The 49,098-nt window shown below is 27.1% G+C and carries 48 protein-coding genes, 1 pseudogene and 1 riboswitch (1 of these 50 running past the window's edge); of the genes and pseudogenes, 3 read left to right on the top strand and 46 right to left on the bottom strand.

Annotated elements, in window-relative coordinates; translation table 11 throughout:
• Positions 1 to 270: 270 nt before the first annotated feature.
• The 9 genes from CSBG_RS08520 to hypB form a co-directional block, all read right to left on the bottom strand.
• Positions 271 to 1,689: a DUF4179 domain-containing protein gene (locus CSBG_RS08520; protein ID WP_008678736.1), complete on the bottom strand. Its 1,419-nt coding sequence runs from the start codon at positions 1,687 to 1,689 to the stop codon at positions 271 to 273.
• A gap of 1 nt (position 1,690) precedes the next feature.
• A complete protein-coding gene (locus tag CSBG_RS08515) occupies positions 1,691 to 2,209 on the bottom strand; it encodes a sigma-70 family RNA polymerase sigma factor (protein WP_008678735.1) in 519 nt (172 codons plus the stop codon).
• Between the two features lie 420 nt (positions 2,210 to 2,629).
• Positions 2,630 to 3,376, bottom strand: a complete 747-nt coding sequence (locus CSBG_RS08510; RefSeq protein WP_008678733.1) for an ABC transporter ATP-binding protein — start codon at positions 3,374 to 3,376, stop codon at positions 2,630 to 2,632.
• 9 nt (positions 3,377 to 3,385) lie between these two features.
• On the bottom strand, positions 3,386 to 4,186 hold the full coding sequence (cbiQ, locus tag CSBG_RS08505) for a cobalt ECF transporter T component CbiQ (protein ID WP_008678731.1): 801 nt from the start codon (positions 4,184 to 4,186) through the stop codon (positions 3,386 to 3,388).
• A complete protein-coding gene (locus CSBG_RS08500; protein WP_008678730.1) occupies positions 4,183 to 5,184 on the bottom strand; it encodes an energy-coupling factor ABC transporter permease in 1,002 nt (333 codons plus the stop codon). Before CSBG_RS08500 ends, cbiQ begins: the two co-directional genes overlap by 4 nt.
• A gap of 78 nt (positions 5,185 to 5,262) precedes the next feature.
• Entirely contained in the window at positions 5,263 to 6,243 is a 981-nt protein-coding gene (locus CSBG_RS08495; RefSeq protein WP_008678728.1) for a DUF5692 family protein, read from the bottom strand.
• A 30-nt stretch (positions 6,244 to 6,273) separates the two neighbouring features.
• Positions 6,274 to 6,615, bottom strand: a complete 342-nt coding sequence (locus tag CSBG_RS08490) for a hydrogenase maturation nickel metallochaperone HypA (protein ID WP_008678726.1) — start codon at positions 6,613 to 6,615, stop codon at positions 6,274 to 6,276.
• 41 nt (positions 6,616 to 6,656) lie between these two features.
• Positions 6,657 to 9,335: an FAD-dependent oxidoreductase gene (locus CSBG_RS08485; RefSeq protein ID WP_008678724.1), complete on the bottom strand. Its 2,679-nt coding sequence runs from the start codon at positions 9,333 to 9,335 to the stop codon at positions 6,657 to 6,659.
• Positions 9,336 to 9,359: 24 nt separating this feature from the next.
• Positions 9,360 to 10,031: a hydrogenase nickel incorporation protein HypB gene (gene hypB, locus CSBG_RS08480; protein WP_008678723.1), complete on the bottom strand. Its 672-nt coding sequence runs from the start codon at positions 10,029 to 10,031 to the stop codon at positions 9,360 to 9,362.
• Between the two features lie 325 nt (positions 10,032 to 10,356).
• Here hypB and CSBG_RS08475 point away from each other — a divergent pair, with 325 nt between their 5' ends.
• Positions 10,357 to 11,064 carry a GntR family transcriptional regulator gene (locus CSBG_RS08475; protein WP_008678721.1) on the top strand — a complete coding sequence of 236 codons (708 nt, stop codon included), beginning with the start codon at positions 10,357 to 10,359 and terminating at the stop codon, positions 11,062 to 11,064.
• A 203-nt stretch (positions 11,065 to 11,267) separates the two neighbouring features.
• Here the strand turns inward: CSBG_RS08475 and recA are convergent.
• From recA to CSBG_RS08445, 6 genes and pseudogenes are all read right to left on the bottom strand, one after another.
• Positions 11,268 to 12,326, bottom strand: a pseudogene (gene recA / locus CSBG_RS08470) (recombinase RecA); the annotation flags it as partial.
• 29 nt (positions 12,327 to 12,355) lie between these two features.
• Entirely contained in the window at positions 12,356 to 12,847 is a 492-nt protein-coding gene (locus CSBG_RS08465) for a CarD family transcriptional regulator (protein ID WP_008678717.1), read from the bottom strand.
• A 262-nt stretch (positions 12,848 to 13,109) separates the two neighbouring features.
• On the bottom strand, positions 13,110 to 13,403 hold the full coding sequence (locus CSBG_RS18520; protein WP_008678715.1) for a hypothetical protein: 294 nt from the start codon (positions 13,401 to 13,403) through the stop codon (positions 13,110 to 13,112).
• Between the two features lie 72 nt (positions 13,404 to 13,475).
• The gene (locus CSBG_RS08455) at positions 13,476 to 14,699 is read right to left on the bottom strand and encodes a radical SAM protein (protein ID WP_008678713.1); all 1,224 of its coding nucleotides are present in this window, start codon (positions 14,697 to 14,699) and stop codon (positions 13,476 to 13,478) included.
• Positions 14,689 to 15,489, bottom strand: coding sequence for a class I SAM-dependent methyltransferase (locus tag CSBG_RS08450; RefSeq protein ID WP_276508067.1), 801 nt, complete (start codon positions 15,487 to 15,489; stop codon positions 14,689 to 14,691). The genes CSBG_RS08455 and CSBG_RS08450 overlap by 11 nt, the downstream gene beginning before the upstream one ends.
• 83 nt (positions 15,490 to 15,572) lie before the next feature.
• Positions 15,573 to 16,151: a class I SAM-dependent methyltransferase gene (locus tag CSBG_RS08445; protein WP_008678709.1), complete on the bottom strand. Its 579-nt coding sequence runs from the start codon at positions 16,149 to 16,151 to the stop codon at positions 15,573 to 15,575.
• 386 nt (positions 16,152 to 16,537) lie between these two features.
• Here CSBG_RS08445 and CSBG_RS08440 point away from each other — a divergent pair, with 386 nt between their 5' ends.
• Both CSBG_RS08440 and CSBG_RS08435 read left to right on the top strand, forming a co-directional pair.
• Entirely contained in the window at positions 16,538 to 16,768 is a 231-nt protein-coding gene (locus CSBG_RS08440; RefSeq protein ID WP_008678708.1) for a hypothetical protein, read from the top strand.
• Complete coding sequence (locus CSBG_RS08435; RefSeq protein WP_008678706.1) at positions 16,761 to 17,108, top strand: DUF2085 domain-containing protein; 348 nt, start codon at positions 16,761 to 16,763, stop codon at positions 17,106 to 17,108. Before CSBG_RS08440 ends, CSBG_RS08435 begins: the two co-directional genes overlap by 8 nt.
• Positions 17,109 to 17,478: 370 nt before the next feature.
• On the opposite strand, the gene CSBG_RS08430 is transcribed toward CSBG_RS08435, so the two are convergent.
• From CSBG_RS08430 to CSBG_RS08280, 31 genes are all read right to left on the bottom strand, one after another.
• The gene (locus CSBG_RS08430) at positions 17,479 to 18,048 is read right to left on the bottom strand and encodes a dihydrofolate reductase family protein (protein ID WP_008678704.1); all 570 of its coding nucleotides are present in this window, start codon (positions 18,046 to 18,048) and stop codon (positions 17,479 to 17,481) included.
• A gap of 51 nt (positions 18,049 to 18,099) precedes the next feature.
• On the bottom strand, positions 18,100 to 18,690 hold the full coding sequence (locus tag CSBG_RS08425) for a hypothetical protein (protein ID WP_008678702.1): 591 nt from the start codon (positions 18,688 to 18,690) through the stop codon (positions 18,100 to 18,102).
• 195 nt (positions 18,691 to 18,885) lie between these two features.
• Positions 18,886 to 19,080 (bottom strand): hypothetical protein, encoded by a 195-nt coding sequence (locus CSBG_RS08420; RefSeq protein ID WP_008678700.1) that lies wholly within the window; start codon positions 19,078 to 19,080, stop codon positions 18,886 to 18,888.
• A gap of 61 nt (positions 19,081 to 19,141) precedes the next feature.
• Positions 19,142 to 20,212, bottom strand: coding sequence for an ABC transporter permease (locus CSBG_RS08415; RefSeq protein ID WP_008678698.1), 1,071 nt, complete (start codon positions 20,210 to 20,212; stop codon positions 19,142 to 19,144).
• Positions 20,203 to 21,297 carry an ABC transporter permease gene (locus CSBG_RS08410; protein WP_008678696.1) on the bottom strand — a complete coding sequence of 365 codons (1,095 nt, stop codon included), beginning with the start codon at positions 21,295 to 21,297 and terminating at the stop codon, positions 20,203 to 20,205. The genes CSBG_RS08415 and CSBG_RS08410 overlap by 10 nt, the downstream gene beginning before the upstream one ends.
• Positions 21,298 to 21,308: 11 nt before the next feature.
• Complete coding sequence (locus CSBG_RS08405; RefSeq protein WP_008678694.1) at positions 21,309 to 22,244, bottom strand: ABC transporter ATP-binding protein; 936 nt, start codon at positions 22,242 to 22,244, stop codon at positions 21,309 to 21,311.
• Positions 22,245 to 22,330: 86 nt separating this feature from the next.
• Positions 22,331 to 22,975, bottom strand: coding sequence for a response regulator transcription factor (locus tag CSBG_RS08400; protein WP_008678692.1), 645 nt, complete (start codon positions 22,973 to 22,975; stop codon positions 22,331 to 22,333).
• Position 22,976: 1 nt separating this feature from the next.
• Positions 22,977 to 24,128, bottom strand: coding sequence for a sensor histidine kinase (locus CSBG_RS08395; protein WP_008678690.1), 1,152 nt, complete (start codon positions 24,126 to 24,128; stop codon positions 22,977 to 22,979).
• A gap of 334 nt (positions 24,129 to 24,462) precedes the next feature.
• Positions 24,463 to 25,395 carry a DMT family transporter gene (locus CSBG_RS08390; RefSeq protein WP_008678689.1) on the bottom strand — a complete coding sequence of 311 codons (933 nt, stop codon included), beginning with the start codon at positions 25,393 to 25,395 and terminating at the stop codon, positions 24,463 to 24,465.
• 443 nt (positions 25,396 to 25,838) lie between these two features.
• Complete coding sequence (locus CSBG_RS08385; protein ID WP_008678688.1) at positions 25,839 to 26,036, bottom strand: DUF4177 domain-containing protein; 198 nt, start codon at positions 26,034 to 26,036, stop codon at positions 25,839 to 25,841.
• 54 nt (positions 26,037 to 26,090) lie between these two features.
• The gene (gene arsB, locus CSBG_RS08380; RefSeq protein ID WP_008678687.1) at positions 26,091 to 27,155 is read right to left on the bottom strand and encodes an ACR3 family arsenite efflux transporter; all 1,065 of its coding nucleotides are present in this window, start codon (positions 27,153 to 27,155) and stop codon (positions 26,091 to 26,093) included.
• A gap of 9 nt (positions 27,156 to 27,164) precedes the next feature.
• Positions 27,165 to 27,569, bottom strand: a complete 405-nt coding sequence (locus CSBG_RS08375) for an arsenate reductase ArsC (RefSeq protein ID WP_008678686.1) — start codon at positions 27,567 to 27,569, stop codon at positions 27,165 to 27,167.
• A gap of 15 nt (positions 27,570 to 27,584) precedes the next feature.
• Entirely contained in the window at positions 27,585 to 29,330 is a 1,746-nt protein-coding gene (arsA, locus tag CSBG_RS08370; RefSeq protein WP_008678685.1) for an arsenical pump-driving ATPase, read from the bottom strand.
• Between the two features lie 19 nt (positions 29,331 to 29,349).
• Entirely contained in the window at positions 29,350 to 29,718 is a 369-nt protein-coding gene (gene arsD, locus CSBG_RS08365; RefSeq protein ID WP_008678684.1) for an arsenite efflux transporter metallochaperone ArsD, read from the bottom strand.
• Between the two features lie 23 nt (positions 29,719 to 29,741).
• Complete coding sequence (locus CSBG_RS08360) at positions 29,742 to 30,068, bottom strand: metalloregulator ArsR/SmtB family transcription factor (RefSeq protein ID WP_008678683.1); 327 nt, start codon at positions 30,066 to 30,068, stop codon at positions 29,742 to 29,744.
• Positions 30,069 to 30,392: 324 nt separating this feature from the next.
• A complete protein-coding gene (locus CSBG_RS08355) occupies positions 30,393 to 31,640 on the bottom strand; it encodes a DNA polymerase IV (protein ID WP_008678682.1) in 1,248 nt (415 codons plus the stop codon).
• Between the two features lie 17 nt (positions 31,641 to 31,657).
• The gene (locus CSBG_RS08350) at positions 31,658 to 31,915 is read right to left on the bottom strand and encodes a hypothetical protein (protein WP_008678680.1); all 258 of its coding nucleotides are present in this window, start codon (positions 31,913 to 31,915) and stop codon (positions 31,658 to 31,660) included.
• 223 nt (positions 31,916 to 32,138) lie between these two features.
• On the bottom strand, positions 32,139 to 33,686 hold the full coding sequence (locus CSBG_RS08345; protein ID WP_008678678.1) for a glycosyl hydrolase family 18 protein: 1,548 nt from the start codon (positions 33,684 to 33,686) through the stop codon (positions 32,139 to 32,141).
• Between the two features lie 289 nt (positions 33,687 to 33,975).
• Positions 33,976 to 35,634: a SulP family inorganic anion transporter gene (locus tag CSBG_RS08340; RefSeq protein WP_242825271.1), complete on the bottom strand. Its 1,659-nt coding sequence runs from the start codon at positions 35,632 to 35,634 to the stop codon at positions 33,976 to 33,978.
• Positions 35,635 to 35,818: 184 nt separating this feature from the next.
• Positions 35,819 to 37,585 carry a methyl-accepting chemotaxis protein gene (locus CSBG_RS08335; RefSeq protein WP_008678675.1) on the bottom strand — a complete coding sequence of 589 codons (1,767 nt, stop codon included), beginning with the start codon at positions 37,583 to 37,585 and terminating at the stop codon, positions 35,819 to 35,821.
• A 540-nt stretch (positions 37,586 to 38,125) separates the two neighbouring features.
• On the bottom strand, positions 38,126 to 39,100 hold the full coding sequence (gene uvsE / locus CSBG_RS08330) for a UV DNA damage repair endonuclease UvsE (RefSeq protein WP_008678672.1): 975 nt from the start codon (positions 39,098 to 39,100) through the stop codon (positions 38,126 to 38,128).
• A 117-nt stretch (positions 39,101 to 39,217) separates the two neighbouring features.
• Complete coding sequence (locus CSBG_RS08325) at positions 39,218 to 39,841, bottom strand: plasmid pRiA4b ORF-3 family protein (protein ID WP_008678670.1); 624 nt, start codon at positions 39,839 to 39,841, stop codon at positions 39,218 to 39,220.
• A 211-nt stretch (positions 39,842 to 40,052) separates the two neighbouring features.
• On the bottom strand, positions 40,053 to 41,042 hold the full coding sequence (add, locus tag CSBG_RS08320) for an adenosine deaminase (RefSeq protein WP_008678669.1): 990 nt from the start codon (positions 41,040 to 41,042) through the stop codon (positions 40,053 to 40,055).
• 311 nt (positions 41,043 to 41,353) lie between these two features.
• Positions 41,354 to 41,453, bottom strand: a riboswitch (purine riboswitch).
• Positions 41,454 to 41,575: 122 nt separating this feature from the next.
• Positions 41,576 to 42,706, bottom strand: a complete 1,131-nt coding sequence (locus CSBG_RS08315; protein WP_008678668.1) for a DEAD/DEAH box helicase — start codon at positions 42,704 to 42,706, stop codon at positions 41,576 to 41,578.
• 268 nt (positions 42,707 to 42,974) lie between these two features.
• Entirely contained in the window at positions 42,975 to 43,793 is an 819-nt protein-coding gene (locus tag CSBG_RS08310; protein WP_008678666.1) for an aldo/keto reductase, read from the bottom strand.
• A gap of 764 nt (positions 43,794 to 44,557) precedes the next feature.
• Positions 44,558 to 45,262, bottom strand: coding sequence for a transglutaminase-like domain-containing protein (locus tag CSBG_RS08305; protein ID WP_008678662.1), 705 nt, complete (start codon positions 45,260 to 45,262; stop codon positions 44,558 to 44,560).
• Between the two features lie 35 nt (positions 45,263 to 45,297).
• Complete coding sequence (locus CSBG_RS08300) at positions 45,298 to 45,507, bottom strand: hypothetical protein (RefSeq protein WP_008678661.1); 210 nt, start codon at positions 45,505 to 45,507, stop codon at positions 45,298 to 45,300.
• Between the two features lie 95 nt (positions 45,508 to 45,602).
• Positions 45,603 to 46,481 (bottom strand): GyrI-like domain-containing protein, encoded by an 879-nt coding sequence (locus CSBG_RS08295; RefSeq protein WP_008678660.1) that lies wholly within the window; start codon positions 46,479 to 46,481, stop codon positions 45,603 to 45,605.
• A gap of 410 nt (positions 46,482 to 46,891) precedes the next feature.
• Positions 46,892 to 47,587 carry an ABC transporter permease gene (locus CSBG_RS08290; protein ID WP_008678659.1) on the bottom strand — a complete coding sequence of 232 codons (696 nt, stop codon included), beginning with the start codon at positions 47,585 to 47,587 and terminating at the stop codon, positions 46,892 to 46,894.
• Complete coding sequence (locus CSBG_RS08285) at positions 47,574 to 48,305, bottom strand: ABC transporter ATP-binding protein (protein ID WP_008678658.1); 732 nt, start codon at positions 48,303 to 48,305, stop codon at positions 47,574 to 47,576. Before CSBG_RS08285 ends, CSBG_RS08290 begins: the two co-directional genes overlap by 14 nt.
• Before the next feature lie 53 nt (positions 48,306 to 48,358).
• Positions 48,359 to 49,098: the 3' portion of a MerR family transcriptional regulator gene (locus CSBG_RS08280; RefSeq protein ID WP_008678656.1), read on the bottom strand. The gene runs 25 nt beyond the window's last position; only the last 740 of its 765 coding nucleotides appear in the window; its start codon lies off the right edge, out of view; the stop codon is at positions 48,359 to 48,361.

Below are 49,098 nucleotides of genomic sequence, written 5' to 3'. Positions count from 1 at the left end.
AAAAATATTACTGGAAATGAAAATTTCCAGTAATATTAAAACAATAAAAATAATAATTACACAGAATTATCTATTCTCTCATTTGAAAAAGTATTTTTAATTTATATTAAATTTGTGGCTAAAGAAACTATTACGTAGTTCTATTAGTGTATATACCATTAAAAGACGTAAGTATAATTTACACCCTTTAATGGTATACATTTTATTCTTTATGCTATAGTATTTTATATTTCTTGTCTATTTAATTTGTTAAAATATAACTCTTTCCATTTATTCAAACAATTTAACATCAAATCCATCAACATTATTATCTTTAATCTCTAGCACCTCAAAATATAGCTTATCGCAACTTAAATTATCAAATTCATATAACCATTCATTTTCAGGATTTTTACTTATAACTTTAGTAAATTTCATATCTCCATTATCTGATAATATACTATGATCATTAAGAACAACATTACTTTTTGGCACATTTAATACTACTGTATTTTCTTCTATATTCTTTAATGTGATTCCTAAATTATTGTCTTTAACCAATTTATTTGCTAAATCTACTGTTATATATTTATCTTCATTTTTCACATAACTTATTTTATCACATATTAGTTTTAGATTTTCAATATTTGATATACCACCATATAACTCTGCTACAATGATGTTTTTGCCATTTTCTAGATTATATATTACTTCATCGAAAATTGACTTATCTGATGCTTCAAAGTATATATTATTATCATTATCCATAAGTCTTAAATTTTTAAAGGATATTTTTGCAAGGTTATTATTATTTTCTACATTTAAATATACCTTTGTTCTTGAAAGAGAAGCTTCTATTTTTTCTATTTTTATATTAGCAATATCAGAACTAATATTTTTTTCCACTTTATACTCTTTAGTTAGTGAATCATTAAATATACTTTCATCTAGTTCAACTAATACATCTAAGCTTGTTATTTTATATTTCTCTATTTCTTCTAAATATTTCGAAAAATCTTCCTTAGTTATTTCATTTCCTACTTTATGAAAAAGTTCATTATCTTTAAAAAGGGTTATTACCATTTTAAAATCTTCTAATTTTTCATTTAAATCTATTTCTGCATACCTTTTATCCCTATTCCCCTTGTCTATCCAATTTAAAGGTTCATTATTAGTATTATAAAACTCTATATTCCACAATATATTAGGATCTTCTTTTACATCATATGATATCCACATCTTAGAATTATCAGCAACAATTGCATTTACTGTGAATTCGGTATTACCGTATTTTACAGTTTTATTTATTTCTTGATATTTTTCATTTTCTATTAAGTTTTCAAAACCTTTATCATACTTATAGGGTTTATCCATCTTAACGATTTGTACTAATTTATTAATAATAGGTACTTTCTCTAATGCATATGCTACACTTGGGAAAAAATTTATTGTAAGGCTAAAAATTAATATGGCTGCAACTATTCCACTTACTCCTTTTACCCATCTGTTTTTCTTTATATTATTAATTGTTTTCTTATTATTTCTACTTTCATTTTCAATTTTTATATTTAACTTCTTTTTTATTTTTTCTTTTATCTCATTATTAACAAAATCCTCATTAATATTTTCAATATATAAATCATTCATTAAACATTCAAGATCATTATCGTTAATATTATCTAGGATATTAAAAATATCTTTATCATCCATATTAAATCACTTCCTTTTTTAATATCTTCTTTAATTTTAATCTACATCTATAAAGCCTATTCTCCACTGCGCTTGCAGTTGTATTAAACATTTTCGATATATCCTTTATTTCATAGTTCATAAAATATCTTAAATAAAAATAACTTTTATTAGGTTCTTTAAACTTTTTTATTTCTTGTATTATTTTCTGTTTTTCAAACTTACTAATTACATAATTTTCAGTTATTAAAATATCCTTCTCTGGAATAGAATTATAGTCAATTTCTTCAACTTTAATTTTCTTTGACATCAGCTTTTTTCTATAATTAAGTGCTATGGATCTTGTTTTGACATTTACAAAGGTATCATAACTTCCTCTTGAAATATTATATTTATCACTATCTTTCCATAGGGCTAAAAACACATCACTTACACAATCTTCAATATCTTCATTAGTACCAACATCTTTAAGAATTCTTTTTACATAGAAAAATACTCTACTAAAATATTTTTCATAGATTTCATCAATATTTTTCTCCACTCTTTTTCCCTCCTTCATATAGTAATACAAATAATATTTCAATTTCTCGCGGTTTTTCTTAATTTTACCATGAACATGAATGTTTTTTGAACTTTTAGAATTTCATAGTTATATGCTTTTTTACGAGTCTTAATATATTTAAGTATATTTTAGTATCCATAAAATTTAAAAATTGTTATACCTCAAACCACTTTAATTTTTCGCTTAAAATATTATTAGATATATTACAAAAAGTCACGTATAACAAGCTAAATTTGTTACACATGACTTTTATAATATCTACATTTTTATATTCTACTGAATTTACACATTTAGTGATTCTTTTTGAAGACTTATCATGAACATCTTGTCCTTATCAAACTCTGAAACCTCTACTATAGATTCATCTTTTACATTTTTTCTCATTTACATATACTAATACTAGTTTTTTATATTATTTTCTTGCAAACAAAATGGAAGCTCTAAATTGTTAGCTTCTAAAAGCTTTTTATCAGTAAGAATATCTTTTGTATTTCCTTCTTTAATAATTTTTCCGTCTGACATAAGAATAGTACGATTGCAGGTCTCTAAAATCATATCTAAATCATGAGAAGCAATAATCTTTAAGTGCTGAAATTCATTTAGTATATTAATTAAATTTCTTCTATTCTTAGGATCTAAAGCAATTGAAGGTTCATCCATTAAAACAATATCTGGTGTCATAGAAAATATTGTTGCTATAGATACAAGTTTTTTTTCACCACCAGAAAGTTTATGTATCTTTTTATTCTTAAGATTATTAATATGAACCATATTCAAGGCATTTTCTACTCTCTTTTCAACCTCATCTTCTGAAAGTCCGTAATTACGTGGTGCGAAAGAAATATCTTCATATACATTAGACATAAATAGTTGATTATCAGAATCTTGAAATACATATCCTATTTTTTCTCTAATTATACTCAAAGTATTCTTGTCTACTGGAATACTTTCTATTCTAATGCTACCTTCATAATTTAAATTTAATCCTACTAATAACTTCAATAAAGTTGATTTTCCAACTCCATTAGCTCCAATAATACCTATAGAGTCATTTTCCTTTGCAACAAAGGAAATATTTTCAAGTATCGGTTGCTCTTTTTCATAAGAAAAACATAGATTTTCTACATTTATATGAATATGGCTCATATCTTCCTCCTAAACAAATATGCTTCCTACTATCTGTAATATAGGAAAAAACCTCATCGTACCTAATATAACTAACCATATAATAAAATAAATATAATCTTTTGCATTATATCTAATTTTATAAGAATAATAAAACTTATCAGAATATCCACGTAAACACATACTTTCGTATATATTTTCAGCCTTATCTATACTTCTAAGCAATAGTTGGCCTATAAGAGAACCCCAAGCCTTATAATTTATCCCTTTATGATTAGGAGCACGTAAGCTATATGATTCTGTAATTTTATTTGCTTCTTCAATCAATACTGTTACATATCGATAAATAAACAAAATTTCAGTTATGAATATATTTGGTATATGAATTTTATCCATTGCATAGCAGATTTTTTCAATGGTTGTTGTAGCTATTAATAAATAAGATGCTAATATAGTTAAGATTCCTTTCATTATCAAGGTAATCATAGAGATTATTCCTCCAGAAATACTAATACCATTTATATTAATTAGTATTTTACTATCAAAAAATGGATTGAATATCCCCATAAGGAATACAAATGATAATACTATTTTTAATCTCCTTAAGCTATCTTTTAAAGATATATCACAAGTTATTAAAAGTATTATTGGATAAATACTCATTCCTATAACTCCGCCTAGATTATATTTATCCATAGATACAACTAAAGAAATATAAGTAACTGTTAAAATAAATTTAATTGATGGATGAATCTTATTTACCAAGTAATCTCTATTTGCTAAATCCTCTATACCTTGGATTTCATAAAGTGCTTTATTTAATTTATTCAATTTATAGTTTCTTTTCTAAAAAATTTAAATAAATAACATCCACCTATACAGATAAAGGCAACTACTACTCCTCCAATAATACCTGATAAAGATGTACCTATAGCTAAATCAGAATCCTTAAAATTGTAATCAGGTAACACTGAAGTAGTTTCCTGTACTTTTTCAAAACTATCATATACTTCACCTGATACTTCTATTTCAGTAGAATTTGTAATCTTTTCAATAGACCATTCTAATCCATCTGGATACTCAGAAGCTACAAGTGAAACTCCACCTGCTATTAAAAGTGTAAGTAATGAGAATATAATCATCACTTTTCTAAATGAAATTCTTCCTATTTTTTTGTTTAAGGATTTATCTATGCTCCATAGTAATTCAGGCCTTGCTTCATATATAAAACATAGTACAGCTGCAGTAATGAGACCTTCTATAAGTCCAATTGCTAAGTGTATTGGTTGCAAAACTGAAATAAAAGTTAAAAATGGTAAATCACTAATTCCTGATCCTAGTGTTTCAATTGCAACAGAAAAAGCACCTATTTGTAATGTAAGTATAGACCCAATTATTGATGCTAAAATAATTTTACCTTTGGAAGCTCCGTTCTTCATAATAGGCTTCCATATTAATAAACATCCAATAAAACATCCATAAAATGCTATATTCCATATATTGCAACCTAATGCCAGTATCCCTCCGTCAGCAAACATTAAGCATTGTATAGCTAAAACCCCAATCATTGTAATAAATCCTGCAAATGGTCCTAATATGGCAGATAATAAAATACCTCCACAAAGATGTCCAGAAGATCCTGTCCCTGGAACCGTAAAATTAATCATTTGGGCTGCAAATACAAATGCTCCCATAACTCCCATTACAGGAATTTTTTTCGGCTCATTTTCCATTCGTACCTTTTTTATTGAATAACCTGCTGCTATTGCAGAACATCCATACATTAATCCAGCCACAGTAGGATTAACAAGTGCATCAGCCATATGCATAAATAAACCTCCTCTTTATAAAATTAACTTTGTTTAATAAGGATATCAATTATCTTGATATCCTTATTAAACTAAAAATTATTCTGCTAGCACTTTTACTTCCTTATATTTCTTTAAGTCTATATAAAGCTCATCCTTATATGGATTACGTTTTGTTTTTTTAGCTTTATAAATCATATATATAGCAACACCAATATTAGAAAGGAGTGCTAATAAACTGAAAATAAATAAATAGTTTTCATTATAGGTAGATGAAACGGCAAATTTACCTTTATCAATAAAGGCTGGAAATGTCTGTGCAAACATACACCATAATGCTAATGTTTGCGCACGGTGTTGAAGCCATGCACCTTTTCCTATAGTAAAAGCACATACCGTTGGTGCAAGTAATAATGCAAAACCACAATACCATGAATGTCCTGGTAAAGCATTATAAGTATAAGCAAAATTCCATAAATCATAAGCTATTATCCAAAACCAAAGCATATCAGGCCATAACATATCCTGACTTTTATCTTTATTAGTTTTTTTACGGATGCATATACCTAGCCATCCTGTAATTGTAATAATATTTAAAATTCCTGCAATTGCATTCATATAATTCCAAGGGCCACCTAATACATACATACTTCCATCTTCAAGAATTCCTCCTCCAGCATATTGAAGTCCAACTTGAATATCACGTGTAACTGCTTCTAAAATATTAATTGCAAGAATTAGTGGCGGAAAACATAATGCTATTTTATTATCTGCTAATCTCCATTCTTTCCCTGTTTTTTTATTTTTCCCATGCAAATGTCTTATACACCAAAATCCAATACATCCTGCTACTGCTGAGTACACCTTAGCCAAATGGAACCAATCTGTATAAGTAGTGTCTTTCAATACTGTAAACCATAGCATAGAAAGTCCAATTGGTAATACTACAAAACATAAAAAACCTCCAAATTTAGAACGCCTTGAAAATTCATTTAATAAAAATAAAATTAAAAATACTGCAACCCAAACACCCCATACTGAAAAGAAGGATGCTCCTCCTTCATAGTTAAAACTAAACATATTCTTTCCCCCTATTATAATTATTCATTTTTAATAACAAACAATTTCTTTTATATAAAACTCTTTTCCGCTTAATATTTCACAATTTTTACTTTTGCACTTAGGACATATTCCTTTATTAAGAATTATATTAAATACATTATTACAACTCTTACATAAAGCATTAGCTGGTAATATTTCAATTTCTAATTTTGAATCTTCTAATATAGTACCTTCAATTGAAGCAGGATATAAACTTTTCATATATTTAGGAATCATTGAAGAGAGTTCTCCAATTTGCAAAACTAATGTATCTATTTTTTTAACATTATTGACTTTTGCAAATTTTTCTACGCTCTTAACAACTTCAATTAAAACCCCTATTTCATGCATATAAACTCTCCTCCATTTAAAACTAGTAACATATAATATTATTAGTTTGTCTTAAATATATTTATAGCTTTTTTAATAGCTATTTTCCCCTTACGTTTAAGAACTTGCTTAATAATTACTGGTTTTAAGTTTTCATATGCTACTCCTTCTCCATCATATTTTCTAACAAGTGATATAGCATCAAACTTACATTTTGTTACACATGCACCACAGCCTACACATAAAAATTCATCTACAACAGTAGCACCACAGCTAAGACAACGTTCTGTTTCTTTCTTTATTTGATCTTCTGTAAAAGTTCCTCGTAAATCCTTGAATGTTTCTTTTGATTCTTTTCCATCACCATGGCTTGCCTTTTGTCTTGGAAAATTATTATATCCCTTAAGTTCAATATTTTGTTTATCTAGAGAGTGATATTCTTTTCTGTCTCTTCCTATAATTAAACTTTGACCTTGATTAACATAACGGTGTATTGAAATAGCTCCTTCCTTACCTGCTGCAATGGCATCAATAGCAAATCTTGGTCCTGTAAATGCATCTCCACCAACAAATACATCTGATTCTCCTGTTTGATAGGTAAAAGGATCTGCCTTAATTGTATTATTAGAATTAATTTCCATATTGCTATCTGAAATTAAATTTCCTAAGTCAATTGACTGCCCTACAGAAAGCAGTACTGTATCTGCTTTTACAAATAATATATCATTTTCATCATAAATTGGATTGAATCTCTTATTTTCATCAAAAACTGATATACATTTTTTAAATTCTACCCCAGTAACTTTTCCATTTTCCGTAACAATAGCCTTTGGCCCCCAAGAATTATTTATATTGATTCCTTCTGATAAAGTTTCTTCAATTTCCTCATTAAGAGCTGGCATTTCATCTCTTGTTTCAAGACAAAATATATCAACTTTTTCTGATCCTATTCTTTCAGCAGTTCTTGCAACATCTATTGCAACATTCCCCCCACCTATAACAACTACATTTCCATTTAGTTTTAAATCTTCACCTAAGTTAACGCTGCGTAAGAAATCTACTCCAGTCATTACTCCTTTAGCATTTTCTCCTTCAACACCTATTTTTCTACCTGACTGAGCTCCAACTGCAATATAGAAAGCTTCATACCCTTGATTTCTCAATTCTTTTAAATTTATGTCTTTTCCAACTTCAATTCCATTCTTAAACTCAACACCTAATTCTTTTAATATATCAATTTCTGCATTAACTACATCTTTTTCTAATCTAAATGATGGAATACCAAGTGCTAACATACCACCAAGTACTTTTTGTTTTTCAAATACTGTTACCTTATAACCTTCAACAGCTAAGAAAAATGCACAAGAAAGACCAGCAGGCCCTGCTCCTACTACAGCTATTTTCTTATTATAGTCATGCTTAATTTTAGGTACATAACGATTTTCTTTATTTAAGTCTTGATCTGCAATAAATTTTTTAATTTCATCTATAGCTATTGGATCATCAATATCTCCTCTTGTGCACACTGATTCACATTTCCTTGGGCATATACGTCCACATACTGCTGGAAATGGATTTTCATGCTTTATTAATTCAAGAGCTTCTTTATATCTTCCTTGAGAAGCTAGTTTTATATATCCTTGAATAGCAATATGAGCAGGACACTCTGTTTTACAAGGGCTTGTTCCACTTTCTACAACATTTTTTCTATTAATTCTATAATCTGGATTCCATTTATCTTCTCCCCACTCTGTATCTCGTGGAGTCTCAATTTTTTTAACAGGAAGTGGTTTTGTTGAGCATAATTTTTGGCCTAATTGTAGTGCATTAACTGGACAATTTACAACACATTCTCCGCATGCAACACATTTTTCTTTGTTTACACTTGAAACATAATTAGAACGTACCATATCAACATTTTTAAACATTCCAGCAGTTCTTAATGAAAGACAAGAACAACCACAACAATTACAAATTGCATGAGTCTTTCCTGAGCCATCAAGATTTGGTATTTGATGCATTAAACCATTTTCTTCAGCTCTTTTAATTATTTCAAAAGCTTCTTCTCTAGTAATTTGTTTTCCCCTACCTGTACGGATATAATATTCTGCAGCATGTCCCATTTGAATACACATATCTTCTGCTAAATGACCACATCCTTCTCCCATTACTTTTCTCGCTGTACGACATGAGCAATCTGAAACTGTAAAAATATCGTTTTCATTAAGATATTTAGAAACTTCCTCATAAGAAGCTTTTCTAGTTTCTCCATCAATAGCTTGCTCTATAGGTATAACACGCATTAAACCTACTCCAACTGGAAAAGCACCTGTAGTCTTTGGTCCTCTTACTCTTCCATATGCTTCAAAAGCTTCTGCAATTTGAGGGTATTTGTTAACGTTTTCTTTGTTGTTAACCATCATCTCCATAATTCCTGGAACCCAGGTGTCATACCAATAGGTATCAACACCATTAATAGTATTTACAAAACAAACACCTGCAACGGCTAAATCCCATAATAACCTTGATGTTTCATCTACAGATTTACCACATAAAGGAGCAAGTTCTTCAGCAGTAGCTTTTTTACGTATCTTCATACAAAGTGCTACTTCTGCCATTTCCTCTGTAACAACAGGCTCTAAAATTAAATATTCCGGATCTTCTGGCCTTATTTCATTTTTGGACCCACGTTTTTTTCCACTAATATGATTAGCAAGATCCAACACCTTTTCTTTTACCATTTCTATCCTCCTAGTCTAATAATATTAATTTTCATTCCATTCTTTAATTTCTTTTCTAAGCCACTCTGAAAATTTATCAATACCTTCACCTGTTCTTGCAGATATAGGAATAATTTCAATATTTGGATTCAACTTTTTTACACGTTCAATACAAGCTTCCAAGTTGAAATCAAAATAATTAATAACATCCATTTTGTTAATTAATAACACATCCGCAATTGAAAACATTAAAGGATATTTTAGTGGTTTATCATCTCCTTCAGGAACACTTAAAATCATGGCATTTTTTGATGCTCCAGTATCAAATTCTGCTGGACATACCAGATTACCTACATTCTCTAAAATAGCAAAATCAATATCTTCTGCTTCTAAACCTTCTAAGCCTTGTTTTGTCATATCTGCATCAAGATGACACATTCCCCCTGTATGTAATTGAATAACTTTTGCTCCAGTTTTAGAAATAGTATGAGCATCAACATCTGAATCAATATCTGCTTCCATAACTCCTATTTTCACTTCATTTTTTAATGTATTAATTGTTTTTGTAAGAGTTGATGTTTTACCTGAACCTGGTGATGACATTAAATTTAGTAAAAATACTTTCTTTTTTTTTAGTTCTTCTCTTAATAAATTAGCTTGATGATCATTGTCTTCAAAAACACTTTGTTTAATTTCGAGAACTCTAAAATTCTCCATATATTTATCCTCCTTCATTATAAAGAATATTTAATTTAAATTTTTTATTGCATCCTTAAACCCTTTTTATTCTTAATATTACTCTTATAAAATACTCTTTATTTAATAAAAATTTTTAGATTATTCAAATCTGGTATGACCAGATTTATAATCTTGATAAAATTTTAACATGATTATCAATATAAAGTCAATATATTCCTTTAATACTAATATATGTTTGAACTAATCTTAAAATATTTACTTTTTATTCATTTTAGGATAATATTGAAATAGAATTATAATTGGTATTTGGTTGAACCAGATTCAGCTTAGAGAGGTGTATTTTATGATAGAATTTTCAAAATTGAATTCTCCAACATTAAAGGATTTATTTATTAAAGAACTAGAAACTATGATTTTATCTGGAAAACTTCAAATTGGTGAAAAGCTTCCTTCAGAAAGAGAACTTGCTAAGTCTATGCAAGTAAGTAGAGCTGTTGTTAACTCTGGAATTGCTGAGTTATCTAGGAAAGGATTTTTAAATATAAAACCAAGAATTGGTGCTTTTGTCGCTGATTATCGTAGAAATGGAACTATGGAAACACTAATTTCTATTATGAAATATAATGGTGGAAGATTAAGAGATGCAGAAATACGTTCTATTCTTGAACTTCGTATAGCATTAGATACATTAGCAGTAGAACTATGTATTCCAATAATTAAAGAATATGAAATTAAGATATTAAAAGGATATGTTAATAAAATGAAAGAAACTGATTCTGTTGAAACTGCATCTAATTTAGCATTTCAATTCCAACATGAATTGGCTTTTCTTTCTGGAAATACTCTTTTACCATTAATTTTCCATTCATTTAAGGTACCCATTTTATCATTATGGGAACGTTTTTGTATATTATATGGTATAGATTCCTTAATAAATAATACATCTATTTTGTGTGATTACATAGAAAAAAAGGATACTAAAAAAGCTATAGAATGTTTAACTACAAATATTAATGATACTATAAATGGTAAGAGACAAATATATTATTAATTATAAAAGTTTAGTATATTACGGTCAAAAACTTAAAAGGGAGTCGCGAGACGCGACATCCTTTGCTTTCATAAATATTTTCACAATTAACTTTCTAGTTATATGTTTATTTCTTTAACTATTGCTTCTTCATTTTTATAATCTTCAACAGCTAGTTCTTCTATTATTTTATTTGAATTATTATTTAGCTCTTCTTTTAATTTACCTTTTTTATTAGTTTTATCTTCTTTCTTAACTTCACCTTCTTGTACTTTTGTATCCTTTACTAATGGTAAGTTATGTTTTTCTCTTATTGCATTTTCTACTTCAAGGGCTAAATCTTTATTTTCTTTTAAATATGCTTTTGAGTTTTCTCTGCCTTGTCCTAATCTTATATCATTATAGGAAAACCATGTACCACTTTTGTTTATTATATCTTCATTAACAGCTATATCTAAAAGGTTTCCTTCTTTTGAGATACCTTCATTGTACATAATATCAAATTCTGCTTGTTTAAATGGTGGTGCAACTTTGTTTTTTATTACTTTTATTCTAGCCCTGCTTCCTAAAATGTTTTCTCCTACTTTTATAGTGTCAATTTTTCTTATATCTAATCTTACAGATGCATAGAATTTAAGAGCTCGTCCACCTGTTGTTGTTTCAGGATTTCCAAACATAATACCAATTTTTTCTCTTAATTGATTTATAAATATTACAACGCATTGTGACTTATTTATTGCTGCTGTAAGCTTTCTTAATGCTTGGGACATTAATCTTGCTTGCAGACCTATATGTGAATCTCCCATTTCTCCTTCTATTTCAGCCCTAGGAACAAGTGCAGCGACAGAGTCAACAACTAACACGTCTACAGCATTTGATCTTACAAGGGCTTCTGTTATTTCTAAAGCTTGCTCTCCAGTATCTGGTTGGCTGACTATTAAGTCTTCAGTACTTACTCCTAAATTTTTAGCATAGGCTGGATCTAAAGCATGTTCAGCATCAATAAATGCTGCTGCTCCTCCTAACTTTTGTGCTTCTGCTATTATATGAAGAGCAATTGTAGTTTTACCTGAACTTTCAGGTCCGTACACTTCTATTATTCTACCACGTGGAACTCCACCAACACCTAATGCTATATCTAATGCTAGACATCCTGTGGATATTGTTTCTATATCCATTATTGGATTTGACCCAAGTTTAATAACTGAGCCCTTTCCAAATTGTTTTTCTATTTGTTTCATAACTGAATCTATTGCTAAAAGTTTTTCATCATTAATATTCAAAAAATTTTCACCTCTATTTTAATTATTATTTATTTTACATACCTATTTACTGTTTTGGCTATTTCTTCAGAAGTAGTATCTAAAGAAAATGCTAGTTCAGAAAAAAGAATACTTTGTATATCTAATAGCATCTTTTTATCTTTTTCATGAAATTTCTTTCCATTATTCTCTAAATCAATCTTTGTTCTCATTAAAGTATTAGCTATTTTTACTATTTCTCTACGATTCCATTGCTTTATGATTTCATTATATACTTCGCTTCTTTCTCTATCTATTTCTATCCAATTTATACCCGGATTTTTAAATAATTCTAAAGTTTCCTGAGCTTCTTCTTTTGTAAGAAGCTCTAACATTGCTACCTTATCATTATCTACTGGAGTGCTTATACTTAAATTCGTCTCATTTATAGGATGTAAAATATAATATTGTTTTTTAATATGTGAAATTGTTTTTTCACATATATCATCTACTTTACAAATACCATGAACTGAATAAAGAATTAAATCACCTTTCTTAAACATTAAAATTACCTCCTTGTTAAAAAGAAGTTCGTAAACGTTTACTTATGCACATTTACAAAACTTCTGTAATTTATTATTAATTTCTGTTCATTAAAACTATTGAACTCTACTATTATTGTAGCACAAAAAAATTAATGAATGTAAGCAGAACTTTTTATAAAAATTTTGCTTACATTCATACTTACCTATACACTTATAACCTTTATTAAGTAAACTTATCTTGCCAATGAAATTATTAAAAAGATATTATTACATATATTACTTAATTATTTAAATACAATAAAATCACATATAATGTACAAGATAAAAAATACGATGACATATGATTTATCAAAATTAAAAAAACTAAGTTGATTTTCTTTCCTCTTTTAATATTTATCTCCTTTGAAACTTTATAATTATTTAATAACAAAGGTAAACTAAGTATAGCTCCCCCTAATAATATGGCTATAATAAAACAAATTAATTCATTAAATCCAAAATTAGAAAGAAACCATGCAAACATTAATGAAATTGTATATCCTTGAATTATTGCAATAGCTATTAACAAATGCATATACTAATATTTTAAGTGTACCTTTAAATGACTTTTTATAAAATATATAGCTTACCTCAATTCTAATGATAATTAGGATATATCACCCTTTAGTAATTTATAATATCTAGGCAACTCATTATCGCTACATTTATCGCATTTCTTTGCATAGCAATATGTCTTAGCTCTACCTAATTTACTATGCATCCTATCCCATATATCTTTTATATCTTCAGTTAGTACATTTCCAAAGTATTCAGGAACAAAGTCACAAGGCATGAAGTTTCCCTCATTGTCTATATAAGAATGTTGCACCCCTGCTCCACATCCAAATTGATCTTTTGATTCAACATATGGAAATACTGATGTTTTAGCATATTCTTTATCCTTATTAAATTTTATATGAAGCTTTATTAATTCTTCTTTATCTTCTTTAGAGAATATTTCATCTGATTTTACTAAAAGAGACCCACATGGTATAGGTTCTAGTATTCTAACTTCATCTACTCCTAAAGTTTTTAAAAACTTACCTAACTTATATATTTCACCACTTTTTAGCATTTCCTTCGTACATACAGTTTGAGCCATAGTATAAAGGCCAGCTTCTTTACAATTTTTTATTGCTGAAATTGAATTTTCATAGGCTCCACTATATCCTCTCTTTTTATCGTGATTTTCCTTATATAAGCTGTCTATACTTATTCCTACTCCAAAAAGACCAGCTTTTTTTAATTCTTTTGCTTTATTAAGATTTAGTGAATAGCCATTTGTAAATACATATGAAATACTTCTATTATCAATACTACTTATTATTTCTTCTAAATCATTTCTAAGAAGAGGCTCTCCCCCTGTAAATCCAATGATTCCAACTCCTAAATCTTGAAGTGCTTTTATTATTTTCTTTATTTCATATGTTGTCATTTCTTTTGATTTATCATTTTTATCTTTAATAAATCTTTTTGCACTGCAATGCCAACAATTATACATGCATCTCCCTGTAATAGCTATATATGTAGAAATTGGAGCAAGTCTTTTTCCAATAGTATGATTATAAAAGAATTCAGCATTTTCTCCAGGAACTGCATCTACAATACTTTTATAAGCTATGCTATTTAAAGGTGGTAAAAATGAATTAACTACAAAGTTGCTATTATGAACTGCTATCCTATCGTTTTTTATAACATTCATCCCACACTTTATAACATTTATAGGTTTATAATCTTTACTTTGTTTAAATCTCTTATGTATATAAAAGAAATTACGTCGTACATCCTTATTTAACATTGCTTTCATAATTGGTATTGTATTACTTATCATTTTTAAAAATCCCCCAAACATATTTATGAGTAATTGTTTTTATTCCTTTATCATTAAATAACTTAATCATTGAACTTTTAACCTCTTCATCCTCCATATTTACCATGGCATCAAATCCAGCTAAAGCTCCTGTAGATGTTACAAAAGATACTAATGATTTTGTATTATCAAAAGTAAATATATGAGATCCACTTTTTACTTCTATCTTAGAAAAACTTTCTTTTTCAAACCATCTTGTAAAAGTCTTATGATGAACTGGATTAGGAAGTTCTTTCATTATTTTATTTATTTTCTTATAGTTTCTTAAAACAAGTTTTGGATATATTTTTCTAACCTCTGGTAATGTACCTTTTAAATTAACTATTACTGCAAAGTATCCATCCTTTTTTAAAACTCTAGAAACCTCTTTTATAATTTCATGAGGATCTTGATATTTAATTGCCCAAGAACATATAACAAGATCAAAACTATTATCTTTTGAGCTTTTTAAAAAAGATAACATATCACTATTTATGAAGTCAGCATTTAAACTTAAATTATTTTTAGCTTCATTTAGCATCCCTTCTGATATATCTACTAAGGTAAAGTTTGAATTGTTGATTTTAGAATTTATAAAATTACTATTAAAGCCTGTCCCACAAGCGAGATCTAGAATTTTAGGAGATGAGTTAGCCTTATTATCAATATATCTTATAATAAGTTTATCTAACATTTCTTTATTATATTGATGCATTTCCTTTAAGAAGTATTCATTATAATTTTTACTTACTCTTGTATATGAATTTGCTATATCATTTAAACTAGTATACCTTTTAGAAAAAATAATTTTATAATTTTAAATAGCCCTTTTAAAGTATTCATAAAATAACCCCTTTAGTTTGATTTTTCTGCCCAATATATATACTCATAGCTTGATATTTCAATTATTTCACCATTATTAAAATACTTTGAAGCTAATTTTTTCATTTCATTTTTAGATAGCATTTTAACTTTTTCAAAACAACTTCTTTCAAAAATATATATAAGTTTAGTTATTATATTAGTTTTATCAAATTCATAAATCAAAATTTTACCTTTATTATTTAGTAATCTTTTACACTCTTTTAATGTTTCTTCTTTATCTTCTATATGATGAAATGAATCCCTCATTATAATTAAATCAAATAATTCATCATTTAAACCTACATTAGTTAAATATCCATTGAGTATATTGACTTTATTATTTTTTTCCTTAGCTATATTAGTCATTTTAATCTCTGGGTCAAGAATAGTTACATTTGCACCTAAATTTATTAAAGTATCTGCAAGAGTTCCTGTTCCCCCACCAATATCTAAAATCTCTAAATTATTAATATCTTTTAGTACCTTTACTATTTCTTTATTTTTATCTAAATTAAATATTTTCATAAACTTATCATATTGCTTACTATAATATTTAAATAAGTAACTCATATAGACTTCCTCACAAGCTTTCTGTTAATTTTTACTAATTATATAATAACATGTAAACATTACGAATTTTGTATATATTTCTTAAATTTTTCTAAAATATGTATTTTTATTAAGTCTAATAGTTTAAATTAAGTATTATAATAAATTTAAATAAAGTTGATATAATTTTATCTTATATACCAAATGAATTTAAAAAGAGAATCTAGAATATGATATTATAAAGATAAATAATATTAATTTGAAATTATTTAATTTCATCTTATTCTAATACTTCTATTAAATATCTTATATTCGTAAAAATAATTTTATAATACACCCATATAATGGTATAATTTTATATATAAGTAAAAATATAATTGATAATATAATTACATGGAGGATTGTAAATGGATATCAATAATTCAAAGGAAAATGTTGAATGCCCATTTTGTAAAAGTAAAAATATAAAAATCATAATAGAAAAGAAGAATGAGGACTTTGATATAACAAGTGGAGTTATAGGAACCATATGTCTTGGCCCTATTGGATTGCTGTGTGGTCTATGCTGTGCTGAAGGTGAAAAAGAAAAAACAACATGCATTTGCAATGATTGTGGAAAGAGATTTATAGATGAATAAAAAAGATAAGATTTGGTTATTTTTTATGAAGCTTTTTTCTAAAACTTGTCATCAAAAATCTGAAAGAAGCTTTTTCTTTTATAATTATCAGTTTCCTATGTGTGCAAGATGTACAGGTTTGTTAATAGGATATCTTTTAGGTATACTAGCTTTATTTTTTAATCTTAAAATCTCCATTAGTTTAAGTTTAATTTTTGCAGCAATTATGTTTATTGATTGGTTTATTCAACATAAAAAAATATATCCTTCTAATAATACAAGACGAGTTATCACTGGATTTCTTTGTGGTTTTGGTATAATAAGTACACTAGTTAATTTTTATGCAATACTAGTTAATTGATAACTATATATTTCTTTAAATAAAAAATCACCTATCATGATCTTATTTTATAAAAATTTACTGATTTTAGATAGCTTAAATTTAGACTTATATTCTAAATTTTATAAAAATCGAAAATTTAATTCATATTATTATGTAACTAAAACTTCATTTATTAGTTTAAAATGATAAATATAAGTGGCGAATATAAATAGCTTATAGAACATATCCATTTATACTCATATTTATATTCACCTTTATATTCGTAATAAAAATACTTGCTTTATTTTACTTAATAATTTTCTTTTATAATTTTTTTATTATTTAAATTATCACCTTTAATATAAATTCTATCTAACATTAGGACATTTGCTTTTTCCTTCGTAAAAAATTAATTGCCATTCCAATGATAGATTAGTTGTACAACACCAGAAGAAAACGTTCTGGCATTAACCATTTTTAAATTCAATCTTTGTTTTACATCAGTAAACAACGGTTTTCCTTCTCCTAAAATAACAGGGTGAATAGATAATCTAAATTCATCAATAAGCCCTAAATTTATAAAAGTTGTAATAAGACTTGCTCCCCCATATAGCCAAATATCTTTACCTGGCTTATTCTTCAATTTATTTACTTCTTCAAGAATATTTTCATTTATAAATATTGCTTGATTATCTGTAGCTATTTGAGTCCTAGAAAACACATATTTCTCTTTACTATTAATCAATTCCCAAATTTCTTTTTCATTATCAGAATCTTCGTCTTGAGGTATATATTGTCCCCATAAATCATAGCTTTTTCTTCCATATAAAATAGTATCAATTTGATTCAAAAAATTAGTGAACCCCATATCAGTGTCCATAATGCACCAATCGACCTCACCATTTTTTCCTTCAATAAAACCATCTAAAGTAGTTGCTAAATCTAATATTATTCTTCTCTGTTTTATATTATTTGACATAACTCTTACTCCTTCTTATATTTTTCCGCTCTAGAGATTATCTTTTTTATTTCAATTTTCTTTAATCATTGATATATACTTACTTATAGTTTCTGTTATTTTTCTATCGTGAATTCTATTTATAACATCTATATTCATAGTTTTAGATGCACTTTTAAAACAAGGAATATGTTCTATATCTGATTGAAATATAAGTTTAAATATAAATATATGTATTTCTTTTATTTCCTCAGTATTTAAATCTCTACATTCTTGAATAATTGATGTTACTACTTCATCAATATATTTTGATATTTTCTTATTATTTTCTAAAATTTCTTCCTCTGTATATTTAGTTTTCCTATCATCCCTAAGTTCTTCGCACTTTACCATCTTCTCATGAAAATGAAAATTTGCCATAAACTTAGATTTAATCTCTTCTAATACTTTTTCCTCCCCTATCTCCACTACTATCTTTTGTAGAGAAGGAATATTATTAATATAAGCATAAAAAACATCTTTAACATGATTTTCATGTAATCTTACTATATCCTCATGACTTAAGTTTTCAGTATATTTATGAGCCTTTTCAAAAAGCTCTTCCATTTTTTCTTCAATACTTTTCTTTATCTTACCAATATCCTTTTTTTCTTTTAATATCACACATAAAAACTCTCCCACCTTTTACAATTCTATCTACAATAATATACTATAAGTAGAAATTCTTCAAATATTATCATTAAGATAGAAATAGAAGATTATATTTAGCTATATATCTTGGTCATATGTAGGTTATGTTCTATTAATGATAAGGATACATTAACTTAAAAGTGGTGAAATATTAAATTTCACCACTTTTTATTTGTATAAATTATCTTCAATTATTTTATTTGCAATAAGACCTATATTAACTTCTCTAATATCCATATATACATCAATAATTCTATCAGTAAGAATAACTTCAACATATTCTACTTGCTTTCCATCTTCATCTTTGTAAGTTATTATGTCATAAGTTATTATTTCATCTTTAAGTTGTTTCTTAGAAATCATTTAGTTTTCCTCCATAAGCTTTATTGACTATATTTTAGCAAATAATTTATAGGATGTCTATTTACTCCTTAGCATAATCTCTAAGTCTAAAACTTCCTGCTGTAAAGAATACTGCTGACATTAGTATTATCACCATAATTGGTACTGCTATTTTACCTTCATTTATAATTTGTACCATCCATGAAAATGGTGATATTATACTTAAACTATTTATTATTTGAGGCACATTATCGAATTCTTGAAGTCCACTTCCTAGCATTGCAACACCAAATGATAGTAAGCCAAAAACTACAATAGCTAGACTTGATATTGTTTGATTTTTAAGCCATCTTGTGGCAGCTATAATTAATGATGTTGTAACTAAACTACTTAGAATAATAACTAGTATTCCTTCACCTAAATTATAATTTTCTATTTTAAATATATTAATTGCTAAAATTAATGTTATTGAGCTTATTACACTTTGAAGAATAAATGCTGATAAATATAAAGAACCTAAAATAACTTTATCTGAATTACCAGTTGATATTGTTCTTCTTAAAACCTTTTGAGCTTTAAGTTTAATTATATCATCAGTTAATATAGATCCACCTATCATCATAAAATAGCATATCATTAAGACAGTAAGAACATAATCAGCTTTATTTACTTCAAAATTATCCACTATTACAGTTTTAACAGTTTTGGTACTAAGCCCATCGTTTATGCCTTCTTTAAGCAACTTATTAATATGATCAGCTATAATATTATCTGCAACAACAGCCCCCATACCAGCTTCATTTATATAAGTTTTTATCTTAGGAACTTCTCCATTGTCTATTTTTTCTTCAAAATCCTCGTCTATTACATATATAGCTCCAAGCTTTTTATCTCTTAAATCGTTATATTTATCTTCAGCTTCGCCATCTAACTCTTCTATTGAATATTTTTCAGATAAATCATTTATTAAATCTTTTGAATATTTACCAGAAGATTTATCTAATATCCCTATCTTTCCTAAGGATGATTCCTTTGAACTAGGTCCAACTACTCCAAATAACACTACCATTGGAAGGAAAAATGTCATCATTAAGATAGCTGGATTTTTTAAACTTCTTCTTAAATTAATTATGGTTAATCTTATTAAACGCATCTTCTTTCCTCCTTAGATAAACTTATTTTTAATATTGCAATTATAAATAGTATCATTGAAATAGAAAGAATTAATATTAAATCCTTATTATTGGCGCTAAAGCTTCCATTTAAATTATATAAAGTAAATAACTTTGAAATATAATGTGTTGGTGATAAAACTTTTAATGCATTTCCTTCACCAGTGAACATTTCCATTCCTATTATAGGAAGTGTAAATATTAATGCTCCCACAACCTTACCGTACTTCGCTCCAAAAAATGTATAAACAAATTTACTTAATGATACTACTAACATAGATGAAGTTAAAATTAATATCACTAAAGGAAAAATGCCTCCTGTAAAGCTTATTCCTGAAATCCTAAAGAAAAACACATATCCTAAAATAATAACAGTTGAATATACAAATAATGCAAAAGAATCATAGTAGAAGTATTGCTTTCTAGTTACAGGTGTTGACGCAACTCTTTTATCAAGATTTACACTTACTTCTGCATAATTAGATTGTATAAGGCTAAAAATCAGCATACTTATAACAAAGGCTATCATTGATGCAGCCATCTTTTCATAACTACTAGATGTTTTTTTAGAATCTATATCTATTTTTTCAATAACAGATTCTCCAGAAACTTTTACTAAGTCTTCATTTGATCCTCCAGATAAACTAACATAAAGACCTTCATGATATTTATCTAAAATAGTTTTTAATGTATTGGTAGAATTACTATAGCCTTCTTCTAACTTATTTATGGTTATTTCACCACTTTTTAAAGATACAATATTATTTTCATATCCTTTTGGAATTGAAACTTCTACATTGGCTTTTTTATCAGTTATTTCAACAAGTTCCTTCATATCATCACTTTCTAAAAAGGATATTAAATTTTTAGACATAGTACTATTATCCATATCATTTATTTGAATTTTTAAAGTTGCTAATTTTAATGGACTATCCATAAGTGTTTTTTGAAAAAATCCCATAAAAGCTGCTAATAAAACTGGAAATAGTATATAGTATAAAAGTGTTACAGCTCCATTAGATACCATTCCTTTTAAGGTTGTCTTTGTATAATATATTAATTTCATTTAACTCACCTCTAATCCCTTAACTTCTTTCCTGTTAAGGCTAAAAATACATCCTCTAGTCGTGCATCTTCATAGCTTATCTTTTTTACATTAACTCCATATTGCTCTATTATACTAAGTACATTATGAAGCTTAAAATTTGAATCTATAGTTAATGAAATAATATCATCTTGTTCTTTAACTTTTATTACCCCTGTTAATTTTTCTATATTTAAAAGAACTTCTGCTGTAACATCACTAGCTTCTATTATCACCTTGTTATTGGGAAAGACTGAGGATTTTATTTCTTCTTTTGTTCCATAAGATACTTCTTTACCTAAATCTATAATAAATACTCGCCTGCATAGTTCTTCAACTTCTTCCATGTAGTGTGAAGTATATATAACTGTTGTTCCCCATTCTTTACAGATATTTTTTGTAAAAGTAAATATATGATTTCTTGATTGAGGATCAACTCCAACAGTAGGCTCATCCATTATTAACACTTTTGGATGATGCATAATAGCAGCTGCAATATTAAGTCTTCTCTTCATTCCGCCTGAAAACTTTTTAACTTTTTCTTTTTTCTTTTCTTGAAGCCCTGTAACTTCTAAGGCTTCATTTATTCTTTCTTTAAGTTCCTTTCCTTTTAATCCATATAAGGCACCAAAAAACTCTAAATTATCATAAGCATTTAACTCTTCTATTAACGAAATATCTTGCGGTACATAGCCTATACATTCTTTAGCCTTTATTGGCTCTTTTAAAATATCATACCCACAAATCTTAACAGTTCCACTATCTGGTGCTAAAAGACTAGTCATTATATTTATTAAAGTTGATTTTCCTGCTCCATTGGGTCCTATAAATCCAAATATTTCTCCTTTATTAACTTCATAACTTACATTATCTAAAACTAACTTGTCATTGAATCTTTTTGTAACATTTTTTACTTCTATGATACTCATTAAAAATACCCCCTAGCTTTATCTTAATTATATAATAAGACAAAGTTAGGGGGCTTGCTATCACTACAAGTCATTATATAAATGACTTAAGTCACTATTCTGTTTTTAAATGCGAAAATTGCAATTTGTGTTCTATCTCTAAGGTTTAACTTAGCTAAAATATTGGTAATATTATTTTTTATAGTTCCTTCTGATAAATAAAGTTTTTCTGAGATTTCTTTATTAGTTAATCCTTCAGCAATGTATTTAATAATTTGTAATTCTTTATCTGAAAAATCATACCTTTTTATTTCTTTATCATTTAAACTATGATTGTTATTACTAAGAATTTCATTTGCTACGTCAGGATGAACAACCATATTTCCCATATAAGCTGTTTTTATTCCTTCATAAATAACTTGATGAGAACTATCTTTTAACAAATATCCAAAAGCTCCATATTTTAATGCATCTTGAATATATTCTTTATCTTTAAATGTAGTTAATATAATAACTTTAATCTTAGTAAATTGCTCCTTAATAAGTCTAGTGCCCATTACTCCATCACAATCTTTCATTCTTATATCCATAAGAACTACATCTATATCTTTATTTTTACACACCTCTAAAGCTTTATATCCATTTTCAGCAGTATCAACCACTTCTATATCATCAAAAGTTGAAAGCATAATTTTTAAGCCTTCTCTAATTAGTTTTTCATCATCTACAATTAATATTTTAATTTTCCCCATCCTAATTCTCCTTTTCTCTAGGAATTACAAGCTTTATAAAAAATCCTTTTCCTATCTCTGAACTTACATCAATTATTCCATCTATTTCTTCAGATCTTTCTCTTATATTTTTAAGTCCAAAACCACTTTCTTTTATAATATCAGTTCCTATACCATCATCTTTAAAAGATATTACAAAATCATTTTCTGTAAAGTTCATAATTACTTTAACCTTAGATGCTTTTCCATGTCTTAAAGCATTTGATAAAACTTCTTGAGTTATTCTATATAAGTGAGTGCTTTGTTTAGTAGAAAGAGTCCAATCACCCTTTGATAAAATAATATTTACTTCTACACCTGACATCTTTTCAAAGTTCTTACACAACTCTTGAATTCTAATTAATCCTCTGTAATTATCATAGTCATCAGATTTAAGTTCACTTACTGCCCTTTTAACATCTTGAAAACTCTCATTTATAAAATCTCTTAAGTTACTTGACATATCTTTTAGCATGCTTCCTTCTTTATCGGCTATACTTTCCATTGCAGATAGCTGAATCATAGCTGTTGATAAAGAATGTCCAACACTATCATGTATTTCTCTTGATATTCTATTTCTTTCCTTAAGTACTGTTAACTCTTCTATTGAAGTAAGACATTCTTCAAGGTGCTTTTTTGTTTCAATTAAATTTTCCTCAGATACTCTAAGCTTATCATATAACCTTTGAGCTTCTCTTTTTGTATTATGCAATCTAGATATGTAATTTAAAAGAATTATAAAAATAAACATAATAACTAAATTGATAAACCCATCTTCTATATTTTTATTAAATTTACTAGATAGTGATATTAAAGATATTACAATTAAAAAGATATATTTTATTTTTTCAAATTTTAATGTAAAGACATCTATAGTTACTCCTATTAAATAAAATAAAATGCTTCCTCCAAAGTTTAAATAAGCTATTGGTGATATTATTATTTCAACAATCATAGAAAAAATAGTTAATTTATCATTTCTAAAGTAAAATATTCTAAGATTATTGTTTATTATAAACATCAAAATAAATATTAGACTAATAAGGCTTGTATTTTTTTCTTCAATAAAAATTTGAGCTATTAAAATAATAAATGATATATATCGTATCAATAATAGTTCTTTACTTTTCCCCATATTTCTCTCCAAATCTTTTTTATTGTCTCTGTTTCAATTAATTAATTTACATAAATAAAGTTATAGTATTAAAAATAGTTATAATACATCTTTAAATAAAACAGCAAAATTGAAACTATATAAGATAATGATACAACATATTTTCATATTGGTGAATATATATAATTTGTAAATATGTTTTGGATATAGACCTTGTATCAAGTGACAATCATGCGGTTATGTGTGTGAAAGTTGTGAATGTATGCATGGATGAAGAATATTATAATTCCTATAAAAAATAACTGTAACAAAGCTATAAACTTTATTACAGTTATTTTATTTATAAGCTATATATCTAATCTACACTTTCCTTCTTTTTATATACTAAATAAATTCCAGTACAAACTAATATTAAAGCAATTAGTATCTTTATATCAAATATATTTTCCTTAAGTACTATAGCTGAAAGTATAGTTCCAAAGACAGGAATTAAAAAGTTGAAAACAGAAATCACTCCAACTTTATTGTATTTTAAAAGTTGTGACCATAATGCAAATGCTACTGATGATAATAATGCCATATATAGTAATAATGAAGTAGATTTAATATTAAAGTTTGTAAGATGTCCTCCTAATAGATATCCTATTAATATTAAAGCTAGTCCTCCTATAGCTAATTGATAACCTGTTATAGTATATGCATCCTTATTTTGACTTATCTTCTTACTGTATATTGATGAAACTGAAAGCATAAAAGCTGCAAGCATTATAAAGCCTTCACCTTTAAAGGAAAAACCACCTTCTAAAACTGAAGATCCTCCAAGGTTTACAATTATAACTCCTGCAAACCCTACTATACATCCTAAAATCTTATTGAAATTCAACTTATCATTTTTATAAATAAAGTGTGCTAATATAATACTAAAAAATGTACCTGTCCCATTTATAATTGAACCTCTTACTCCAGTAGTATATGTCATTCCTAAATAGAAAAATATATATTGAAGAGTTGTTTGTCCAAGTCCTAATATTGTAATTTCCTTCATATCTTTAAAAGTTAAATCAAAGATACTTTGCTTCATTAATAGCTTTATTATTAATACAATAATTCCTGCCAAGAAAAATCTATATCCGGCAAATATAAGTTTTGCACCTACATCACTACTTGCTATATTAAAGATTTCATATCCTACTTTAATGGCAGGAAAAGCACTTCCCCATAAGAAGGTACAAATTATTGCTATTATAATTATATTTAATCTGTTAGTATAAAATTTTGATTTATCCAAATATCTTCATCCCTTCTTGCAACACTTTATAAATTTCATAGAACTTATTATACACTTATTTATATAAAAAAAGTTCACTATCTTAAAATATATTTATACAAATAAAAAGCAACCTAATATCTTTAACTCAATAATTAAGGTAATCAAAATTATTACTTAAGTAGTTACATTTATTATTCCATACTATCTAGTAATTAATATATTACTTTTATTTATTATAAGCATAAAAATAGAGCAAATATAATACTTTACTCTATTCCTCTATATATTATATAATAAAATTGGCTAGTATATAAAATTTAATTTATGTGTTTTAGCGGACCATTAATTAATTCTATACTGGCTATTTTTATATTTAAAACCATACACTCACCTTTATTACACAATTCTATATCTTATTAATCAAATTAATAATTTTTTTATAATTAATTATATTCTTATAATTAGACAATCTCTCTTTTAAATATTATTGAGCCATCATCAGGTTTTGGAATCCAACCGACTCCTTCATGAGGTTTAGTTAAACCACCTACTAGCTCCCAGCCTAAATCTCCATAATCATTAAGTTCTTTTTGTAATTCCTCTTGATTTCCTAGACCTTTAATTGAGCTTATTTTAACAACTTTGTATTCCCATTTCATAAATCATATAACCTCCTTTCTTTGATTCTAATATTAATATACCCATTAAATTTATTAATTACTTAATTTTTCAGTAGAGAACCACTTTCTTGTTTTGTTTGCAATCTTAACTAATGTTAACATCACCGGAACCTCAACTAATACTCCCACAACTGTTGCTAGTGCAGCACCTGATTGTAACCCAAAAAGAGAAATAGCTACTGCAACTGAGAGTTCAAAGAAATTACTTGCTCCTATCATTCCTGCTGGCGCTGCAATATTATGAGGTAACTTCCAAAGTTTTGCCCAAATATATGCAAATCCAAATATAAAGAATGTTTGAATGGTAAGTGGAATTGCAATTAATAATATATGAATTGGATTGCTTAATATAGTATCACCTTGGAATGAAAATAATATTATTAAAGTTAAAAGTAACCCTACTATTGTTACATTATCAAACTTTTTTAAAAATACATTTTCAAAATAATCTTTCCCCTTATTTTTAATTACTATAGTTCGTGTAACATATCCTAATACTAAAGGAATTACAACAAATAATATAGTTGATAAAATTAGAGTTGCAAATGGTATAGAAACATCACCAACACCTAATAAAAATGCTACTATAGGTGCAAATGCAATTAGTATAATTAAATCATTTACTGCTACCTGAACTAATGTATAGGCTGGATCACCTTTAGATAAGTGACTCCATACAAATACCATAGCTGTACAAGGTGCTGCTCCTAATAAAACTGCTCCTGCTAAATATTCCTTAGCTATATCCGGTGCAATAATTCCTTTAAATACTACAAATAAGAAGAATGCTGCTATTGCATACATTGTAAATGGCTTTATCAACCAGTTTGTAGTGCATGTTACAATTAGACCTTTTGGTTTTTTAGTAGCATTTAAAATACTTGAGAAATCTATTTTTAACATCATTGGATATATCATAAGCCATATTAAGATAGCTACAGGTATGGATACATTATAATATTCAAACTTATTTAATGTTTCAGGTATAATAGGAAGTAATTGACCAATAGATATTCCTATCACAATACAAGCTGCAACCCATATTGTTAAATATCGTTCAAAGACTCCTAACCCCTTTCCTTTACTTTCTTCTCCCATGATTCCCTCCTATATCTCGTTATTCTTAATTCTCTTTGCTAAATCTTTTATTTTTTTTTCAATAATCTTTGCAACTTTAATAAACTCTTCATCACTTTTACCTGTAGGATCTTCTAATCCCCAATCCTCAACATGAGTAGCAGAAATAGTAGGACATACAACATTACATCCCATTTTTATTGCAATATCTACATCTGGTATATCAGTAAGTAATTTAGATTTTTGAGTTTCATTCATATCCACATTATATAGATTCTTAATTATTCTTACTGCATCTTGATTTATTTGTGGTTTAGTTTCAGTTCCAGCTGAATAACTTTCAAAAACTTCATCCCCATATAATTTTCCTAATGCTTCTGCCATTTGTGATCTACAAGAGTTATGAACACATATAAATGCTACCTTCTTTTTCATCTTTAATATCTCCTTTTACTTAATTATTTCTAATAATTTTTCACCTTTTACTTCTTCAGCTTTCCATTCTATTACAGAAAAATTTCCACTTGATATTTCATCAACTTTATTTATCCATTTTATCTCGTTACTTGACTTAGCTTTCAATATTTCATTACTTGTGTTTATAGCGTAAAGGCTTGAATTTATTATCCACCATTTACTATTTATTCCTGCTCTATTTAAATCTTTTTGCAATCTCATCGCTTCAAATACAGGAGTAGTTTCTGCTAGTGTAACAATAATAACTTCTGTTTCTTTTTCATTTCTTAGTTTTGGTAAAAGCTTTTTAACCGATTCTGGTATATCGCCTTCAGACCTTTGAATTTCTCTATGATAGCTTTGAGTTGAATCTAGAAGCAATAAGGTATGACCAGTTGGTGCTGTATCAATAACTACAACTTCATTTTCTGATTTGTCAACTATTTCTGCAAAAGCTCTAAACACAGCAATTTCTTGAGTACAAGGTGATCTTAAATCCTCTTCAACATATTCTATATCTGCATCACTCATTGTTTCTCTTGCTTTACTTAAAACTTCCTCTTTATATTTTTCTAGTTCTTTCTTTTCATCAATACTACTTAAAGTTATTCCATAGCTTTCATCAACAACAAACTTTAAATGGGCTGCTGGATCTGTAGTTGTTAAATGAACTTTCTTACCTTTCTTATCAAGCCCTAATGCAATTGCAGCTGCAATAGTTGTCTTTCCTACTCCACCTTTTCCCATTGTGAAAATAACTTTTTTATCACTCTTAAATAAATCCTCTATAATACTATTTAACTTATGAATATTACTTGTATTTATTGTATCCGTAATTATTTCTATATTGTTATCTTTTAATAATGCCCTCATATTTTTAAGACCTGTAATGTTATAAGGCCTTAAAGGTATTTTATAAGTTTTAATACTTTTTAGCCCTAATGGTATATCTTTCAATGCATTTTGTTGCTTATTATATAATGCAGCTGATAGATTATCATCATGATTTTCCAATATTCCATTTACAATTAATATCTGATTTAATACACCAATTTCTTTAAGTTCATTAGATGCTCTTTCAGCTTCTTTTAATGGTGATTTTTCTGGTCTAGATACAAGAATAAGAGTTGTCTTTGTACCATCTGCTAAATTAGAAACTGCATTTTTGTAGATTTCTTTCTTACTTTCAAGTCCTGATAATTGACCTAGACATGATGCTCCATGAGTACTTTGACTTATAAAATTACTCCATGCTGATGGTAACTGAAGCATTCTTAATGTATGCCCTGTTGGAGCTGTATCAAAAATTATATGGTCAAACTCATTGGCTGCTTTTTCATCAGTAATAAATGAAGAAAACTCGTTAAAAGCTGCAATTTCAACAGTGCATGAACCTGAAAGCTGCTCTTCCATATTATTTAGTACAGTTTCTGGCAACTTACCTCTATATGGTGCTATAACACTTTCTTTATATTCTGTTGCTGCTTGTTCTGGATCAAAATTAGCCACTACTAAATTAGGTACATCCTTTATTTGAACACCTTTATTATTTAACTCAGTATCAAAAACATCTTGAAGATTAGAAGCTGGATCTGTACTAATAAGCATTATCTTTTTTCCTTCATCTGCTAAAGATACTGCTGTTGCACAAGCTGTTGAAGTCTTACCAACTCCGCCTTTGCCTGTAAAAAACAAATATTTGGTTATATTTATATCTTGTACATCAAATGTTTTGTACACTTTTATCACTCCCTTTTAGTTAACAACATCCACCTTTACAACAACAGGTATTTGATCTCTTTTCTTCCACTTTTAATAAATCTGAAGAAATTTCTAGTAAATTACAAAACTCATCATTAGTAGGATAACTACCCATCTTTACAACTTTTCCATCAACCACTGTTACTGGTAATACATCAACGCCTTGTTTCATCAATATTTCATTTATTGTTTTATTATCAACAAATATTTGTGGATTACTTGTTAAGTTGTATCTCTCAACTAATATTCCTTTACTATTTAAATTGTTTATTAGTGTAGAAACTCTTAAAAGTTCTGGATTTACAGATGGGCCACAAACCCCTGTTGAACAACACATTGCAGGATCAAAAATAATCATTTTTTTCATAATAATATACACTCCTTTAAAATTTAATTCTTTTTACATACACACTCTTTTTGCTTACAAATGCATTCTTCCGTATCAGTAATAATATTCATTAAGCTTAAAATTAATCTGTTAGCATTAGTCATATGTAGTTTATAATAATTCCATATTCCTTCTTTTCTAGATAATACTAACCCACATTCAGTTAAAACCTTTATATGATGTGACAAAGTAGGTTGAGTAAACTCAAAACTTTCTAGCAAATCGCAAGCACATTTTTCTCCACAAGATAAAATATCTAATATTTTCAACCTATTAGGATCTCCTAATGCTTTAAATATCTTAGCATTCTGTTCGTAGTCATTTTTCATATTACCGCTCCTTACATAGACGTTAATCTATATTCAAATATAGATGATTATCTATATGATGTCAATAAATATACTCAAATAGTTGAGTTTATTGTAATATTAATAGATATATATCTATATGATATGATTTCAAATCAAATTTGTTACTATAAAAAAATCTTAACAACTAAAACATTGTTAAGATTAATAACCTATCCATACCCAATTATGCATCATTCATTATAAATTACACACAATCTATTATTCATTATCACTATCATTATACATTACCTTACAATAAATATATTACCTTACAATATATTATGAATTATCCATTATTAATTGTCACAATATACTTCCCATCATAGGATAATTATCTTCTCCATTCCTACCATTTATAGCTTTTATCCCTGAATGAAGAAATGTTGATCTAATCACCGAATAATTTCCATATCTTTCCCTAATAGAATCTATTGTTTTATCTAAAGCTCTTTGTTTTTCTAGCTTTTTACTATCAAATAGGGAACTTTGGAAAAACTCATTATTGCAAAGTTCTGAAACTCTTACTCCTAGTTGCCTTATTGTTTCTCCTCTCCAAGCTTCATTAAATGCTTTTACCATTTCTTTATATATCTCTTCTGTACAATCTATATAATTTGATAATGTCCTTTGATGTATATATCGTTCAAAGTTAAATCCTTTTATTGATATTGAAATTACTCTGCATAAGCTATTATTATTTCTTAATCGTATGCAAACTGATTCAGTAAGTGATAAAATTATTTTTAAAGCTTCATCTTTAGATGTTACATCCCAAGCTATAGTAGTTGAGTTTCCTATTCCTTTAACATTTACATAATTATATTTTCTAACTGATGATTCTTCTATTCCATTTGCATAATTATGAATAACTTTCCCATGACTTTTAAAAATACTTTCAAGAATACCTATATCAAAATTTGCAAGCTCGCCTATAGTATTAATATTTAGTTTATCTAATTTGCTTTTTGTAGCTCTTCCAACCATAAATAGATTATCTACAGGTAAAGTCCACATCTTATTTTGGATTTCTTCTTTAAATAATGTATGAATAGCATTTTTAGGTTCAAGATCACTAGCCATTTTTGCAAGCAATTTATTAGTACTTATTCCTATATTAACATTAAATCCAAGTTCACTTCTTATTCTGTTTTGTATTTCAATTGCTTTTTCCATATAATTTTCTTTAAAATGACTCATATCAATAAATACTTCGTCTACAGAGTACCTTTGAATTTTAGGTGAATATTCATAAAGCAAATTATACATGGCATTACTACAATCCATGAATAATCTATAATTAGGCTTAAATATTTTTAAGTTAGGACATTTCTTTAATGCATCTACAACTGGTTCTCCTGTTTTAATATTATATCTTTTTGCTAGGATAGACTTAGCTAACACAATTCCATGTCTTTCATCAGTATTTCCACCTACTATTGAAGGAATTTCTCTTATATCTTCTGTAGTTTCCCCCAGTTGTAACATCCTTACCGCTGTCCAAGAAAGATAAGCTGAATTAACATCTATATGAAAAATAACTCTTTCTTCCACAAAAGCACACTACCTTTCTAATACTTAAATAAAATCCATTTATACTTAGTTACATCATATTTAATTTCAAATATTTTTTCTATACCATCTATACAGCTACTACATACAAACTTCTCCATTACGTTTCCTGCTAGCTTTTCTTTATCTCTCTTTAAAATCCTATCTATCTTAATTACTTTACTTTCTTCTTCATCTATTTTGAATCTAATTGGATTTATAGATCCATCCTTGTTAAACCAGGCTATCATTTGTATTGGCTTAGCTATAACCTTCAAGTATATCCCTCCTCTGGAAATTCTTAAATTAATTATATCGAACATATGTTCTTTTGTAAAGATAAATATATTATGGCTTTTTATTATACAAATTACTCATAAGTTTATTAAAATATGAATTTAACTTATTAAGTATAATAATAAAAAAGTAGTTAACTATAAAATTATAATTAGCTACTTTGTATAAAACTTTATTTATATATTTTTTATTATTTGGGCAATTTTATAATTTCTTCCATAAAGTAGGAACTGTTCCTGGTAACCATCCCATATGTGATGTGTGAGCATATATACACTCATAAGTTTTTCCTTGATAAGTTACCTTATCTCCTAATTTGTAACTAACTCCTGATTGCCATTCTTGTACTGATGGTACTTCAACTTCTTTAACTTCTACTACGCAGTTTGCTGAAGTTACAGATACACCAGCTGCATCTTTTACTGTTACTGAATAAGTATAGGTTCCATAAGCCTTATTCGTAAAATCCTTTTTAATTGTTTGAACAGATGTTAATCCTGATGTTAATGCACCTGTTGCTATAGATTTACCATTTTCAAATAGCTCATATGATGTTGCAGTATTATAAGCTGGCACATTAATAGTTAATGAGTAGCTTTTATTAGCAACTACTGATGATTTAACTGATGCTGCTTTTAGTGAAGGTTTTTCTGGAACTACTTCAGATAATGAATCAAAAAATGGTCTATAGCTCTTAACAAATTCTTTATTGTTTACGTTATCCCAGTTTATTGACCAAGCCATTATACCTCTAAGATTTGGATATTTCTCTCCTATCATTTTATAAGAACCACCATAGGATTGTCCTTTTATTAAATAATTTAAAGCTTTAAGCATTTCTGTTGGTGGGATATAGCCTGAATTTGGATTTAATGTTCCTTTTTGTGAAGCTGGAACACCAATTACTACTTGCTCTTGCTTTAATGGAGCAAAGAAGCTATTTTTTGATGCTCTTGTTTGGAATCCTTGTAATAGCATTTCTACCATAGCAACTTGAAAATCTGATGTTCCTTGATTATAGGTAATTCCATCAAGGGCCATATTTCCTCCACAGTTATAGTGTTGAACTTGTAAATAATCAAGTTCATTTCTTACTGCATCTATAAGTGGAAGATATGCCCCCCAATTAGTTGCATAACCAGTATTACCACCTTGAACATATGATAATTCTGGAGCCATACTTATAATGAAATTGTCTCCATATTTTTTTACTAAGTCCTTGATAATCTTAATGAAGTTAACTATTTGAGGCGTAGTAGGATTTTTAAGATCTGTATCTCCAGGTTGAAGTATCATTCCACTTCCACCTTCAAGATCAATATCTATTCCATCAAATCCATACTTGTCTATTAAACCTGTAAGTGATGTCATAAACTTTTCTCTTGCTGCATCTGTTGGAACTTGAATTATACCTTCTGCACCACCTAAAGATAAAACTACTTTCTTACCTTTACTTTGTACATAATCGATATCGGCTATGAATTCCTTTTCATCATAAACTGGATGTAGCTCTACAACTGCTCTATCTGTATATGTCTCTCCAAATGAAACATTTATTATATCCCATGCTGGATCTAAATCTCTTATTTTAACAATCCCAGCTCCGTTATCAAAATTATGCCAATATCCAACAAGTAATCTTCCATTACCAGCTATATTGGTATCAGCTTTAAATTTTGAACTTGGCGTAATAGTCATTATTATTAGTGTAAAAATAAACAGTGATAAGATTTTTTTGAAATTTTTATACATATTATCCCTTCCCCTTATATATACCTAAAAAATTATTTATCTTCTGTCTATCACTATATAATATTTATTCTTTAGATATAATTTCTAAGATACTATATAAAACCACCTCCAAATTTAAATAAAATAACTAATCGCCCTTACTTATATTTTACACACTTTTTATAATATGTAAATATTATACATAATATATTTTTAGTATATATTATAAAAAAATAATAGACTAACCTAGTTATTTTTCAGTTAGTCCATTTTACTTACTTTTTACTTATTTCATAATATCTAGTTTTAATTATGCTATTAATGTTTCAGCAGTTTTAATAGCTTGATCTGCACTCCAGAAAATCATATTACTTCCTAATTTTTCTGCAAATCCAGATTTATCAATTAATTCCTTAACTGGTTGTTGCAACCCACATAACATTATCTTACAGTTTCTATTTTCAACTTCCTCAATCATCTCTGATAACGCTTGTAATGCTGATGTATCAATTAAAGGAACTCCTCTCATTGATAGTATTATAACTTTTGCATCTTTAATTGATAAAACTTCATTTTTGAATTTTTCAGCTGTTGCAAAAAATAAGGGACCTGTAAAATAAACAACTTTTATATTATTTAAATTATTACCTTTAAGAACCGCTCTATCTAATCTTTTTTCATCTACTTCACTTATTGATATATCCATATTTGATATCTTAACAATAAATAGAAGGCTAGAAAAAATTACTCCTATTAATATAGCTTGAGTTAAATCTAGTGCTACTGTTGCAAACATGGTTATCAAGAATTTTAATATAGCACCTTTGAATCTTTTAGAAAATATATACTTTATGTTTTCCCATTCATTCATTCTCCAAGCAGTTACCATTAATACACCTGCAAGAGCTGCTAGTGGAATATTAGACATAATAGGAGCTAATAAGAACATAGATAACATTAAAAATACGGCATGGAACATACTTACCAATCTAGTTCTAGCACCTGATTTAATAGCAACACTCGTTCTTGCAATAGCTGCTGTTGCTGGAACACCTCCAAAGAAAGGAATTATAAAATTACCAATTCCTTGTGCAATTAGTTCCCTATTTGCATCAAAAGTATCTCCTTTCATTTTCTTTCCAACTTCACCACATAATAAACTTTCAATCATAGCTAATGCAGCTATACTAATTGCTGGTACTAATACACTTTTTAAAATGTCAAGATTAAATGAACTGATGCTAAGTCTATCATCTAAAATCAATTTTTGCGGTATATCTCCAATTATATCTACTGGTAATTTAAATATCATATTTATTGATAAGGCTATTATTAATCCAATTAAAGATGATGGTATTATATTATTAAGTTTTTTTGGCCATATAAGCATGATAACAACAACTAATATTCCTATTGAAAGAGCATACCAATTTGGGTTTAATGGTGTACTAAAGAAATTTAATACCTTTATAGCTGCTGATTCAGATGATTTAGTTGATACACCAAAAAAATTATCTAATTGTCCTATTGCTATTATTAATGCAATACCTGATGTAAATCCAGTAACTACTGGTGTTGGTATATATGATACTACTTTTCCTAATTTCAATATTCCTGCTAAAATCAGAATTAATCCAGCTAATGCTCCAGCTATCCATACCCCTTCTAATCCATACTTTTGAAACAAAGCAACTAAAATTGCACTCATAGCTCCTGTTGGGCCTGATATCTGAAATGATCCTCCAGATAAAGCACCAATTACTACCCCTGCTAATATAGCAGTTATCAAACCTGCTGCTGCTGTTGCTCCAGAGCTTACCCCAAAAGCCAATGCTAATGGCAATGCTACAGCTGTAACTGTTATACCTGCCATTAAATCTTGTTTAAAATTTAACAAATCATATCCTTTGAATTCATTCTTAATGTCCTTAATATAACTTTTAAGCATTATATTCATTCCCTTCTTCATACTTTATTCATATGTTTGTCCATAGGTATTTTAACTCTAGTTAAAAAATAATACAAGTTATGTTAAATTATAATATCGTTTACTATTTAAATATATTAAAAATCCAGTAAAATTTTATTATTTTACTGGATTATTTTTTATTAACTTAAAATATATTATATTTAATTTTTTATTTTATAATTATTTATATATTAAACTTTTTAACCACTTCATTTAATTTTTGAGCAAGTTCTGCTTGATTTTGAGCTGTTTGTGAAACTTGTTCAATTGCTTTTGTAGTTTCTTTCATACTTTCTCTAATATCTTCTGCCTTTTCGCTAGATTCTTGTGAGGATGCTGCCATATTTTGTACAGCATCACTAACTTGTCCGACTGTTGCTGTTATCTCTTCAGACATAGCAGCAATTTCATCAGACATCTGGCTTACAAATTCTGAGTCATCATGATACTTATTACCTGTTTCACCATAAGCATCTAACTGTAAATTTACATTAGTGTTAACAAATTCTAGTATATCATTGCCAGCTTCAATACTACTTTTAAATGCATACTGTACTTTTAAAATTGTTTCTTGAATACTTTTTACAGCATCAGCTGACTGTTCTGCTAATTTTCTTACCTCATCTGCAACAACTGCAAACCCTTTTCCTTGTTCCCCTGCTCTTGCTGCTTCAATAGCTGCATTTAATGCAAGTAAATTAGTTTGTTCAGCTATACCTCCTATAGTATCTGCCATAACTTTTATACTTTCAACAACCCTACCATCTTCAATTGCCTTTTCCATTTTTTCTTTCTTTTGGGTATATACTTGTCTTGTTTCATATATAGCTTTTTTACTGCTCTCTTTTACTTCTATAGCTCTTTTCTTTGCAGCATTTGATACATTACTTCCATCCATAGATTTAGAAGATAATATATTTATACTTGCATCAACTTCTTCAATTGATGCGCTTATTTCTTCTGTTACAGCTCCAGATTCCTGTATTCCTGAAGCAATAGTATCAACAGCTTCATCAATTATAACAACTTTAGAAAACAGTTCTTCTACTGTTGCTGAAAGTTCTTCTGAGGAAGCTCCTATATTTTCAGAATCTTCAATGATCAACTTTACTAAGTTACTTACATTTTCCTGTGCTTTATTTAATGCATTTGCAGTTTCTCCAAATTCATCTTTACTTTTAACATTAATTGAATGACTAAAGTCATAAGAAGATAATCTAAGTGCAAAATCCTTTATTCTTATAAGTGGATTTGTTATTTGATTGCTTAAAATGAAAGCTAAGATTATAGCTATTATTAATGATCCTATAAGTAAAAATATGTTAATAACTATTCCATTTACTAAGTCTTGCTTTACTATTTCTTCTCTAATATCTATTACTTCAGTTATATCATCTATGTAATTTCCAGTTCCTATTACCCAATTAAATGGCTTATACAGCTTACTATAGCTTCTTTTAGGAGATGATTCTGTTTCACCAGCTTTAGGAAACCAATATTCAGTATATCCTCCTTCATCTTTTTTACCATTTTCAATTATGTCTTTTATCATATAGTTTCCGTTAGAATCTTTATCATTAAGTCTATTTTTCCCTTCAGTATCATTTCCTAAATATACAACATTTACTCCTTCAATAGTATCTGCCCAGAAGTATCCCTCTTTCCCAAACTTTAAATTCCTTAACAAATCTGCACTTTGCTTTTTAGCTTCATCACCTGTCAGTTCTCCAGTTTTAGTTTTTTCGTTAATTGTATCTATCATGGAAATAGCAATTTCTACTTGCTCCTTAATTCTAGAATCATAATCATCATTTAAATTTTCAATTTGATTATCTAATAATTTATTATTAGTTTGAATACTTTTAAAAGTCATAGTAATAGTTATGATAATAGCAGTTACTAGAGATATAACCATTGTAACAATAATCAATTTGTGCTTAACCTTTTTCATAAATAGGCCTCCTTTTATGTAAATACTCGATTTATAGTTTCATTTAAAATGAATATTTAATAGTAACCTATACTAACCCAAATAACACTCTAAATAAAATCAAAGAAAAATATTATTATTCTAAAAATGTATATATTTTAATACTATTATTCTATACGTTTCAGATATTTTTGATTTTCTCTTATATAAATATTCGTATGATAAAGATTAAACTGTACTATAAAATATATTTTATTTATATATTTTTACAAAGATTGTAAAACTTAAATTTATAATTCTGCATTAGTAAAAAAATCACAGTATTTTTCTATGTAAATATTAAAATAACTATATAAAAATAATGGAGTAATTATTTTTACATAGTTATTTTAATTCTAAAAATTTATTTAGCTTTTTATCTTCCATATCATGTTGCATAACTCTGCATATAAAGTGTATTAATAATATTGTAAAAAAATTAAAGATATTAAAATATACCCACTCCCATATATTAAATATGTGATTTACGATATAAGTTTTTTATATTGAAGCTTTATATACCTATATATTTAAAGTAGTTTCATCAATCCATTTGTATTCTGGCTTAATTTCTCTTATATCATTAACTAGTTTAAATAAAGCAACATCTTTTTCTTTACATTCTAACATTATATCTACATCAATATTAAAAATTTTTAAAATTTCTAGAAATTCTACAAATTTATATGGATTTATAAAATCTGAATGTTTCTTATCAACTTTATCAGTTAAAGTTGTATCTCTAGGAGATGAAAAATGCATCTTAGGTGGTAAATCTTCATTATTCCAAGTATTTAGTATATCACCTAAAATATTCACTATATCATCGCCTTCATTATTACAATTATGGTGATGAATATCTAAAACCATAGGTATATTTAGTATTTTACATAAATTTAGAGTTTCTGTAGCCGTATATGTTTTATCATCATTTTCTATAATTAATTTCGTTTTTAGATTTATGGGGAATTTATTAAAGTTTTTAATAAATCTCTCTATTGCAGCTTCTTTACCTCCTGTTGCTCCACCTACATGAATAACCATTTTTCCTTGCTTATAATTCATATCCTCAAACCATTCAACTTGTCTCATTAAATTTATTAATGTATTTTCAACAACTTTAGGATTATTGCTATTTATAACATTAAACTCATCTGGGTGAGTATCAACTCTCATATTAGACTCTCTTATAAGCTTTCCAACATATTCAAAATCCTTCTTTAATATTTCTCTATGCCCCCAATATCCAACTTCAGGATGAGTTACTAAAGGTATTAAAGCTGATGTTATTCTATAAAAATGTATATTATTCTTTATATTGTATTTTAATATCTCTTGTAATGCATTTAAATTTGATAAAGCCACTGTTTTTAGTTTTTCTAACCTTTTTTCTTCTGATGAAATTTTATTATAATTCGTAAAAGTAACAGTGCTAGAGCTTGTTATCTTTTTTCCTAATACATTTGAAATAGCAACATATCCGAGTCTTACTATCATAAATATTCTCCTTTTAAATTATTTAACATTAGTATTCCCTGATATAAATTTTTAATATATAAAAATACACTAAGAAGTAAACTTAGTGCATTTAATTAATATAAAATTAGATTTAATTTAAATATTATTTATTTCTTTCATAAGGATATTAACACTTTCAATATCAAAACCTTCTTTATAATTTTGTTTACTTGCCCATAAGGCTACATTTGCATAGTCAGGATGGTTTTTATCATTGATTACTTCTAAAAATTCTATATATTCTTCTATTCCCCCAATATCTTCAGGTGGACAATTTCCTTCTGCTTCAACGCATTTAGGGTAATCATCCACATAATCTTCAATTATTTCTTCTAAAATTATATCATGCTTCCAGTAATCACCAAAGTCATATACATACTCAATTTTATTACTTTTATTTAAATAAAAATCTATACTAACTTCATTACTAAGCTTAGGCTTAATTTTAAGCATATTCTTTATAAATCCATTAGGATCGTTTTTTTCATTTAATTTTAATTTAGAATAGAATTCATATTCGGAAATTGCCTCCTTATCACAAGTTACTCTTAAATTTTCTTCCTTAATATTAAAATCATATAAATAACTGTTGCTCCATCCCATGGACTGCTGAATTATATTATGTAATTTTTCAAAGCTAATATTAGAAGGAACTATAACCCTCCTATATATCAATGGTTCACTATCTCTTAGTTCTATTTTTATCTTATATGCTCTCATAATCTGTATCCTTTTCTTATATTTTTAAAGTATCTTTATATTTACGTCATTTATTCCTTTAATATTTATTATATTGATATTTTAATCATTTCATAGTTGATTATATTTCCAATTACATAACTGAATATTACTAGTTTTAATTTTAAATCAAATTGAAAATTTTCTTAGTCCAATAATAAATGCCCAAGAGGTATTTCCCCTGGGGCATTTATTATATGGCTAGAAGCATTGCCTTTGTTTCATCATCACAAAATGCTGCATTTACACTATTTATATAAATTTTCTTATATTCATCTATATCAACTTTAAAAGTTTCTACTAACTTATTTGTTTCTTGATTTAGGTTTATATTTGAAACAGTTCTGTTATCTGTACTAAGATTAACTTTAATGTTATCTTTATGATATTTGTAAATAGGATGTTCTTCATATGAATTCACAGCTTTTGTATCTAGATTACTCTTTGGGCACATTTCTAATGTTATCCCATTTTCTTTTACTAATTTATAGGCCTCAACATCATTAAATATATATACTCCATGTCCTATTCTTTCCGCTCCTAAAAGGTTTATGGCATCCCTTACATTTTTCCCAAATCCAGTTTCTCCTGCATGTATTGTTATTCTAAATCCCTTTTCTTTAGCAATCTTCATTGCTTCTATATACTCATAAGCAAAATCTTCTCTTTCTGATGCTGCTAAATCTATTGCTACGACACCTTTACCAAGATATTTTTCGCTAGCATTTATAGATTCATACACATGCTCTAAGTCTAATCCTCTAATACAAGAAATTATAACATTTCCCTTTATGTCATATTTATTTTCCGCATCTCTTATTCCATCTATAACACTTTCTATAATTTCCTCCAAGGCTAGTCCCTTTTTTGTATGAAATATTGGTGCAAATCTAACTTCAATGTATTTAACATTATCTTTTACAGCATCTTCTAATAGCTCATAAGATGCCCTTCTTAAATTTTCTTTTGTTTGTAGAACCTCATTTGGTAAATCAAATCTCTTTAAATATTCATCTAAAGAATCACAATCCTCTTCAACAGTTAATAGATTTTTAACGTAATCATAATCATAGCTTTCTAATTGAATATTTTCTTTTTTAGCAAGCTCTATAACTGTCTCAACTCTTAAGCTACCATCTAAATGACAGTGAAGCTCTATTTTCGGTAAGTTATTAATATCCATAAAATTAGTCCTCCTTAAAATTCTTATATATGTAAAAAATAATCTTCTCAATATGCAAACAAACTACTTTAATTTTTTACCTTCTTTTATATAATTTATATATGTATTTTATAAAAACGATTGGAATCTTTATTGGTAAATGGCCTAGTTATAATTGAAATTAAATTCAAAAATCTATTTATATCAATTATTAGATATTAATACTTAAATCAATATCTTAAAATTAACTAAATGTTTTAGAGCAAATCAAGAATATAGTATTAATTTAAATATATTTAGGTATAAAAAAATTCCTGAAAACGAAGAAATCACAAATAAAATGATTTCCTCGTAATCAAGAATTATTGGTTCTTGGTAGAGACCCCTAAACCATATCATTAGGGTTATACGAAGATATTTAATATATCCTTATTTAAATTAATATTAATTTTAGCATATATACATAAATAGTCAATATAAAATTTTGACGTATTATATCATAATATTATCACTATTTATATATTAAATAACTTACAATAAATTGCAATAATTCATTATTCTACGTTACCTCTATAAAGGTCTCTTTCTGAAATATTTATCTTAAAGCTCTTTTCATGCATTTTAATTATTTTTTCTTCTTTATCATCTACTAAAGAAAATACTTCGCCAGTTTCTCCTGCTCTTCCAACTCTACCTGCTCTATGTAAATAATCCTTAGAATCTTCTGGAATATCAAAATTAACAACGTGAGTTACTCCTTTTATATCTAACCCTCTAGCTGCAATATCAGAAGCAATTAAAACATTGATTTTACCTTTTCTAAAGTTTTCTAAAGCTCTTTTTCTATCTTCCATCTTTCCATTTCCACCAATAGCAGCAACTTTAACATTGTTAAATGATAAATATTCAACAGCTGTGTTAGTAGTATAGCTATCATTATTAAATACTAAAACCTTTGGAGATTTTAATGCATTTAAAAGTTTTCTTAAAGTTTCAACTTTATTTCTGCTATCAGTTTTTATGTAGTTATGATTTATATTTTCATTAACTTTATTACCTTTAACTGAAACTACTTTTATATCTTCTGCTAAAGTTTTAGCTATATCTAAAGTTTTACCATTTAATGTGGCTGAAAACATCATAATTTGAGTGTACTTTGGTGTAACCTTTATTATGTCTTTTACAGTAGGAAGATTATTTTTATCTAAAAGTTTATCTACTTCATCAATTACAATGTTTTTTATTGTGTGAGCAGATACTTTCTTCTTTTTTATTAACTCTAAGATTCTTCCAGCAGAACCTACTAAAATTTGAGGCTTTGCTTTTAAATTATCTATTTGTCTTTTAATATTTGCACTTCCAATTAAAGGTGTAGAAGTAATTTCTAGACCTGAAGCTTTTTTCAACTCATTTATAGTATTATTTATTTGAATAGCTAATTCATGAGTTGGCGCTAATATTATACATTGCATTTCTTTTTTATTTATATCTATATTTTCAATTATAGGTAAAAGATATGCTAGGGTTTTTCCTGTACCTGTCTCTGATTGCCCAATTAAATTTGTTTTTTCTAGAGCTAATGGAATAATTTTTTCTTGTATTTCAGTAGGCTCCTTTATTCCCATAGCATTTAATCCACTAATTATTTTTTCATTTATTTTTAGATTTTCAAAACTCTTTTCCATAACTAATACCTCTTTCATTAAACTATATGCTTCTTAACTTTATCAGTAGTTTAGAAGATTGTCAAAATATATTATTATTTATTATTTTTAGTTTTTATTAACTTTCAATCAATATATTATTATTTATTATCTTTACCAATATATTGAACCTTATATTCTAAGATAAATATGAAAATAAAAGAGTGTAAAATCTATATAATTTCACACTCTTTTTCATATTTAAATTTCTATTTTATTAAGTATACCAAATTGGAATTTACTTTTTTTATTAGAAATCAAAATTATCAGGATCAGCACCAGTTCTTAAATTTTTATTCATTCCATCTATTAATTTCATATCTTCATTTGTTAGCTCAAAATCAAATACATTAGCATTTTCTTTTATTCTTGATTCATGTACTGATTTAGGGAATACCACAATTCCCTTTTGTAATAACCATCTAATAATAACTTGAGCTGCTGACTTATTATATTTTTTACCTATTTCTATTATTTCTTTATCATCAAGGCACTCTCCTGAACCAAGTGGTGACCAAGCTTCAAATACTATTCCTTTTTCTCTGCACATTTCTAAAATATCATAATCTTGCATTTGAGGATTAAACTCCATTTGATTTATTGCTGGAACAATTTCTGTATTATCTAACAAATCCTGTAAATGATGATTTTTAAAGTTTGAAACGCCAATAGCTTTTGCTCTACCACTTCTATAAATTTCTTCCATTACTTTATATGATTGAATATATTCATTTTTAACTGGCCAATGTATTAAGTATAAATCTACATAATCTAAACCAAGTTTCTTTAAGCTTGATTCAAAAGCTTCCATTACTTTATGATCTCTCATATCTTGATTCCATAGCTTTGTTGTTATAAATAGCTCTTCTCTTGGAATTCCACTTTCTCTTATAGCTTCTCCAACAGCTTCTTCATTTTTATATACCGCTGCAGTATCAATATGTCTATATCCTGCTTTTAATGCGGCTAAAACAGCTTCTTTTGTTTCAGGTCCACTTTGCCAAACACCTAATCCAAATTGATAAATTTCAGTGCCAGTATTCATTTTTATCCTACTATCTATATTCATTTTGACCTCCTAGATTTTTGTAATTATTTTATTTAACATAATTATACACCTTTTAGTTTGATTTATATCAAATCTTTCTCTAAAGATTAATATTACTTTCAATAGTTTACCTCATATATATGTTTTTATTTATATAGCCAACTCATAACTTTACATTTTATTTTTTATCTCCTGTAGTTATAGTAAAGTTTTTAGTCTATTATGATATATTTAACTAATGATTCTCTCTAAATCAGTAGACTCTTATAAATAAAGCTTAGAAACCTATACCTATGTAGTCCAGTCTGGAAATACTATAAATAAAATACTTAAAATATAAAGACACTGTAATTATATAACTAAAGTTAAATACTTAGAGTTCCTTAATCCCAAAATTAGATTTAAATAACGTAGAAATCAACTCAGCTATTAAATTCCCTTATACTGCATTCACTACTGGAAGATTATATGAAGTTGTATCTGTAGATAATTGTGAAAGAATAGCTAAATCAAATTACTCTGAGTATAAAACAGATTATATTATTAATTTTCTAATATCTATTAATAATTTACCTAATTCCGAGCTTCCACTTAATAAAAATGTATTTTTACCTAATTTATAATATAATTATATAACTTTCGTATTTAATAAAATAAAAAAGGTTCTATATAATAACCTTAATTATTTTATAGAACCTTTTATATTAATTTGTATAAGGTATATCTACTAATTAATTTATACTTTCTTAATTGTAGAAATTTCTTTATAAAATAATTATTAATATTTATCTTATAGAATCCCTAATTCTACTAATATTTCTATTCATTAAATGTCTTATAAAATTTCTATAAATAAACTTTTTTATAGAAATCATGACTTGAGAATGCTTTTTTAAAAATTCATCTGGATTATCGAATATACCAAAATCTCTTACTATGCCTTCCTTTTGTATATAGGTATCATTTTCATTCCAATTAATTATAGGGTTTTGAAAATCTTTTGTTGCAACTCCGCAACCACAAAAAGAGTTTGTACAACTTGAAAACTTATTTTGTAGATTATTTAAATATTTTATATCTAAAATAAATCCTTCTAAGTTATACCATTTAGAATTATAGTAAACCTCAACCCAACTATGAACTATTTCATTTGGTGCAAGATTATAATAAAATCCCTTAATAACACCTTTTTGTAATGATTTATCTATAGTGAACCCATGAATTCTACATTTAATATCTACTGCACGTAATAGAGCCATAAATAAAATACCTTTTGTATTACATTGTCCATAACCATCTTTTAAAACCTTTGAAGCAGTTATAGCATCATCTTCATTGTATCCAAATGCAATATCATCCCTTACATAGTTGTATATTTTAAGAATTTTATTATAATCACTTAGTTCCATCCATCTTTCTTTTTTTATTACATCACTTATGCAAATTGCTGAAAAGTTTAAAAGTTTAGTTTCTTCTAAATATTTATCCATAAAATATAGACTCCATTTCATTTATTAGCTATATTTTATTCTATTTCTAAATTATATACTTTCAAAAACACGCTATCTTTACGAATATTTTTAGCAGACATTCCTGTTAACTTTTTACTTGTATATGCAAAATGTGATGGGCTATCAAACCCAGATTTCAATGTTGCATCTATAAGCATTGTAAAATGAATAGTATCATTACTAGATATTTCCTTTTCATTATATAAATTACTTCTATAATTCATGTTCAGTGAATTTTTTAGCAACTAATATTTAAAAAGAAGAGTTACTATAATTATTCCAGTATGTATATTAACTCCTCTTAAAAAATACAATTAATTTAGTTTTTATTATTTTTTACTATAGATATCCAAACTTCTTGTTGATTTTCTTGCATATAACATTCAATAACAGGAAGATTCGCTAGCTCATACCCTGAACTTGGAAGCCATTCAGTATAAAATTGTTTATAAACTTCTTGTATAGCATTTGACAATTCTCCATTTGCTTCAAAAATTACCCATGTACCAGCTGGATAAGAAAATTCTTTCATCCCTTCAAGTACTGGAACATATTCACAGCTTGATGTATCAACATGATTTGTTACTGCTATAATATATTCCATATATTCAGATTCTCCCCATCCTCCGCCTTGCGCAATTCCTAAAAAACCTGATGGTCTATATCCAGGAAAGTTATCTAAAAATCTCTTCATAATACCATCTTTCCAAGCATTTCCCCAAATATCAGGAATCACCTCAAAAGCTTCTTCGGTTTTAACTTTCTGAGATATTCCCATTACTTTAAATGCAGGCCATTGTTCAATTTGATAATTCATATGATCTTCTCCTTTAATTTTTATTTGAAATGAAAGTTTAGGACATGACTTCAACTGTACTGTTTCACTTCTAACCTTCGAAGGTAGTATCCCATGAAAATTTTTGAAAGCTCTCGTAAAAGCATCTTGAGATTCATATCCATACTTTAAAGAAATATCAATTATCCTGTCTGAATTATTTAATAAGTCAAATGCTGCCATGGTTAATCTTCTATTTCTTATATATTCAGATAATGGCTTGTCTGCTATATATGAAAACATTCTTTGAAAATTATAAACAGAACATCCGGCAATTTTCGAAATAGCTTCATAAGATATATCACCTGTAAGATTTTCTTCAATATAGTTTATTGATTCATTTAATTTATCTACCCAATCCATAACTTCTCACCTCAAACTTAATAATAAACTTTTTATAATGACCCTACTCGATATTTAGTGCCGCCTTTTGTAGACTAATTTATATTTTTAAATTTCTTAATTTCAGTTAAATATGTATTATGTATATATAATATCACAATTGTGTAAAAGTAATCCATTGACTATAAAAGAAATACATAGCAATGTAAAAATAATAGTTCGAAGATCCGAACTGTTTGTTCATTTGAACATTTATATTTCAACTTTATATTAAAACATTAAAAAGGAGTTCTAAATATGAGTAAATATTCATCAAATTATACTGAAAAAATAATAAAGCTTTATGAGTTACTTTGGGAGGATTTCCACAAAATTTCCTTCGAACAATTTAAGGAGTATAAATTTAACGCTCATCAAGTTATGGCATTGCGTCAGCTACACAACACTCCTTTTATAACTATATTACTATCCATTGTTAAATTAAGAGAAGCACTTTTTAAAAGTTTTATCCCTTGTGTCAATGGTAATAAATCTGCAACCTTTTGTAATGCTTGTGGCATAACCTCATATGGAAGTGTTGCCCCTGAGAAAATTAGCATAGGAAAATATAAGATACTAGCTACAACACTAGCAATTTTAGTATTTTTAGCAACACCACCAACCATTAATCCAATACTAAATATTGAAATCATAACAAGAATGTAAGCCAAAAAAAATCTTATTAATGACCCTCTAAAACTAAAATCAAAAAATAACTTTGATGCTATATATACAAGTATAAGCGAAGTAATTGAATATATTGTGTAGATTACTATTTGAAATGCTAAAATCATGGCTGGACTAACAGGTGTCACCTTAAATCTCTTTAATATTTTTCGATGCCTATATTCTGATACAACTAATGGTAAACCCATAACACCTCCAGCGCATATTGCAATAGTAGAAATAGCTCCAAATGACTGCTCAAAAAAAGTATATTTTGCACCATCAAATGCAGGCTTATTACCGTACATAATTCCAAGAATTATAGTTATTACTACAGGCATACAAATTGCAAATATTAACATATCCATTCCTCTTAAGGATAACTTCAATTCAGTTTTTATCATTGTTCTAAATGCCTTCATCAGCTGACTCCTCCTCATATGTATACCATAAATAAGCCTCTTCTAGTTTTTCACATTGGCTGTTTAGAATTACCTCTTTTACTGTACCATAAAAAATAGATTCTCCTTTTTTTAATATACAAATTTTATCGCATAATATCTCAACTTCATCCATAAAATGTGATGTAAGAAAAATAGTTAAACCATTCTTTTTTAGCTTTAATAAGTATTTCCATACATCTCTTCTAGTTTTTACATCTAATCCAGTAGTTAATTCATCTAAAAATACCACCTCCGGATTTGGAATTAATGCTAGTATAATAAATAATCGTTGTTTTTCTCCTCCTGATAATTCATTTACTTGGCTTTTTTGCTTATCTAAAAGATTAAATTCCTTTAATAACTCCGTATAATTTAATGTTGTTTTATAAAATGATTTTGTTAATTCACAAAGTTCTTTTACTGTTATTTTATCCTGATAATTAGATTCCTGAAATTGAACTCCAACTCTTTCAAATAATTGTTTTCTATCTCTTTGTGGATTCATGCCTAAAATAGATATTTGCCCATTTTCAAACTTTTTAGTACCTAATACACATTCTATTGTTGTACTTTTCCCTGCTCCATTTTCACCAAGTAAACCAAATACTTCTCCTTTGTTAACACTAAAACTTATATTTTTTACAGCTTGAAATTTTCCATAAGATTTACAAAGATTATTGATTTTAATTGCTTCCATATGAATTCCCTCCTTTTTCATATAAAAGAATAACACCAGAATAAAGCCTGGTGTTAAAATGGAGAGTTTGCATTAAATCTATTATTCATAAATCTCAATTGTTTTAATATAACATTTGCATTTTTCTCTGCATTATTCAATGAAGTAAGAAGTTTATCAAATGCTGTAACAATATCTTCATTATTATCTGGTGTATTAATCACTTCTTTTATATCAACTTTACTACTATTTGATATAGCATTAATCATACGTAAAATTGATGCAAGTGAATAATTTGCACAACGTAATGTTCGTATTATTTTTAATTTTTTAATATCACTACTTGTATAAACTCGATATCCATTTTCTTTTCTTTTAATAGAAAGTAGCCCATTCATCTCCCAATTTCTTAATGTATCTATTGTAATATTTAGATATTCTGCTGTCTGTTTTCTAGTAAGAAACATATCACTTTCGTTATTTTTTATTCCTAACAAAAGTTGTTTAGAAATTTCAATGGCTTCTTCTGCGTTCCTTCGTTCATTTTTTACTTGATTAATATAATCATTTGTACATATTATTGCTTCTTCAAATTCGCCTTTGGCAGATAACTTAATGATATTAATTATTTTTTTCCTAAGTCCATTTTGTAATACTTCAACTTTTAAAGCTGTTCTTACAAGATTAAATTGTTCAATGTGATAGTCATTAAATATTCTGTATCCATTGGATAGTCTATTAGCTTTGGGAATTAATTCAAGGTCTTCATATAACCGTACCGTATTAGGATGAATTCCTATTATTTTAGCTACTT

The organism is Clostridium sp. 7_2_43FAA (genome assembly GCF_000158375.2).
In the GTDB taxonomy this organism is placed as follows: Bacteria; Bacillota; Clostridia; order Clostridiales; family Clostridiaceae; genus Clostridium; species Clostridium tertium.
Note: the sequence above shows the minus strand (reverse complement) of the source record. Positions and strands in the feature narration are given on the sequence as shown.

Bases quoted from the DNA above. Each gene is read 5' to 3' on its own strand.
- CSBG_RS08520 (WP_008678736.1), bottom strand. From the start codon at position 1,689: ATGGATGATAAAGATATTTTTAATATCCTAGATAATATTAACGATAAT.
- CSBG_RS08510 (WP_008678733.1), bottom strand. From the start codon at position 3,376: ATGAGCCATATTCATATAAATGTAGAAAATCTATGTTTTTCTTATGAA.
- CSBG_RS08500 (WP_008678730.1), bottom strand. From the start codon at position 5,184: ATGCATATGGCTGATGCACTTGTTAATCCTACTGTGGCTGGATTAATG.
- CSBG_RS08495 (WP_008678728.1), bottom strand. From the start codon at position 6,243: ATGTTTAGTTTTAACTATGAAGGAGGAGCATCCTTCTTTTCAGTATGG.
- CSBG_RS08490 (WP_008678726.1), bottom strand. From the start codon at position 6,615: ATGCATGAAATAGGGGTTTTAATTGAAGTTGTTAAGAGCGTAGAAAAA.
- CSBG_RS08485 (WP_008678724.1), bottom strand. From the start codon at position 9,335: ATGGTAAAAGAAAAGGTGTTGGATCTTGCTAATCATATTAGTGGAAAA.
- hypB (WP_008678723.1), bottom strand. From the start codon at position 10,031: ATGGAGAATTTTAGAGTTCTCGAAATTAAACAAAGTGTTTTTGAAGAC.
- CSBG_RS08475 (WP_008678721.1), top strand. From the start codon at position 10,357: ATGATAGAATTTTCAAAATTGAATTCTCCAACATTAAAGGATTTATTT.
- CSBG_RS08465 (WP_008678717.1), bottom strand. From the start codon at position 12,847: ATGTTTAAGAAAGGTGATTTAATTCTTTATTCAGTTCATGGTATTTGT.
- CSBG_RS18520 (WP_008678715.1), bottom strand. From the start codon at position 13,403: ATGCATTTGTTAATAGCTATTGCAATAATTCAAGGATATACAATTTCA.
- CSBG_RS08455 (WP_008678713.1), bottom strand. From the start codon at position 14,699: ATGATAAGTAATACAATACCAATTATGAAAGCAATGTTAAATAAGGAT.
- CSBG_RS08445 (WP_008678709.1), bottom strand. From the start codon at position 16,151: ATGAGTTACTTATTTAAATATTATAGTAAGCAATATGATAAGTTTATG.
- CSBG_RS08440 (WP_008678708.1), top strand. From the start codon at position 16,538: ATGGATATCAATAATTCAAAGGAAAATGTTGAATGCCCATTTTGTAAA.
- CSBG_RS08435 (WP_008678706.1), top strand. From the start codon at position 16,761: ATGAATAAAAAAGATAAGATTTGGTTATTTTTTATGAAGCTTTTTTCT.
- CSBG_RS08430 (WP_008678704.1), bottom strand. From the start codon at position 18,048: ATGTCAAATAATATAAAACAGAGAAGAATAATATTAGATTTAGCAACT.
- CSBG_RS08420 (WP_008678700.1), bottom strand. From the start codon at position 19,080: ATGATTTCTAAGAAACAACTTAAAGATGAAATAATAACTTATGACATA.
- CSBG_RS08415 (WP_008678698.1), bottom strand. From the start codon at position 20,212: ATGCGTTTAATAAGATTAACCATAATTAATTTAAGAAGAAGTTTAAAA.
- CSBG_RS08410 (WP_008678696.1), bottom strand. From the start codon at position 21,297: ATGAAATTAATATATTATACAAAGACAACCTTAAAAGGAATGGTATCT.
- CSBG_RS08405 (WP_008678694.1), bottom strand. From the start codon at position 22,244: ATGAGTATCATAGAAGTAAAAAATGTTACAAAAAGATTCAATGACAAG.
- CSBG_RS08400 (WP_008678692.1), bottom strand. From the start codon at position 22,975: ATGGGGAAAATTAAAATATTAATTGTAGATGATGAAAAACTAATTAGA.
- CSBG_RS08395 (WP_008678690.1), bottom strand. From the start codon at position 24,128: ATGGGGAAAAGTAAAGAACTATTATTGATACGATATATATCATTTATT.
- CSBG_RS08385 (WP_008678688.1), bottom strand. From the start codon at position 26,036: ATGAAATGGGAATACAAAGTTGTTAAAATAAGCTCAATTAAAGGTCTA.
- arsB (WP_008678687.1), bottom strand. From the start codon at position 27,155: ATGGGAGAAGAAAGTAAAGGAAAGGGGTTAGGAGTCTTTGAACGATAT.
- CSBG_RS08375 (WP_008678686.1), bottom strand. From the start codon at position 27,569: ATGAAAAAGAAGGTAGCATTTATATGTGTTCATAACTCTTGTAGATCA.
- arsD (WP_008678684.1), bottom strand. From the start codon at position 29,718: ATGAAAAAAATGATTATTTTTGATCCTGCAATGTGTTGTTCAACAGGG.
- CSBG_RS08360 (WP_008678683.1), bottom strand. From the start codon at position 30,068: ATGAAAAATGACTACGAACAGAATGCTAAGATATTTAAAGCATTAGGA.
- CSBG_RS08345 (WP_008678678.1), bottom strand. From the start codon at position 33,686: ATGTATAAAAATTTCAAAAAAATCTTATCACTGTTTATTTTTACACTA.
- CSBG_RS08340 (WP_242825271.1), bottom strand. From the start codon at position 35,634: ATGAAGAAGGGAATGAATATAATGCTTAAAAGTTATATTAAGGACATT.
- CSBG_RS08335 (WP_008678675.1), bottom strand. From the start codon at position 37,585: ATGAAAAAGGTTAAGCACAAATTGATTATTGTTACAATGGTTATATCT.
- uvsE (WP_008678672.1), bottom strand. From the start codon at position 39,100: ATGATAGTAAGACTCGGATATGTTGCTATTTCAAATGTATTAGGAAAA.
- CSBG_RS08325 (WP_008678670.1), bottom strand. From the start codon at position 39,841: ATGAGAGCATATAAGATAAAAATAGAACTAAGAGATAGTGAACCATTG.
- add (WP_008678669.1), bottom strand. From the start codon at position 41,042: ATGGATATTAATAACTTACCGAAAATAGAGCTTCACTGTCATTTAGAT.
- CSBG_RS08315 (WP_008678668.1), bottom strand. From the start codon at position 42,706: ATGGAAAAGAGTTTTGAAAATCTAAAAATAAATGAAAAAATAATTAGT.
- CSBG_RS08310 (WP_008678666.1), bottom strand. From the start codon at position 43,793: ATGAATATAGATAGTAGGATAAAAATGAATACTGGCACTGAAATTTAT.
- CSBG_RS08305 (WP_008678662.1), bottom strand. From the start codon at position 45,262: ATGGATAAATATTTAGAAGAAACTAAACTTTTAAACTTTTCAGCAATT.
- CSBG_RS08300 (WP_008678661.1), bottom strand. From the start codon at position 45,507: ATGAATTATAGAAGTAATTTATATAATGAAAAGGAAATATCTAGTAAT.
- CSBG_RS08295 (WP_008678660.1), bottom strand. From the start codon at position 46,481: ATGGATTGGGTAGATAAATTAAATGAATCAATAAACTATATTGAAGAA.
- CSBG_RS08290 (WP_008678659.1), bottom strand. From the start codon at position 47,587: ATGAAGGCATTTAGAACAATGATAAAAACTGAATTGAAGTTATCCTTA.
- CSBG_RS08285 (WP_008678658.1), bottom strand. From the start codon at position 48,305: ATGGAAGCAATTAAAATCAATAATCTTTGTAAATCTTATGGAAAATTT.